Here is a 57,671-nt window from a genome sequence, read left to right as displayed (position 1 = left end):
GACCTGGGCCACTCCTGAGGCGCCACTCGCCGTCTCCGGCCGCTTCGGCAACTTTGGGCTGGTTCGCGCCCTCATGAACGCGGCTCGGCTGGTTGGTTGGGAGCTGGCGCTGGACCTCAGCCGTGTGCTGAAGGTCCGGAACATCGAAGGCAAGCCCGAGCGGTTCCCGGCCCTCGTCTTCCAGCCTGCACCGCTTGGCTCCAAGATGGTCTCGGACGAGCAGGCGGCCGTCCTGTTCGGCTCCTGACGGCAGCATCGTGGTAGCGGCGGGCGGCCACGATCTCCTCGCGTGCTAGGGCCGGGGGGTCCTTCGACGCCGACTGGCACTGGCGGCTTGGCGGCGTCGTCCGCCGCGGGGTCAGCCACGGGCGGCGCTCCGCCCGAGCGGCGGCTGCGGCCGGTTCACGCGCCGGGCCCCGGGCCAGGGCCATGGCCACGCCTCGCCCCCGGTTGCCCAACTCGGCCATCATGAACCCCCCTCCGTCTGCCCCACCCCAGGTAGCGGGATTTCGTCGGGACACTGCCGCGCCACATCGCGTCGAAATTGAAGATTTGTTAATAATTTTATCCTTCCGAGGTCATAGAGGCTCCGCAATTCGGGGGCGAAATGTCGAACAAGGTAGAGTACCGGGAATACGTCGGCGAGCGCGACTGCGCCGCGCACTCGATCCTCGTCCTCGCGGTTATTAGGCTCTCATCCAGCCCGGACCAAAATACCGGTCAGACTAGCGGAACTGAGGATGCCGCAGCCCTGGGCGGGCGGATCGCCATGAGCCTCACCGGAGCGACCAGTGTGGCGACGGCCCCTTGTGGCGGCGCGATGACCAGCAGCTGTGGCAGTGAGCCGTGAGATACGACGGAGGGGAGGCGTGGCTTCGCGGGACCAACCAGCCGCTCCGTGCTCCTGCGGGACCGGGAATGCCTGATGCATGCCATCCGCGTCGGGCGGGTCGTCGCCACTCGGACACCGACTCCGGCGAGGACGCCACGATGCTTCTGCTGCCGAGATGGCGAATCTCGATCGTGCTGGTGTCCGTGGACGAGTTACTCGCCTAATCCGACTGAGGTGAGGTTCCCCGCCTAGCGAGCCCTTTGGCTGGCAGCTCGGCTCTGTGTCTGGGCTGCGCCGACGCTCCATCCAGCAGCCGTCAACGGAGCTTGGCGTCGAGCTGAGTGCTCAGTGCTCGCAAACCGGGATCGCGATGGACGACCCGAAACCAGCCGCTGGAAGGCTCCCCGAAGCACTCGATCATCGCTTGACCCATCCCGCGCCTGGGTTGCCCATCGACGTACAGTTCAGCCTGCAGCATGCTCGTGTCGGCTGCGACCTGCGCTAGCAAATCGACCTGTCGAGTGCGTGCTGTGATACCCTCACCGGATCCGTCGATCTCGTCGATGGCCAACATACAGTGATCGGTCTGGCCGAGGATGACGAGATGCGTTCCAGCGGGCAACCTTGGGTTCGGCGGGGGCGCATGCCCCATCTCTCCCATTTTGAGATGGGTGTCGACGGTGCGAAGCTCGGGATGCTCCTTCAGGAACTCACGCGCGAAGTCAAAAGCATCGGTAGGGGCGTACAGATAGCGCGTGCATTGCGCGACCTGACGACGATTGAGGTTGAGCACCACATCATCATCGACCTCGATCGGTTCGGCGGAAAGCAGGCCATCGCGGTAGCGGAGCATCCGTGCTCTCCGTTCAGGCTCAAGATCTGCGCTCGCGACCAATTTGTAACGTTGGACGATAGTGGGACAGTGCAGCGCGATTGTGAGGTCGGGTGAGATGGGTAGCAGAACAAGGATGCCCTGAGACGTGAGGCCCCGGCCGCCGTAGGGGAATGCATTGGTGCAACCAACCGGATGGTCCGAAATGATGAAGCGATACTCGCCACCAGTTGCGTAAAGTGCCGGTGTCAGGCGGAGCAGCGTAGCAGCGTGGCCTCCACGATTGAGGAAGGCCTTGACGGCACCGAGCCTCAGTGTCGTGTCGGTGGGCATCGCCATGTCCGGATCCCTGTCCGGATCGTAGCCAATTTGGCGCATCATCTGGCGCAATTGCTCAGCTACGCGCTTAGGTGTCGTGCGGCTGAAATGCGTGCGCAAAAGCTGGGTCGCAAAGAAATCGGCCAGCGTGACGCGGTCGTCTAGCGTCAGCCATGCCAACGATCGGCGTGATACAATCTCGGCGACAAGGCGAGCAGATTGGGCATCGACCAGTTGGAAGAGATCCTCGAAGTTCCACTTGCTGTCGCCAAGGCTGATCGTGTTGAAGTCGTTCTCGGAACCGGCGTTCAGAATTGAGGTGTGGTACGAGCGATCGGACTGCTTGTCGAAGACGAAGAGAAATCGCCGTTCCGTATCGGCGGCGAAGTGGCGCAGCTGCGCCTGCGGAACGAAGTGGTGCTTCTTGGAGGGACGGCTCATTGGACCATCTGGGATATGAAGGTTGAAGGTACCGCGCTTCCCGTTTGTGGGGAGCCACGCTTGCTTCCAAGCATCAGCTTGGAATCCGCGTCCCACGACTTTCCAATGTCGACAAGGCGCACGGGCACCGCGGATCCTCCGCAAGGATGTCCCTGGCTCAGTCGGGCTCGCGGAGATGACCTACCCCCGCATGCGGGAGCACCGCGCAATGCGAGCTCGACCGGCGCTGCTCGTGCACAGACACGCCGCCCGTGGTCTCGGTTCCGGCGGAGGATGCACTGCCTCCTGGTCTGAACTGGGTTGGAATCCCGTTCGACGTCCACACTTGTCACCCAAACCCGACAGTCAACGTCTGCCACGCAAGCTTATCCATGCCTGGTGAAGGCCATCCGAGACATCCGGGCGCGCCGCTGTGGCGAGTGCTCCTGCCAAGTCGCGTAGGATTCCGGTGGCTCCAGGCCACGCATCCGCGATCTTGACGGCCAACACCCCAAAGTGCTGCCAGCCGTCCGCCGTCTTGCAGTGTCGCGATAGGGCGCCAGCAGTTTCGACCAATTCGGACAAGGCTCTGGTGGCCGGTCCAGCCGTGCCGACCCTCCCATGGTGCTTGCGAGCAAGACCTGCGGCGATTCGGAGGAGCTGGTCTTCCAGCATTTCGAGTGCGAGAGTGCTTTCGGACACTTGGGCGAAATCAACTGCCCCTCTCAAGGCGGCAAAGCCGAAGGTTGAGTCCGCGTCCACAAGGGCCGGGAAGTCGGCTACCTGAAGCGCGCCTAATGCTAGAGAGCGACGTTCCTCGTCGAGGCCGGGCCACGAGAGGGCCCCCATGAGCACCCAGAGAAGCGACTTGTCGCCGCTTGTCGTCCCAAGGTCCACTAAGGTGGAGCCGAACGTGGCGGCCGCGCCCTCGCGCGAAAGGTCGGCGAACGGATGAAACAGCCAAGCAGGCCTGGATTGGAACCAGGAACCCAGTTCGTTCGTCCCGCTCTCGCGGTCGGAGAGCAGCCATGGCGAGGGTGCACGATTCGGCTCCGCGCCGATGGATAACAGTTCTCGCACGGTATCCAGGACGTCGTTCCCGAGAAGGGTCGGACCTGCAGACGCCTCAGTCCCCAATGCGTAACCGAGCCCATGGAACAGAAGAGCCTCCGACGTCAGCGACGCGGGAGAAGCGGCCTCCCGATCGAAGGCCGGGCAGCGGGTAATGGTTTGGCTCACGTCGGTATCGACGCGGCGCTTGCGGAGGCCCTCATGAGCCTTTTGCGGGTCGTGCCCCGCTCCGAGCAGGGCCGCGGTAACCTGATCTGCGTGGAGCCAGGCGGCGGCGAGCGCCTCGTCCGCGCGCAACGCTGGGGCGCGGTCCCCACATGGTCGGAGCGCCTCACCTGTCTGCTTCAGCAAAAGCAGGAGCAGACTCGCCTCCTGCTTCCAACGGTTAGCCAACGCACCCACCGCGGCCCCGAACGCGTCGGCGTCGCCAGATGAGCTTTCTAGGAGAGCGCGGTGGAGTCGAACGCAATGGAGCAGATGAATAGGCGGCGCCGAGCGCCCACTCAGGTCGTCCAGGAGGCGACGTAACTCTCCTCGTGGAAGGGCACAGGCCGCTTCGATGACCTCGGCCGACAACGGGACAGGAAGTGAAGCGAGCCTGCGCACGGCCTCCGCCGCTCCGAAGTCGCGAAGCAGGGAGAGTGCAGCCGCGGGGAGACGTTGGCCGAAGCCCCCTCCCACGGAGGGTTGGATCCCAATATGCCGAAGTAGTTCCGCAGGATCGCCAACGTCGAACTCCTCCCAGGGAACGGGCTCGGGCGTGGACAGCCTCTGCCTCAGGTGCGCGTAGCGGAGCGCCGGACTGGAAAGCCGGAAACGCATGACCGCATCCATCCGGTCCGCTGCCCTTTGCGGGCGCAGCATCTCGGCCGTAGCGTCGGCCGTCCTGACGGGCGAGAGACATAGCTTCGCGGCGACCTCCTGGGCCGCCCGTCGCCTCACGTCGCCCCTGGTCGAGACGAGGCCGAGGGCTGGATCGTCGAAAATCCCTCTCAGAGCCCCGGAGAGCTCCAGGCGAAGCCTCGCACCCGATTTGCGCCGCAGGCGGAGTGTGGAACGCCCGTCAGCGGTCTGCGTGCTGGTCCGATTTCCCTGCATGGCGGACGCGCATGCCTTCCACAGTGCGTTCGACTCGAACTCGGCGTTCCCGAGCCAGACCAATTCGCGCGTTCTGACACCCACCGCGCGGCAGAAGCGCTGGTCGGCCACAAGGCTCCTCTGAAGCTGTCTCGGCAGTTCAACGACGACACGGCCCACCGCGGCTTGGGCGTAGCGCTTCTCTTCCGAAGCCAAGTGCCTCGGCCCGCGATCACGCTCGACCAAGCCGCCGAGCAGGTGACGCAGCATTCTGGCGACGCTGTCGACGAGTTGGGCGTCGCTCCAGAGCCAATTGGGCAGGGCGAACTCCTCGGCCCACGCCATGAAGCTGCGGAGTCGCTCCACCCGTCCTGCCCGCGACGTCCTCAAGACGATCTGGATGCCGTTTGCCAGCAGGCCCGCATACTGGTGGCCTAGCAGAGTGCGCCACGCGCCGGGCGCGGTTCCCGGCAGGCCGACGTCCGGGAGCCGGTCGACCCTGAGGTTGGTCCAGATCCAGGACGAGAGCCTCAGCCGTTCCTCGTCGGTCCTATCTTCGGCGAGCCATACCGTCAGTACGGCACTCTCGGCGAGCCGCCTCAGTGCGAGCAGGAAGGGAACCTCGCCGGGTCCGGTGCCGCTGAGGGCAGGCGAGACGACGAGGCTGGGCGCCTGCTCAAGCGCCCAAGCGACGTACTGCCGCAGAGTGGCTAGTGCCGGGGTCTCGACGAGTTCTCCGTTCACCACGGGGGCGGCCAGAAGGTGGTGAATGACTTCGTCGACTGAGATGGGTAGGAACATCGCTCGCGCGGCGCGGAGGCGCAGCAGCGCGGACCAGCGGGCCGCGGGTGGCAGGTGCCCCGCGGCGACTAGGGCCGCCAAGACCTGCGGCGTGCCCACAACCCGGTTGACGCCGCACCAAGCGTGGCCGTTCACAAGGCGGTCGTCCACCCAGGTAAGCCCACCCGGGACCCCGGGAGTGCGGACGATGTCCGCCAAGCAGCGGCCGACAGGCCCCAGACCGTCCTCCGTCTCCTCGTCCCGGCTCTCTGGCAGTAGCCCGAGAGTGCCTGAGGTGAGTGCGCGGGAGACCCGCGAGCGAAGGCTGGCCATGCGGTCGGCTTCCCGTGAGCGAACCTCGGCCGCTTTCACCTCGGTCTCGATCTGGCCAAAGTCCACCACGTCGATCGACGTCTTGAACACCGCAGCCACGGCGTCCAGCACGTTTGCTTCCGCGAGACCGACCGCTAGGCCATGGGCCAGAACCACTGCATCACCAGGCACAGGAGCGCCCAGAGAGGGCCGTGCGCCCTCCTGCCCCAGCTCGCCAACGGCCACGGAATGTGCCTCTGGATCGAGTTCGCCGTGGGCGAGCAGCGCGTCAATAACACCGCGCACGTTCGCCTTGACGATCGGCGGTTCCTCGGATCGTGTCTCGTCTTTCCCGCGGCTGAAGTCGACGACCCAGAGACATCCGGTGGAGCATGCTGGCTTGCCCGTCAGCTCCGCCCGGCCGTCCGATCCCGCGCCGTGCTTTGCGATTCTACCCGATACGGCGAGGTCCAGCACCTTCCGCATCGCCGCGAGGCGTCGCGGCTGCTGATGGCGCAGGCTGTCTTCGAGGTGGACCAGGGCGGCGGGGAGCGAGGGCGGGAGCAGTACCCGGTTCGGGATACGCTCGAGGACATCCAGCATGCCGAGCTGGTCCACGACGAGCAGCGCCGTTACGTCCATGTGGATTGGCCCGTCGGAAAGGCGGCAAGGCGCCTCGTCCGGCGCCGACCGGATGCCGTGCAGCATCAGGACGGGGTAGTCGCCGCGCCCGCACTCAGGCGGGTTGTCCAGCGAGTAGAGGTGTACGAGGTTGGCACCGCCATGGTGCGCCGCGAGATGGACAGGCAGTTCGGCCTTCAGATGCATGCGGGAGATGCGCTCCCCAGCCTCCCGGCGCTCCTGGACGAACCGAATCAGGTCCTCGTGGCTGAACGCCGTGACACCCGAGTCCGGCAGTCCGCTGAGCTGGCCAAGCGCTCCAAGGAGCGGAGCGGCCTCGCGCTCGAGGCCCAACCTGAAGGCAAGTCCGAGAGCCGCGGGGATCAAGCCCGGCTCGGGTTGACCGGCGACAGCGCGTTGCCAGAGCGCGGCGGCGACCGACGGATCGACCGGCGAGACCGCCTGCGCGAGGCCAAGAGCCTCGCGTGCCTGAAGCGCGCCTGCCCGGTTCGCGGCGTCCACGAAAGGCACCGCCGCCTGGATGTTGCCGGTCCGTATGTGCGCGACCGCGGCGGTCACCGCGTCCTGTGGGGTGGCTGCCTCGGCCGTGGCCAGCGACACCGCCAGTCGGACAGCGTCGGCCGGATTCCCCGCCCGGGCCAGCGCCTCGACCTGAAGTCGGGCGAGGTCGGACGGAAGCCTACCGTGTGCGAACGCACCCCTGCGGTCGCGCAGGATGTCCAGGGCAAGCTGATGCCGCCCGGTGTGCACACAGGCGTAGCAAGCGATGCGGATCGGCTCGGGCGTCGCAAGTGTGAGCAGCGCGTCGGTACGCTTCGCTAGCGCCTCCCAGCGCGACGCGACGGCGAGCGCCTGCGCCACGGGGAGCAGCGCCATGGGCGGCACGGGTGCCTCGTTCGCGAGTTTGTCGAACAGGTCCTCCAGCGGTCCCCAGTCCCCGGATGCCGATGCAGCGGCCGTAAGGGCCTCCAGGCCAGCGGGGCTGTTCGGATCGATGGCGGCGTCACCGAGGGAGCGGGATATCCGCCGACGCAGCTCGGCCAGCCAAGTGTCGCGCTGTTGCCGTGTCTCCTCGGTCCGCTCGAAGAGCGTCGAGGCCCCCTCGAGCAGCGCGACCGCCTCGGAGGTTCGTCCCTCCATGTCCTCGAGCATGGCGAGAAGCAGCACCTGCTCCGTGTCCGCCTCGCCCGCCGACAGGAGGGAGCGGATAGCCCCGGAGACCGCGCCGGTGTCGACCGGGACGCCACGACCGAGTGCCCAGGCGACGACCGGAGCCGAGGCTGGCCTCCTCGCCAGCATTTCCCGGACCCGACCCTCCGCCTCGGCAAACCGGTCGCGGAGGTTGCAGAGGCATGCGAGGGCGAAGATCTCGCTACTCCTGCGCTCCGCGTCGGTCCTCTCCTTCTCCGTCAGCGTGTCGAAGATCCCGAGAGCCTTGGCCAGCAGGGCTCGTGCCGTGTCGTCCTCGCAGACCAAGTCGAGCAGCACGGGGTTCGGCGCCATAAAGCGGTCCGGCTTGACAGCGGGCGACAACGCGCTGGCATAGCACGCGATTGCGAGCGCCCACTGCACCGAGGGCCAATCCGGCGCGGCCTTGGCGGCCGCCTCCGCAAGCCCCAGGGCCGTTTCACGCTCATTCCCAGTGAGCGCCGCCAAGCTACGCAAGCGTAGGGTTTCGGGGTGGTCGGCGGTCACGGCCACATGGCCGTCGAGAACCGCCAGACACCCAGCGACATCGTGCGAGTCGAGCAGGAGAGCCGCCTTCAGGTGCGCACCGTCCTGGGTTTCTGGCTCCCCCAGGACGGCGAGAGCGGCCGCCGTCCCATCGCGGCGGCAGGTCAGCAACGCCCGAAGCCGGGGTTCCTTCTGGTGCTCGAAGGCATCCGCCTGCTCGGCCAAGCGCCACGCGGCCTCGTCATCCCCGTTGTGGAGACGCGCGGATGCCTGCAGACGCAGCACGCGCGCTTTCGTCCCCTCGTGGAGATTACTCCACTCGGGTCCCTCGACGATCTGCCTGAGCGCCGCCTCGGTTTCGGGCGTCTCGCCGCTCCGCAACCGGTCGAGCAGGTGGTCCAGCCGGTGACCGACCTGCCTCGACAGCGCTTCGCTGAGGTCGCGGAGCGCTTCATCGGTCACGCCATCCGCGACGGCCGCGACCGGCGAGGAGGTCGCAAGCGGCGAGGCGACCTGCCCGCAGAGGCGGGAGACGTGCTCCGGGGTCATGAACTGGGACACGATGCCAGGCCAGGGACGCAGGCGTTCCTGAAGCTGCCTCGGCGCCCAGACCTCGTATTCGACACCGAGCTTTGCGAAGCGGGCCTTCTCCTGCTGCACCTCGGCATCGCGCTGGGCGGAATGCACGTCGACCGACACGGCCAGGACGAACCGGCGAACCGGGCGTCCCTTCCAGTGCATGTCCCAATGCTTCAGGAACTCGTCCGAGAACTTTCCCAGGTCTCCCTTCTTGAGGGTGTCGTAGCACTTGCAGGACGCGACCTCGATGCGGCCGTCCTCCCGGTCGGCTAGGACGTCGATTCCGTACTGCTTCTGCCCCGAAATCCTGTAGAGATCCGCGCGCGAGATGTCTGGCTCTCTACTCATGAGAGCACAGGTCATTTCCTCGAAGGTGGCAGGGGCCATCTCGTGGAAGGCTGGCGGCAAGGCCGGGTTGACGCGTGGATTGATCATTCTACCATCAATCTACATCCGCGGTCTGCGGCACAGGAACCCTCCGTGGCTCCTTACCGCGGGTTGGACCCTGACCCCGATAGGTGCGGGACGAGGGCGCCGCGTTGCTCCCCGCCCGGGCCGCGGCACAGCCTCATAGCCCGCAGATGGGGCGGGTATGGTCGCCTCGCGCGGTGGACGCGTCTGTGAATACGGGCTGAGCTTCGGTTCCTGGAACCGCCCGCTATCCCCACTATCCACAACCCGCTACCGCTTCGTCTTCTTCCACAACCCACATGTTCCCTGTACGTTCCTCTGCCGGAGGTAGGGCATGGGGCGGACAGGTCGGACGACGCTGTTGCAGGATCTGCGGGCCCAGGTGGCTCGCATCGAGCGGCGTGGCATGGCGCCGGGCGCGGCGACCCTTCCGTTTGAGGTCCCGGCGCTGGATGCGGCGCTGCCCGAGGGCGGCCTCGCCCGCGGCGCCCTGCACGAAGCCTGCGGCGCCGGTGCCGATGCCGGGTATGGTGCCGCCGCGGCCCTGTTCGCGGCAGGCATCCTGGCCCGGGCGGGCGGGCCGGTACTCTGGGTCTCCGAGCACTTCGACCTCTTTGCACCGGCGCTGGCGGGCGCGGGCCTCGACCCCGAGCGCGTGCTGCATGTCGAGGCGGGCCGCGACGTGCTGCTGGCAATGGAGGAGGGCCTGCGCCATCCCGGCCTCTCCGGCGTCGTCGGCGAAGTCTTCGGCCGTCTCGGCCTGACCGCCTCGCGGCGCCTGCAGCTGGCGGCCGAGGCCACCGGCGCCATCGCCTTCACCCTTCGTCGCAGCCGCAAGGACAGCGACGCCTCCCTTGCCGAGCCGAGCGCGGCGGTGACCCGCTGGCGCATCGCCTGCGTGCCCTCGGCCCCGCCACTGCCCTGGGCGCCGGACACCCCTGGCCTCGGCCGGGCGCGCTGGCGGCTCGACCTGCTCCGCGCCCGCGGCGGCGTCCCTGCATCCTGGATCGTGGAGGCCTGCGATGCGCAGGGTCGTCTCGCTTTGGCTGCCGACCTGGCCGACCGATCGGCTGCGCCGGAGGCGGAGCGGCGGCGTGCAGCCGGTTGAGGCACCACTGGTCACGCGGGCACATGACGGCCGTCGCCTGGCGGTCGCGGCGGCGAACCGGGCAGCGCTGCAGCTCGGCCTGCGGCCGGGCATGCCGCTGGCCCATGCCCAGGCCGTGGTGCCGGGGCTGGAGGTCGCCGTGGCCGATCCGGCGGGCGACGCCGCTGCGCTCGCCGACCTCGCCGCCTGGTGCCTGCGCTACGCGCCGCTGACCGCAGCCGACCCGCCGGGAGGGATCTGGATCGACACCACCGGCTGCGCCCACTTGCATGGCGGCGAGGCGGCCATGCTGGACAATCTCGTCACTCGCCTCGGGCGCTGCGGCATCGCCGCCCGCACCGCGCTGGCCGACACCCCGGGTTCGGCCTGGGCTTTGGCCCGGCATGCCAGGGCGCCGGTGACCGTGGTTCCGCCGGGCGGGCAGGCCGACGCCATCGCCCTGCTGCCGGTGGCGGCGCTGCGCCTGCCCGGTGAGACGGTGCGGGGCCTGCAGCGGCTTGGACTCGATCTGGTCGGGCAGCTGGTCTCGACACCGCGGGCGCCGCTGGCCCGGCGCTTCGGGGCGAAGGTGCTACGGCGGCTGGACCAGGCGCTGGGGCATGCGCCGGAGCCGATCACGCCGGTGGTGCCGCCGGATGCCGTGCAGCATGCGTTCGCCTTCGCCGAGCCGCTGCTGACCGCGACGGCACTGAGAATTGCCATCGACCGGCTGGCCGAGGCGGTCTGCGCCGCCCTGGCGCGGGCGGGGCTCGGCGCCCGCCGCCTCGATCTACTGTTCGAGCGGGTGGACGACATCGCGCAGGTCGTACGCGTCGGCACCGCGCGGCCCAGCCGCGACCCGCGCCACCTCGCCAGGCTGCTCGGGGAACGCCTGGAGACGGTGGAGCCGGGCTTCGGGGTGGCGGCGATGCGGCTGGTGGTCACCCTTGCCGAGCCGCTCGGCGCCGTGCAGGCCGCGGTCCAACTCGCCGATGCCGCGGCGGCCGAGGCGGCTCTGGCGCCGCTGGTTGACCGGCTCGCCGCCCGCTTCGGCACGGCGCGGGTGTTCCGCGTCCTGCCCGTCGAAAGCGACGTCCCGGAGCGCTCTGTCCAACGGGCGGCACCCTTCGACGCGGCAAGGATGCGTGGGTGGCCCTCGGACCTACCGCGCCCGGTACGTCTGCTGGAGCCGCCGCAGCCGGTCGAGGCGCTGTCCGCGCTGCCCGGCCGTCCGCCTGCCGCCTTCACCTGCGGCGCGGGGTGCGGCGCGCCGACGGGCCGGAGCGGATCGCAGGTGAATGGTGGCGCCGCGACGGCGAGCGGCACGCGGTGCGCGACTGCTGGGCCGTCGAGGACGAACTGGGCTGCCGATACTGGCTGTTCCGCCGCGGCGACGGCGCCGACCCGGCCACCGGCGACCTCCGCTGGTTCCTGCACGGCCTGTTCTGACCTTTTCCTCGCCTTCCCCAAGGAGAACCCCTGTGCCCGAGGATCCGAGCCTGCGCCCCGCCACGCCCAAGGAGATCGCGGAGACGCTGTCCTTCGCGCTCCGCTACGACGGCCGCAGGCGCGTGCACCACGCCGACGACGTGATGGCCTGGGTCACCGCCGAGCGGCTGGTGCGGCAGCTCGAGCAGTCCGGCTACGTGCTGATGAAGCGCCCCGACGCCGCGGCACCTACCATCGGCAGCCATCCCGGCCGGTGCGGACTGGCGGCGGCGGCCACGCCGGGTCATGAACGGCTACGCCGAGCTCCAGGTCACGACGAACTATTCCTTCCTGCGCGGCGCCAGCCACCCGGAGGAGCTGTTCGCCCAGGCCCCCGCGCTCGGCGTCACCGACCGCAACAGCCTGGCGGGCCTGGTCCGCGCCCACCGCTGCGCCCGGGAGACCGGCGTCCGGCCGGTGGTCGGCTGCCACCTCGGCCTGACCGACGGCGCCGAAATCCTTGTCTACCCGACCGACCGGACCACCTACGCCCGGCTCTGCCGCCTGCTGACCCTCGGCAAGGGCCGCGCCGGTAAGGCGGGTGCCATGTTCCTCGGACGACCTCGTAGCGCATGGAAAGGGGCTGCTGGCCCTCCTGGTGCCCGGCCAGCCGGACAAGGAATTGGAGGGCCGGGCCGCCTGGCCCGGTTGCGGGCCGGGTTCGGCGACCGCGCCTACCCCGGCGCTCTGCAGCGTGCCATCCGATGCCGCCTTGGCGTCGTAGAGCAGGAAGGGTTCCCGCCACGCCAGGCCGCAACGATGGGCGGTCGCATGCAGGGGGTGCAGGAGCTCCGACAAAGGATAGGCTCGCAATTATAGAAATCCTTGTGGCGTATATAGAAATCCTTGTGGCGTAGCGCGCCCGGCCAAGGAACCCTACGGAAGGCGAGTTCCTGCCCGTCCCGATCTGAGTGCTCAACCGAATCACGGGCGGTCCAGTCTCTTACAAGGAAACGAGGCGTCAGTGTGGGCAGTGGCCCCTTACAACCTGCCCGACGCCGCGCATGCAACTGCGGGAGCACCGCAACGGCAACGCTCGGCATCATCGCCATTTCTACGCATCGAATGGCCTCCATGGATTTGCCGCAGCAACTTGCCGGTCAAGGAAAAGGCAGCGTCGGGCAGGGGTGGTGGGCTGCGCGGGCGTGCAGGCGGCCAACTTAAACCACTGACCGCCAAAGACTGAGGTTTCGGCTACTGCCTCAAAATATCCTTGTAAAACACAACAACGCACCTCGAATCCTACACACAGTTGTCAAGTATAGATTCACATCAAGGGGCTTATAGGCAAGGATTCGCCAACGGCCATCGCCCTCAAAGACCCCGCCTCAAACACCCCGCTCGTGTACAACGCGCAACAACTTTCTGCGCAAGTGTGACGACATCAACCATTTGTTACAATTTTTTCTATGGCTTTCGGTCAATGATTCGAGTCACACTACGAATTGTTGAATAATTACTATGTGGAGGCAGGCGACGAGCGATGGTTCAGAGGGAGGCGAATGGGAGCGAAGGTGCCGAACTGCGTACGCGGGCCACAGGCCTGCCCGGACGTAAGCGCTTCAAGCTGAAGGTTCGGCGGAAGCACCACACGTTTTCGCCTGAGGCGCTGGTGGGGGGGTGCGAACCTGAGGCACCGGCGTTCGCTCGGGCGTGCGATCAAGCGTTTGGGGCGGCGTTTCCTCACCAACATGGCTCGACTGGCATACGCTCCCGGTACCGATCCGCAGCGGGCCGCGCAAAGAAGTTTGCCGACCGGGAAGGCGCATGATGGTCAAGCTGCGAACCGCCCTCGCCCGGGCGCGCCTGGGCCTTCCGCCATTGCACGCGCAGGTGGCATTTTTCCGCCTCCCCGAGATCGAAGTGCCTGTTCGATCGGCGGTTTCCGTGGCCCCTGGGATCCCCACGCTGCTCCTCGCCGCGGAGAGGGCGTGGGCGCCGCGGCGCGCCGGGGGCGAAGACGTGCAGTTCGTCGCGAGGAACGAGGAACTCGACTTCGCCCTCGGGCACCTGCCGACGTACCGCTTCAAGGCGCACCGAAGCACGGTGGCCCGCCCCTGTTTCTTTTGGAGCGAGGTTAACGGCCGCCGGGTGTGGGCCGAGTCCACCAACCAGGACGACCTCCAGCACGGCTGCGAGGTCGACCCCGCGGTTGAAGCGTACTGCGAGGAACCGGTCCGCATGCGGGTCCGGCTGCCGGACCGATGGACGCCGTACCCGGCCGACACCCTCGTCCGGGTCGGCGGCGAACTCTGGTTCCTGGAGGCCAAGCCCGCCCGCGTTCTGGTGGAGAAGCCGCAGGTTGCCGAGCGGTTGGAGGCCATCGGGACCGCGCTTTCGGCTGCGGGCTACGGCTTCGCCGTCGTGACGGAGCGCGAGTTCCGGGAGCCCGTCCGACGCGCGAACGTCTCCCGGATCTATGCCGAGACCCACCGCCCTATCTCCCCGGCTATTGTTGGGGAGGTCCTGCGCGCCGTCCGGGAAGGCGCAAATGCGGTCGGCAAGGTCCAGGTGCGGACCGGCGCAGAGCTCCCGGACCTCTGCGCGATGGCGCGCCGGTGGCTCATCGGTCTCGGGATCGATGGTGTCCCGCTAGGCAACGGGACGCCGGTTTCGCTGCGGGCATCGCGTTCGGCGGGAAGCCCGCGATGAGGGTGACAAGCTTCATCAGGACGACCCGCTTCCGGCTCGATGGCCGCTTCTACGTCCTCACGGAGAAGAGCCTCACGGAGGACGGCGAGCCCGCCTGGATTGCACGCCGCGACGACCAGGTGGCCGTCCTGTTCGCGGAGGAGGTGCTGCTCCTGCGCTACGCGGAACGGGACCTGGATTTCGTGGTCGTGTCACAGGACCAGCCGAACGTGCCTGCCCGGCCCGAGGTGCCGCCCGACCTCGACGAGTTCGCCCCCGGCGACCGCGCCCGCATCACCGTCAGGCGGGCCTTCCTCATGGCGCTGCCCCGCAAGCTCCGCGAGGCCAACGTCGACGACACGCCGCGCTCACTGCGGCGCGGGGCGCCCGCAGCCACGGCCGCCATCGAGGAAGCATGGCAGAAGGCGACAGGCGCCGCCAAGGCGAGAGCGACCACGCTGTTAGCCCAGCCCGAGCCCGGCCCGCTGAACCGCAAGCTAGCGAAGCGGTTGCTGGCGGAGGCGGAGGGCACCGCACCGGCACCGAAGACGATTGCGGCATGGCGGCGGCTCGACGATCCACAGAACTCCGCGGGGCTCGCCGGGAAGCTGTCGAATAGCGGCAATCGCAAGCAGATGCCCCCCCTGGATGCACGACATCATCGACCGGACCGCGCGCGCAGAGCTCGATAAGTTGCTCGTCGCGAACCCGGACGTCACACGGGACGGGGCCATCGCTCGGACGATGGTCGCGGTGGACACGGCCGTCAAGGCGCACGTCGCCAAGAATCCTTTGGACGGCCACGGCAAGGTTAGCGTTTCCCGCCAAGCTATCTACCGTGCATGGCGCCGTTTCGACGCGCATGAGGTGCATCTCGCGTTGCACGGGCCGCAGTCCACGAAGAACGCCTTCCGGCACACCTTTGGCGCCGAGCGCCCGGACCGCGCCATGGCAGAGGTGGACTACGACGAGACGCGGTCGAATACCTGGGTGGCTCACGATCAACTGGGGATCGTCCTCGGCAAGGCGACGATCGGCATCTTCCGCGACCGGGCGACCAACGGGCTGGCGGGCTACTCCCTCGGCTTCGAGCCCGCGTCGTTATCCACCTTCACCTCGGCACTGAGACATGCGCTAGTTCCGAAAGCGACGGTGGCCCACCTTTATCCCGCGACCAACCACTTGTGGCTGCCTGGCGGCGTCATGGGCCGCATCCACATCGACAACAGCCTCCAGGCGTGGTCGGACACTGCCATCGGAATCTGTGATGAGCTCAGGATCGCGGGGCGTTTTGCACGGGTCCGGTCCCCTACCGACAAGCCATGGGCCGAGGGCTTCTTCAGCGCGCTCGAGGGCAACCTGGAGCGGCTTGTCCCCGGGTACGACCGCCGCCGCGCGGGGGACGTCGACGCGTACGATCCAGCTGTCCACCAAGCAGTCAGCCTGTCCTCCCTAGACAGGCTGTTCCACCAGTGGGTCTGCGATGTCTTGCACCAAACCCACGTCCCGCGCCTCGGAGCGACCCCGGACGAGTTGTTCCGCCATTTCACCCTCGAGCACCCCGTCCTGTACCCGGCCAGCCTCGACGAACTTGACCGCATACTCGGCGACGAGCGCGAGGCCACGGCCGACCACAACGGCATCTGGTGCCAGAGCATCCTGTACCGGCACAGCGACGTGCTCGCCCTCCGGCTGCTCACGGGCGACCACGTCCGGGTCCGCGTCAAGGTGCCACGGCATGACCTCGAGCACATCTACGTCCAGTGCCCACGTTCTCGCGCCTGGGACCGCATTCCGGCGACGGATGATTTCCGCGTCTACGCGAAGGGTCTGACGCAGCACGTCCATGACCTCGTGCGGAAGTCGCTCAAGGACGACGACGGCGAGCGGGAGCCCGGCGTGCGCAAGCTCTCCGAGGGGCTCAGCTCTCTCGTCAAGGCGGTCGAAATGCTGGTGGTGGAGGCAAAGCAAGGGCGCTACCAGCAGCGCCTCGGCCGCGTGCTCGGCGCGGAGGCCCCGCATAACGCGCTCCTCGCGCGGCTTCCCTCGATGGAGCGCGTGCGGGAGCAGATGCCGCAACTCCTGGAACCCCCGGGCCGCGGTGGGCGGGTCACGGTTTCTGAGGTCCCGGACGACATGCCGCCGCTCGCGGGAGAGCCACCTGTGGCGTCCCCGGCGGTTCCCCAGCCCACTCACAATGCGATCGCGGTCACGGAGTTCGGTGACGACCTGTTCCGTTGAAGGGAGAAGAAAAATGTCCGGAAATGCCGAAGAGAAGAAGGGGAGAATGGCCGGGCGTCCCGTCCGAGGCTCGATGGCGAGTTCCTACGCTGCCCGAATGGACGCCATCCGTGTGCCGCACGATCGCTTCAGGAAAGCAGCCGAATCCATCGGCAGGACCATCCAGTACGCTGGCTCACTCAAGGAGGTCCCGTGCCGAATGTTCTCGGGCCCTGCGGGCGTCGGGAAGAGCACCTTGGCGGAGGCGCTGCAGGGGCTCTACCCGGCCGTCCCGTCGAGGGAGGCCCCTCTCGACACGGATCCCGACGAGCCGCTCGTGACGGCGCCGAACATGCCGGTGGTTGTGCTAAACATGCCGACCGACCCGAACCCCATGAACGTTTGCAGGGCCATTCTCGAGGCGCTCGGCGACCCGGACTTCGATGTTGGCACCAAGGCCTCTTTGGAGAAGCGCCTTGAACGGTGCATCAAGCACATGGGGGTCTGCGCCATCCTTCTGGATGAGGCGCAGCGCCTCGTTGACCGGGCCAGTGTCAAGGCGGGCCAAGCAATCCTGGACTGGATGAAAGACCGCCAGGCGAGAAGCCGTATCGTTTTCATCCTCGTCGGGTTAGGGCGCTTGCGGAACGTGTTCGGTGACCCTCAGATCTGGCGACGCTACGACGCGGTCGTCCGCCTGCTTCCCTATGAGTGGAGGGATGACCGACCCGAGAGCAACGACAAAGACCGCGCAGACTTCCTGGGCCTCGTGAAAGCTGTGCAGAGGAAGTCTCCGCTCCCATTCAGTAAGGAGGTGGACGTCAGCTGTCCCGAGGCGGACCTTATTCTCGTTGGAAAACGCTTCTTCTCTGCCTCTCAAGGGCGTCCCGGGCTACTGATGAAGGTGCTGGTCAATGCCGCCCAGCAGGTGGACAACGGCCGCGCCCCACCCCTGATCACCCGAGAACTGCTAGCAGTCGCATTCGACGAGGCAATCGGTGAGCGACCCGAATGGCCAAACCCATTCAGCAACGGCTGGCGAGGCGAGATGTGCCCGCCAGTCGAGGACGACTTCCAGCCGCCCGACATCTTCGCCAACCGCCTCCCGAGGCGACGCGGACGCCGCAGCCGGTCCAGCCAACTGGCCGACGCCCGGCAGAGCCTGAGGAAGCGATGAGCGGCGGGCTTCGCCGGGGCGTGCGACCGGACGAACGCCGCCTCCTCCTCCAGACCCGGCCGCTGCCGGGACGTGAAACCATCCGCGGCTATCTGCTGCGCGCGGCGGAAACCAATGTGGTCGGCGGCATTTCGAAGCTGTGCCCGGGCAGCCGCTTCGCGATGCAGCTCGGATGCAAGGGAGCCGACCTGCGACGTATCGGTGCTGTGACCGGCGCAACTGAGGATGAACTTGAGGCGGTTCGCCAGTCGCGAGTACCCGGGCGGAGACGGCGGGTTAGGTTTGGGACGGCGGGCCCGGTCAGGATCGGAGAGTTGGACGCTCGCGGGGCAAGCATCTGTCCGGAGTGCGTCATGCGCGACGGCGTGGTCGAACGAGCCTGGGAGCTGAGGCTCTTTCTCGTCTGCCCAGAACACAAGCGCTTCCTCGTTAACTGCTGTCCGACGTGCGGTCAGACGCTGGATTGGGGTCGCCCAGAGGCGGCGTTGTGTCGCTGCGGGGCGGACCTAGCGCAAGCTAGGGGTAAGCCGGTGCAGGATGGGGTACTTTTGGACCTGCACGCCCGTCTATTGAGCCTGTCGCGAGGCAAGTCCGGCGGAGACCAGCCGACGCTCGGCTCCTTGATGGTCGCCACAGAATTGCTCGCCTTCCTTATTGCCCACGAACGCGAGACACCCGGTGACGTGCAATCCTGGCGACGTACGCAGCTCACCAAGGATCTGCCTGCCGACGTGGCGACGGACGTCTCTATAGTTGCGCCGATCATGCTTGAGTGGCCCGTGAGATTTAGGTGTTGGCTCGCGGCAAGAAGGCAGGAAGATCCGGCCCGCATGACCGTACGAACCGAGTTCGGGCAGACCTTCAGCCGGATAATGCAAGTGCTTCCAAGAGCAGATTTCGGCTTCCTACACGAGGAGGTACTCTCTTACCTTGCAGAAAATTGGCCCTCTGCCCGCCCATACAGGCGCCCGGCCGACTTCAAGCAGGAGTTTCCCGCCAGGCCTTTGTTCCTGGACCGGCAGGGGGCAGCCAAGTTGCTGGGAGTTTCGCACAAGGCGATCGCAACTCTTGTACAGAATGGCACCCTACCAGGGCGAAGGCGTCGAAAGGGGAGCCGTGCTACGGAGTTGATCGAGCGGTCGGAAGTCGAGGCGCTGGCCTTACGGGCGGCGAACTCCCTCGACGCAGCCGCAGCGGGTAGTTTCCTCGGTACCACCGCAAACCTAGTATTGCGGCTTCGTCGCGCCGGTATTCTCCCGGCTGTGCGACTGCCGATTGGGAACCGCATCCTCTTCCGATTCGAGGACGTTTGCCTTCGAGAGTTCGTTTCGCGCCTGGAGGCCAGGGAGACCGACGCGCCAATTCCGGCAGACACTCCCCTTATCTCCTTAGCTGAGCTAGCCGCATCCAGGATGTACAAGGCAGTACCGCTTATGCGGCAACTCCTCGGCGGCGAAAGTCCGTCTCTTTCGCGGATGTCGGACGGACAAGCGCCACCGTTTCTCCGCCTTGGAGTTACCAAGGCTAGCTCTTTTTGGCTGCGCGCGAACTTCATTCGCCGACAAGTTGCGGGCGAGACAGGGCAGCTTCTTGGTGTCCGCGAAATCGCGAAGCTGCTGTCCACCCGCACCGAGGTGGTTGGTGCCCTGGTCGGCGCGGCCCTTTTTGCCGCTCCGATCCAGAACGGGAGGCTCGAGGCCCGGAGCATAACTTACAGCGCCGTCCGCGCCTTCCTAAAGGAGTACAGACTTACTGGGCACCTCGCTCAACATAGGCGCGTCCGGATGGAGCCAATGACTCGCCACTTGGTGGAACGTGGCCTCACGCCCATCCCTCTCGGGATCTCCAAGCAGCCATTCCAGGCAGTTTGGCGGGTGCAAGAACTCCGATCCGCGGGTGTTCACGTGCATCCAGTCGGAAAGGCCTCAGCCACGCGGTAGCTGTCCCCCATTGCAGGTCGCCGAGCCAACGCCGCCTTCGGCTGGATCAGCAATCGGAGTGCAGGATGAATGGAGGGCCGAACGTAGCACGAAAGGTCAGCCACGCCGTCGAGCCGTTGCGTTCCTTCGTGACACCGGCCGATTCGATTTTGATTAGCAGCGCGGGAGGCGATTGCCCATCGCGCCTCATGCCTCTCTAGAGCGGTTTCCAATCAGTCTGCGTCGTACCCGGCTGCGGTGAAGTAGTTGGCGCATTCCGTCGGGGTGAAGGTCTCGATGATGCGGCCGATGGTGCGCCAGAGCCCGTCGATGCTGCGCTCGGCCGCCTTGCGCAGCATCGCTTTCAGCTTGGCGAAGGCTTGCTCGATCGGGTTGAAGTCGGGGCTGTAGGGCGGGAGGTAGAGCAGGCCCGCACCTGCAGCCTCGATAGCTGCCCTGACGGAGGCGCCCTTGTGGCTGCCGAGGTTGTCCATGATCACGACGTCGCCGGGCCGCAACTCCGGCACCAGGACCTGGTCGACGTAGGCCTGGAACAGCTCGCCGTTGATCGGCACATCCAGCACCATGGGCGCGACTATGCTTGTGTTGCGCAGCCCGGCGACGAGAGTGGTGGTCTTCCAGTGCCCGGCAGTGCGCAGACGCTCGCCTCGGGGTGCCCGGCCGTGAGTGCGGGCCAGGTTCGTCGAGGCCCAGGTCGCGTCGATGAACACCAGACGGTCGGGATCGAGGTCGACTTGGCCTTCGAACCAGTCCCAGCGTCGCTTCAGGATGTCGGGCCGGTCCTGCTCGGCGGCATGGGCCGACTTTTTTGCGTGTGATGCGGTGCCGCCGAAAGAACCGCCACAGCGTGCCGATGCCAGCCGACACGCCCTCGTTCGCCAACTCGGCCCGGATCTCCTTCAGCGTCATGTCGGACTTTCGGCCAACAAGGCGCAGAATAAGCTCAGCATGTGCCTCGATCCGTGCCGAGCGCCGGTCGCCACCGAGCGGCCCTGGCGCGACCGAGCCCGCATCTCGCGCCAGCGCGGCCCAGCGGATCGCACTGGCGGCACTCACCCCGAAGCGGGCCGCCGCCGCCCGGCAGGACGCCCCAGCCGCCACCGCCGCTGCCACTCGTTCCCGCAGATCCACCGACAGCGCCTTGGACATGCCCACCTGCCTCCCTCGCCGAGGGCAACTGAATCACCCCCGGGCGCTCGCCGAGGTCACAAGCGATCCAGTCAGGCAGGAAACCGCTCTAGTGCTTGCCGATCGCTCTGCCCGGAAGGCCACGTCGATCCCGGAGCTCTCTCGTGTATAGGAATGTGCGCCTAGACTGCTCGGGCTGAGCAGAGAGCTGCAGACGGTTGTTCAAACTTTAGGTGACGGTCCCCTGCGTGTCCCACTCATTGTGTCAAGCCAAGCCGCATCTTTGTGTCACGGATGTTGGTAACTGACGGATTTTGCTTGTGGTCAGAGATCAATCTTTGAGTCACACGCCAGTAAGCTGCCGTAGCAACGACCCCTGAGACGCTGCGGCAGCTCTGCTTGCCAACACTGGGTAGTCAGGCGCGCTTTTCCTCGGGGCAGCCTCCGCTCGCGGACGGCCCCGGCCTTCGGCCGGGGTTTTTCTTTGCCAACACTCGGGCGACTGAGTCCCCAGTGTCAGCACTGGACCGGGGCATCCATGACATGCCCTCGGCTCTCGCCCGGCCGCGCTGAAACGCCTCCGCCCCACGGCCCGGAGAGTCGTGGCCCGACGCAAGTTCTGGCCTAAACGGAAGCCGCCCCAGGATATAACCTATAGACGATAAGTGCCTCCTCTGAGTCGCACGAAAGGTTGGGTTCTCCATGTTATTCGGCCGCCGGAAGGGAAGCGCGCAACCGAACGGCTTCGGCAAGATCGAGGCCGGTGGGCTCGCCCTTATTTCCTCCGGGGCCGGGGCAATCGCGCCCGGGACCAAGGACCTCATCGTGGCAGGGGCCAACAAGTACGTTGGCGTGGGCATGAACCTGGACACGGCCACTTGGCTGGGCGTGTTCCTGATCGTCTGCGGCTTCCTGCTGGTCGGCCCGCACCTCCTGAGAGGTGGCGGCCCAAGCGAGGGCAAGATCCCCGGCGCCTGCTTGCCTTCCGCCATTTCTCCCTCAGCCGCTCGATTCCAGCGAAGCTCGACGGCAGCTCCCTCCCCCAGGCGCTTCGCTCCCTGACGCTGATCCAGGTCGACTGCGACCAGACGCGGCAACTGAGCGACGGCGCGGAGAAGATCAAGGATGCCCTCCAGGTTCAGGAGGAGGCGCTGGAAGGCGTCTTCACGCACCGGAAGCACGTGGCGGCGGATCTCGGACTCACCGGAACCGGCGCCCCCAGCGAACAGGGGCGAGCCGTTCAGGACGATGCCGAGGCGGCTGCCGCCCTCCTGCGTCGGGCGCATCTTCGAGATGAGGTGCAGCAGGAACAGCATGGAGCCATCAGAGACCCGCGGCAGCCCGGGGCCGAACCGCCCGGCATGGCCGAGCTGCTCGTGCTCGCGCCGGACCACCTTTTCGACCTTCTTCCACTCCACGCCGAAGGGCGGATTGGACAGCATGTAGTCGAACTTCCGCCCGGCGTGGCCGTCGTCGGACAGGGTGTTGCCCTGCACGATGTTGCGGATGTCCTGCCCCTTAATGAGCATGTCCGCCTTGCAGATGGCGAAGGACTCGTCGTTCAGCTCCTGCCCGAACATGGTGAGCTGGGCCGCCGGGTTGTGCTCCAGCAGATGCTCCCCGGCGACCGAAAGCATGCCGCCGGTCCCGGCTGTCGGGTCGTAGATGGTCCGCACCACCGGGGTGCCCGGGGTCAGGATCTCGCTGTCCTCGATGAACAGCAGGTTCACCATGAGCTGGATGGCGTCGCGCGGGGTGAAGTGCTCGCCCGCGGTGCCGTTGGACGCCTCGGCGAACTTCCGGATCAGCTCCTCGAAGGCGAGGCCCATGTCGTGGTTGCTGACCGTGGACGGCCTGAGGTCGAAGCCCACGAACCGCTCGGTCACTTGGTAGAGCAGCCCGGCCTTCCACAGCCGGTCGGCCCGCTCGGCGAAGCGGAACCGCTCGAAGATGTCCCGCACCGCGGGGGAGAAGCCTTGGATGTAAGCGGCCAGGTTCGTGGCCAGGTTGTCCTGGTCCCCCATGAGCTTCCGCATGTCGAGCGGCGATGTGTTGACAAAGCGCAGCCCGGCGACCCGGAGCAGGAAGGGCTCGGGGTTCACGCCCATGGCCTCCTTGGCCGCCTTCTCGGCGAGGACGGCCTCCTTGGTTGGGGCCAGCACGCAGTCCAGGCGCCGGAGCACCGTGAAGGGCAGGATGACCTCGCCGTACTCGGCGGGCCGGTAGTCGCCCCGGAGGAGGTCGGCGACCGACCAGATCAGGGACGACAGGGAGGTGACGGACTGACTCATGCGCCGGGCTTGCCCCTGGAACCGGACGGCAAGCCATTCCGCCGCCCCTCTCTACGTCAGGTTACAGCGGGAGCGGGATGGGGACGCAAGGAGTACGGCCCGGTTTTCCTTGGCGGGCTTCAGGTCCGCAAGGATTCGCCCTGACGGGGGGCGCAAGCCAGCCCGTGCCGACACTCCGGGCCAAGTGCTGGGCAGACGGATGCCACCCCAGCCACCGGCTCCAACACGCGGCACCGCGCCGCCGCGGCAGCAGGGCGATGGCATTGGCCTGCCGGATTGCTCCGCGCGGCCGTGTCCGGCCCCGGCCCGTTCTGCCGCAGCGGCGCGGGCACCCTGGCCACGGAGAACTCCACTGCGGGGGATCCGCCGCCTACGAACGCGACCCACTCAGATCGCGCGCGGGCGCTTGGCCAGCATGCCGGGCGGGCGCGCCGGGGCCAGGGTTGGCGATGCCTCCAAGCTGGCCCGCATCGCCTCGGCCGACGAGCGGAACCCCTCGATGCCGCCCATGGCGGAGCGGACCCGCGGCTCGCGCATCCAGGCGTCCCAGTCGCCGACGACGTAGAGCCGCCGCTTCGCCCGGGTCACCGCCACGTTCAGCACGTTGGGCGTGCCCGCCGCCCAGCGGATCGCGCCCGGCGTCTTGCCGCCGAGCAGCAGGACGACCGCCTCCGCCTCCTTGCCCTGGAAGGTGTGCACCGTGCCGACGCAAGCGCGCAGCCAGGCGTCCACGGCCTTGCGGGGGACGCCGGGCGCCCACCAGCCCCGGCGCGAGGAGAGCAGTCGGCGCAGGCCGTCCGCCGCGGTCCGGAAGGGCGAGATGACGTAGAGGTCCGGCAGCCCGTCCGGCCGCGCCCCCTCGGCCCAGCCGCGGACCATGAACTCGCGGACGATGGCCGCCGCCATCTCGGCGTGCGCGGGCATGAAGTGGCCGTCGCCGCCCCGGTCGGTCGGCATGTCGATCCAGCGGCTCGGCCCGAGCAGCGGCCGCGGCGGGATGCCGCGGGCCGGGTCGCCCTCGGTGATCCGCCTCTCCTGCTCGGCCTTTCCGTCGCCCAGCACCATGCCGCCGCCGTAAGCGATGGCGTTCGAGATGGAGAACATCGGCTCGACGCAGCGGCGGTGCACCACAAGCGGCGAGCCGACCCAGACCTCCTCGTCGCCGCCCGCGATGAAGGTGCCGAAGGTGTTGTTCCTGTCGGCCAGCACCTGCATCGACGTCACGGTCGAGCGGTGGACGGGGTGCGCGCCGCGGCGCTCGTGCAGCCGCCGGTCCACCTCCTCGTCGAGGGTGATCACCGGCTCGACCTGCAGCGGGTCGCCCACCACCAGCGCGCGCTTCGCCCGCATCAGGGCGCCGACGGCGTGCTGCGGCACGGCCTGCCCGGCCTCGTCCACGATCAGCCAGCCGATGCCGCCCGCGGGCAGGGTGGCGAAGCAGCGCCCGAAGGAGGCGAAAGTGCTGGAGAAGACCGGCACCAGGATGGCCAGCGTGGCCCACAGGTCGAGCGCCGCGGACGGCTCCGGCCTGATCTCGCCGCCGACCATCTTGAGCGCCAGGCTCAGGTTGCGCCTGAACTGCCGGGCGGCGCCGCCGATGAACGCCTGGTGGACGCCCAGCGCGCGGACGAACACCTCGGCCCGCGCGGCGTCCAGCGCCTTGCTGCTGCGGGGCAGCCGCTGGTGCATGCGTTCCCGCGGCAGTTCCAGGGTCGAGGCGATGTCGGTGATCCCGCCGTGGGCTCCGGCGATGCGCGCGGCCGCGCGCCGCGCCTCGTCCGCTGCCCGCCGCAGCGCCGCCTCGTCCGCCGCTGCGGCGGCCACGGCGGCCTCCGCCTCCCGGAGGCGCTTGGACACCTCGCGTCCGCGGGCCACTGCGGCCTGGAGGGCGGCCGACGCCTCGGCGCGGCGGCGCACCGTCTCCTCGTGCGCCGCGCGGGCCGCGGCCGCGGCCCGCGAAAGCCGGAGGGCCGCGAGCATCCGCGCCACAAGCCCCGGCCTACCCAGATCCACGTCACGATCAGCCGCCGCCAGGATCTCCCGGGCGGCCGCGAGGTCGCCCTCGGTGGCCGCGGAGTCCCGGCGCGCGGCCTCGGCGTCCCCCTCGGCGGCGCGGCGGCGCTCGCCCGCCGCCCCCGCTTCGGCGTCCGCCAGCGCGGCGGCCTCGGTCTGCCGCTCGTGCTCGGCGATCTCGTCCTTCAGGCGCCGCACCTCGGCCAGGGCGGCCTGAAAGGCCGTCCTCGCCGCGGCCCAGTCGGGGCGCCCGAGTTCCCCGAGCTGGCGGAAGATGTTGGACGGCGCGTCGCGCCACGGCCGGGAGCCGTCCCCCTCGCCGGGCGGCACCTTCTCCTTGGCGCGGAGGACGGCGCAGAAGGCGCCGCGGTTCGCCCTGTTCCCCAGGGCGGCGGCGATCAGCCCCCATGCCTCCCGGGGCCTGACCGGCTCCGCCTCGGCGTCCTCGTCCTCCGCCTTGGGGCGCCGGTTCAGCAGCGCGGCGGCAGTCTCCGTGAACCGGGCGCAGTCGGCGCGGCGCGCGGGCGGGATCTTCGCCGCGTCCGGCAACTCGCGGGTGACGTTCTCGACGGCGCCATTGTTGCTGCTGGCCACCACGATGGTGAAGTCGCGGAACCGGGAGTCCGGGGTGAACCCCTCCTCCTCGGCCATGGACCGGCCGACCTGGCGGAACGCAGCGGCGGGGGAGCGGAACTCCGCCATCAGCCGCGCCCGCTCGACCACGACCGCGGCGACGACGTCCGCCAGAAGCGTCGTCTTGCCGGTGCCCGGCGGGCCGTTGACGGAGAAGATCCCGCCGTCCGACAGGCGGGCCAGCCCCTCGTTGACCGCGACCTGCTGCATCAGGGTCAGCGGGAACTCGCTCGGCCAGCGGCCGTCCGGCAGGCGCGCGAGGTCGAGCGCGTGGCACATCTCCTCGGGCCGCAGGCAGTCGCGGCGGCCCTGGCCGCGGCCGTCGCGCAGGTACCCGGCGACGAGGCCGCATGGCGCCCCGCGGGAGGCGGCGTCGATCGCGGCGGACAGGTCGTCGTAGTAGAAGCCGTTGACCGGCGGCAGCTCGGGGTTCCGCCTGCGTCCCTCGCGGTCGACCAGGGCTCTGCTGACCACGACGGCCTCGACCGCGCCGCCCACCGGGGGCGGCGCGCCCAGCAGCGACGCGGCCTTCCTGGCCATGGCGCGGACGAAGTCCATCCCGACTGGGTCATCCTCGTTCCCCGGCTGCCGCCTCCGCTCCTCCAGCAGCCGCTTCTGCTCCTCGAAGAATTCGAACAGGCGGTCGTGGTAGCCGGAGACGTCGGCACCCGCGAGCTCGGCGAAGTGGACGGCGAACGCCGCCAAGTGCGCGTCCGGCCGGAACTCGACCTCCTTCAGGTCCGGGCCGACCTCGAGGACGCCGAGGAAGGTCAGCGGCCCCGTCTTCGCCCGACGGCCGTCATCGCGATCCTCGGGCTCCGCGGCACCGAGCAGCCCGCGCAGCGCCCGGTCGTAGTCGCCCCGCGGGACGATCCCGAACCGCACGAAGTGGACCGCGGGGTTGGGGATCCGCTGCCCCCGCTCCCAAGGCAGCGCGCCGTCGCGCACGTAGCGGACGGTGTCCTCGGGGCCGTCGGCCTCGTCCTCGACGGAGGGGGCGGTCAGCGCCTCGACGTCGCGCCAGTAGCGCAGCGTCCTCAGGTCGTTGTCCCGGCCCATGTCCTTCCCCCTTTGCCCCCAGCAGCGGCTACGCCGCGCGGCCCCTTGGGGTCAACCCACGGTAGCCCGTGCCGTTCCCCGAGGGAGCCCCGTGGGAGGCGGCATCCCGCGCCGCCGAAGCGGGCGTGGCCGTCCCGTCGTGCTGGTGACGACCGATGGCAGGCTGGTGAGCCGGTAGCCGTCCGCAGCGGAGCGCCGGAGTCGGGGGAACCCGCGCACGACTGGCTCCGATTGGATCGGGTATGGTTCCACCGATGGTGTGATCCACGTGGTGGGCGAAGAGGTCGGCCCTGAGCACCCATTTGTGCCCAAACCAGCCGACCTCTGCTGCCCCTGACACCGGCATCCTCAACTGAGACCGGGGTACCACCTCTGACACGTGGACGAGGTGCCCGTTGGCGCCGAGGCCGTGCAGGATCTGGGCGCGCTCGTCGTTCAGGTCGGTCTCAGCGCCCGACTGTCATCGACCGATCGCCGCGTTCACCGTGGCGCCCCCAGCAGGGGATCCGCGCGTCGGCACGAGACGGCGTGCCACGTCAGGAACGCAGCCCTGAACAGGGTAACGAAAGCTTCCACCAGCTCCGGCTTGCGCATGAAGCCAAGCGCGCGGTGCTGGGCGTGATTGCGGATGAGGACGGCCTCGAGCAGGTCGCGGCAGGCCAGCTCGTCGCCTGGGGCGGTCAGAACGGTCCTGAGCATGGCCATCTTCGCCCTGAACTCGGCTTCGGAGTGGCTGCGCAGGACTCCCTGCTGCCTCATCCGCTCCATCACGTCGGGGATGCGGCCTGTCCCGCTCCACAACTCCTTCAGCTTAGGGTAGAGAGTGGACTCCGTGGAGCCCAAGGCGTTCGCCATGTGCTCCACGGCCGCCGACATGCCCAGGACCTCGCGCCCGGCGGCGGCGACAGCATGCCTGTCGTGTCTCCGGTGGAAGGCCATCAGCGCGCCGAAGTGCCAGAACACCTGGATCAGGTCGTTCGCCTCCAGCCACGCGAGGAAGACCGCGGCGTCTGCCTCGGTCGGCGTCGGCAGCAACTGACCAAGGGAGGCCGTCAGGTCCGGCAGCACCCGGTGCCGCAGGGTTCCCATCGCACTCTCGTGCTGCTCGGCGAGCCAGTCCGGAAACAGCTCACGTAGGGGACCGTCCGGGCCACCGGTCGCGGCGGCGATCTGCTCGAATTCCATCCCCCTCGCCTTGAGAAGCCGTATCGCGCCCTCGACCAGCTCCCGGTATGCCTCCTCAACGCGGGGACGCCCGGCATCCTGGTGCTCGATAGCACGCTCGGCGGCCCATCGAATCATCCGGGTCACGTCACACTCCACGACACCGTGGCGGCTCAGCGCCTCCTCGGCGACACGCGCCTCCTCCTGCGTGAGGGACTCGTAAGCCAAGCCCGCGATGACGAACGTGCCATCGGCCCCGTCCTCGCTCTCCGCCACGTTCAGGGCTCTTTGGGCGTAGGTCTCGAACCAGTTCGCCGCCTCGAGCGATTGCCGATGTTTGGCGAACGAGCTGACGTCGTAGCGGTGATGCCACGCGAACACCTCAGGAAGGTCTCCTTCCGCTTGACCACGAAGCGCCCCGGCGAGCGCGCGACCTGTCGCCCAATCAGGCGCGTGCAGAACCTTGCGGTGATGCCACGCGAACACCTCAGGAAGGTCTCCTTCCGCTTGACCACGAAGCGCCCCGGCGAGCGCGCGACCTGTCGCCCAATCAGGCGCGTGCAGAACCTTGCGGTGATGCCACGCGAACACCTCAGGAAGGTCTCCTTCCGCTTGACCACGAAGCGCCCCGGCGAGCGCGCGACCTGTCGCCCAATCAGGCGCGTGCAGAACCTTCAGGCCGCCGGACGCGACCTCGTACAGGTGCAGCGCCTGCCAGCGGCGGTAGACCGGGACGCAGGCGTCGTAGTCGAGGAACTCCCTGCCGTCCGGGAACCTGCCGACATGCACGGGGCCGTAGATTCCCGCGACCGCTGGCACCACGGCAGGATCCTCGAAGAACTCCCCCGCGCCAGATGGCGGGTCGTCGTACGGGTGCAGGCGCGACACCTCAATGCCGCGATGCGCCCAGCGGTCCACGCGCCGCCCCAGCTCGTTGAGCGCCGCGACCCTGGGCGTGTCCCCCTCGGCGAGCAGGCCCGGGTCGGCGCGCCGCACGCGCCCTTCCCGATCTCGCCCCGCGGCGCGGACGAACCCTGCATTCCCGGTGGGAGGTGAGGCGATGCCCGACACCGCCATCGACACCCCGGTCCCGGCCGCCCAGCCCGCCGCGACGGCACCGCATCCCGTGGACGGCGCCATGCCCACCGGCGACGCGCTGGATCTCGCGCTCGAGGGCCTGAGCGGCATGGACGAGGCCGTCCGCTGGGGCAAGGACGTCGGGCGCGACCTCGCCGACTACGCGCGCGGCGCGCTGCCCTGGCGGGACGTGGACCGGGGCGCGGTGCTGGTCGGGCCGACCGGGACCGGCAAGACCACCTTCGCGCGGGCGCTGGCCGCGCACTGCGGCGTGCCGCTGGTGACCGGCTCGCTCTCGGCGTGGCAGGGCGCCAAGGACGGGCACCTCGGCAGCCTGCTCGGCGCCATGCGCGAGACCTTCGAGGCCGCCCGGAAGGCGGCGCCCTGCATCCTGCTCGTGGACGAGATCGACGGCTTCGGCGACCGCGCCGCCTTCCGGGGCCGGGACCGTGACTACGCCATCCAGGTGGTCAACGCCTTCCTCGAGGAGCTGGACGGCGCGACGGGCCGCGAGGGCGTCGTCGTCGTGGGCTGCTGCAACGACGCCAGCCGCCTCGACCCCGCCATCCTGCGCCCCGGCCGCCTGGAGCGCCTGATCCGGGTGCCGCCCCCCGACCAGGCCGCCCTCGCCGCCATCCTGCGCCACCACCTCGGCGGCGCCCTGCCCGGCGCCGACCTGTCCCGCGACACCGTCCGCGGTGGTGGCGGGTCTCCTGCAGCAGCTCGACGACCCGGACCCCGACACCGGGACCTATCTGGCGCGCCTGAGACGCGCGCTGCGCCTCATGGAGCAACAGCGGACGGAGTTGCTGATCTGCGACGAGATCCAGCACCTGATCGACTCCGATACCCACAAGATCGACTACAGGACGGCCGACATCCTCAAGACCATTGCGAACGCGCGCGTCTGCTCGCTGCTTGCCGTCGGCCTCCCCCACGCCAGCCGTGTCCTGATGTCGAACGAGCAGATCGACGAGCGCTGCTTCCCGACCATCACCATCGAGCCCTTCGACTGGTTCCTGGAGGAGGAACGGGAGGAGTTCCGCGTCATCCTCATGGCGTGGGAGGAGGCACTCGACCTGCCCGAGCCCTCGCATCTCGGCCGAATGCCCATGGCACGGCGCATCGCGTACTTCTGCCGCGGCCGCATCGGAAGGGCGCACCGGCTGATCCGGCTCGCCTACGTGCGGAACCGGATGCGGTCGGAGCCGTCGAGGTTTCTCGACCTGGCGCTCCTCGCGGAAACCGCCGACGCCATGGACATCCACAAGTCGCCGAAGCCGCTCAACCCGTTTCGCGTGGACCCTCCAAAGCATTGGGAGCCCGCCCTCGCGCAGGATCCAGTCCAGGATGGGCGGCGGCCAGGCAAGCGGCGCCAGCCTGACGCGGACCCGTTCGCATGAGCGACGAGGCCCCGCCACCGCCGGATGGGCCGCGCCGCCTGCCCCTGCCCGTTGACCGCCTGGTTGGGGAGAGCCTCCCGAGCCGGGTCGCCCGGACCGCGAAGGAGCACGGCTTCAGCAGGCCCTTGCGCGTTCTCAAGCCGCTGGGGGTCGGCACCAAGCACCTGGCCTCCCTGGCCCTGAAGGGGGCGGATGTCGACCACCTCGGCGAGTATCTCGGCATGGACCCGGGCGAGCTCGACATTATGTGCTACGGCGACGGTACGACCCGCACCGTGCTCGGCCACGAGTTGCACGCCGACCTGGTCGCCGTGCGGACCCGACAGGCCTGCCCGGCCTGCCTCGCCGAGAATGCCTACCACCGCGCGCTGTGGGACATGACGTTCGTCACGGCGTGCCCGGTTCATGGCACCCGGCTGCTCGACCGCTGCCCAGCCCCCTGCTGCGGAAAGCCGCTCGGCTGGAACTTGGCGGACCTGGCGCACTGTTCCAGCCTCAGCTGCACCGGGGACCTCCGGGAAGCCACACCACCGCGCGTCCCGGAAGCCGAACTCGGCGGGGTCCGCGCCCTCTACCGCCTGCTCACCGACGGCGCGTGCCCGGAGTGGGGCGAGCAGGTCGCGGCGCTCCCCGTCGGCGAGCAGCTGCTCCTGATGTTCCATGTCGGCTTGGTCGCCCTGGGGCACGAGCGGGTCACGCGCCCTGTTCACTTCGTGAGCCGCCATCCGGACGAGGTCCACCTTGTCCTCGAAGCGGGGTGGCGGGCCTGCCAGGAGTGGCCGCGTGGCTTTGAGGCGCTTCTCGACAAGCGGCGCGCTCGCGCGGAGGAGGCGGCGCGGAAGCGGCTCGACCGCGCCGCGAGCGAGGCCCTTCGCTCCCTGATCGGCGCCGCGGTTTGCCGGGAGCTTGGCCCGGGGATGGTGCAGCGCCGGGCCGTGCTTCGGGACGACGCCACCGGGGGGCGCGTGCAGGTGATGACGGCCGGGAACAACGGCGTCGCAGGCACCTACCTGTTCCAGGTCCGCCGGACGCAGACCCAGGAACTTGCCTCCGCTCCGCGTGCCCACGTGGCGCTCGGCTTCGCCGACCGCTCGGATTTCCTGCTCGTGCCGTGGGGCGAGTTCGCGGCGCATCTCGAGCGGCTCGGCGGCGTGCCGGAGTCCGGGCCCCGGCTGCTGGTCCTGCGCGCGGCGCCTGACGGCACGCTGTCCCCGTTCGGCGCGTGGGCGCGACCGGTGCGCCGCACACGGCGAGGGTCCGGTGGCCACGGCGGCCCCGGCACGTAGGGAACTCCGTGCCGACCGATCTCCTGGAGGTCTTCGGTGTCGGAATGCTCGTGATGGACGAGCTGCCCGGCGGCACCGAAAGGGTGGCTCCGGAGCGTGACCTCTGATCGACAGGGCGCGTGCTTTCCTGGCGGCCACTCGGGAATCCGGGAGCGAGGCGCTCCCGGTGACCCCCGGGCCAAGGCCGTTCTTCCCGGCCTGTCCTCGGAATCCGAACTACCGGAATGGGCGGCGAGGGACCGGGTGCCGCCCGGAGCACCGGACCAGCAACCGCAGGCGCCGCTCGATTCGCCAGTAGCCGGGCTGACGCGCTACCCCTCCGCGCGGCGGCGCTTCCGGCGTAGCCCGCGAATCCTTTGCTGACGCAGCGTGCCCGCATCAGGGCGGCCGCGAACCTGGTGGGCGCTCGCCGCCGAGGGACGAATCCTTTTGGGTGCGCGGCAGCCTATTGCGTCACGGATGCGGTCCGCGGCAGCGTACTACGAAGCGCGCGGCAATCTTCACCGTCAGGGCATCGTTGAGATCATTGGATTTTTCGGTGCCGGGCGGCAGGGTATTCGGGAGTCCGACACGTCCACGGCACCGCTGCGCGGTGCCGTGGACCCTCCGGCCGGGCAGGGATCAGTCGGCGGTGATGCCGGTGGCGCGGATCACCTCGCCCCAGCGGCGGATCTCCGCGGCGATGAAGGTCTCATAGGCCTCCGGCGTGGTGCCGCCATCCGGCTTCAGGTTCGGCGGGTTGCCGCCGAGCTCCCGGATGCGCGCGACATAGGCGGGATCGCGCGTCACCACATCCAGCTCGCGGCCCATGCGCTCGATGACCGGCCGCGGGGTGCGCGCGGGGGCCTGGATGCCGAACCAGCCCGTCGCCTCCGCGTCCTTCACGCCGGCCTCGGCGAAGGTCGGCACATCCGGCAGCGCATGCGCCCGCTCGGCCGAGGTGACGGCAAGCGGCCGCAGCCGGCCGTCGCGGATATGGCCGATGCAGGACGGCATGTTGTCGCAGGCGGCATCCAGCCTGCCGGCCACCGCCTCCACCAGCATCGGCCCGGCGCCGCGATAGCCGACATGCACGATCCTGACCCCGGCGCGCAGCTTGAACAGCTCGAAGGCCAGATGGCCGGAGCCGCCGCTGCCGGCGCTGCCGTAGTTCAGCGCATCCGGCCGCGCCTTGGCGGCGGCGATCAGCCCGGCCAGGTCCCGGATGGGCGAGGTGGCCGGGACGAACACCACGTTCGGCACGCGGATCAGCAGCGCCACGGCGGCCAGCTCCTCCGGCCGCACCGGCATGCGCTCACCGAACAGGGTGTAATTGATGGCGGCGGTGGAGATGGCGTTGACCAGCATGGTATAGCCATCGGGAGCGGCGCGCGCGACCATCTCCGCCGCGATGTTGCCGCTGGCGCCGGGGCGGTTCTCCACCACCACCTGCTGGCCGAGCCGCTTTCCGACCATCTCCGCCGCGAGCCGGGCGGCGATGTCGGTGGTCCCGGCGGGCGAGAAGGGCACCACGAAGCGAACCGGCCGTGACGGCCAGGCGGCGTCCTGCGCGGCCGCGGCGAATGTGCCCGGCAGGGCCGGTGCCGCAAGGCTGGCGTTCAGCACGCGGCGGCGCGTGATGCGCATGGCGATATCCTCCCGATGCCGTTGACCGGCATTGCGACGCATGATGCCGAGGCGCCCGGGTGACGGCAAGGCGACGCGGCCAAGGCCGCGGCCATGGCCGGAACGGGCGGTGCCGGGCCGGAATTCAACGTTCCCGGCGGGTTGCCCGCGCCTCGGCCCTCCTCCATCATCCCGGCATCGGGAAGGGAAACGGGCCATGACGCGCATCCGGGACATCCAGTTGGTGCCGGTCGAATGCGCCGCCGCCATCCCCTACGGCTCCTCCCGCGGCCTGGTGCCGAAGCGCGGCGCCGGCCTGATCCGCCTGCTCACCGAGGACGGCATCGAGGGCATCGGCGAGGCCTGGGGCCCCGCCGGCGTCACCCGCGCCTATCTGGACCTGGTGAAGCCGCGCTTCATCGGCGCGGAGCTTTCGGCGCAGCGCGGCGTGGCGCAGCAATGCCTCGCCGGCCTCTACCATTTCGGCACGGCGAACGGCCTCATCGCCCTGCTCGGCGGCATCGACATCGCGGCGCATGACGCGCTGGGCAAGCGCTACGGCGTCTCGGTGGCGGAGCTGATCGGGGGGCGGCTGCGGGAGCGCATCCCGGTCTATGCCAGCGGCGGCTACTTCACCGCGGAGGACGACCAGGCCAAGGCCCTGGCGCGGCAGGTGGAGAGGGCCGCCGCCGCCGGACACCGTGCGCACAAGATCAAGATCGGCCGCAACGTGCAGCAGGATGCCGCGCGCTGCGCGCTTGCCCGCCGCATCATCGGCCCGGATGCCGTGCTGACGGTGGATGGCAACGGCAACTACACCGCCAGCGGCGCGCTGGAGAGCATGCGCCGCATCGCCGACCAGGACATCCACTGGTACGAGGAACCCGTCGCGCCGCAGGACTGGGCCGGCTATGCCGAGCTGCGCGACCGCGCCCCCATCCCCGTGGCGGCGGGGGAGGCGCATTACGCCCTGTTCGACCATCGCCGCCTGATCGATGGCCGCCTCGCCGCCGTGCTGCAACCGGACCTGACGCTCTGCGGCGGGTTCGAGGTGGGGCGCACCATCGGCACGCTGGTGATGGCGGAGCATCTGCGCCTCTCGCCGCATTGCTGGGGCAGCGGCGTCGGCCTGGCCGCCGCGCTGCACCTGCTGGCGGCGCAGCCGGCCTACCCCGCCGGCGACCATGTGCCGCACCCGGCCCTGCTGGAATACGACAGCGGCGACAACGCCCTGCGCGACGGCGTGCTGCGCGAGCCCCTGCGCTATGCCGATGGCATGCTGGAGGTGCCGAAGGGCCCCGGCCTCGGCATCACACTGGACGAGGCCGCGCTGCGCCGCTTCGCCCCGGCATGAGCGGGGCGGCGCCGCTGCTGGAGCTGCGCGCCCTTTCCGTCGGCTTCCGCGGCGGGGCCATCCAGGCGGTCGATGGCGTAGACCTGGCCATCGCCTCCGGCGAGACCCTAGCGGTGGTGGGCGAGAGCGGCAGCGGCAAATCCGTCACGGCGCTGGCCATCCTGCGCCTGTTCGGGCGGGAGGATGGCGTCGTCGCGCGCGGCCAGGTGCTGTTCCAGGGGGAGGATCTGCTGGCCCTGCCGGAAGCGGCGCTGCGCCAGCGGCGCGGTCGCGATATCGGCATCATCTTCCAGGATCCCGGCGCCAGCCTGAACCCGGTCTTCACCGTCGGCGAGCAGGTGGCGGAGGCGGTGCGCCGCCACCAGGGGCTGGCCACGAAACCCGCGCTGGCGCGCGCGCTGGAGCTGCTGCGGGAGGTTGGCCTCTCCGACCCCGAGGCGCGGCTGCGCAGCTACCCGCACCAATTGTCCGGCGGCATGCGGCAGCGGGTGATGATCGCCATCGCGCTGGCCTGCGCGCCGAAGCTGCTGATCGCGGATGAGCCGACCACGGCGCTGGACGTGACCATCCAGGCGCAGATCCTGAAGCTGCTGCAAGCGCTGCAGGCCCGCACCGGCATGGCGCTGCTATTCATCACCCATGACCTCGCGCTGGTGGCGGAGATCGCCGACCGCATCGCGGTGATGTATGCCGGCCAGGTGGTGGAAAGCGGCCGGGCGGCGGAGGTGCTGGCGCGGCCGCTGCACCCCTATACCCGGGCGCTGCTGGCCTGCCGGCCGCATCGCGGCCCCTCGGGCCGCGTGGAATTCGCCCCCATCCCTGGCGCGCCACCGCGCGGGCGCTTCCCGGAAGGCTGCCGTTTCGCCGCGCGCTGCGCCCTGGCCGCCGAAGGCTGCGCCGCGCCGCAGCCTTTGCTGGCGGTGGAGGACCGCGCCACGCGCTGCCATCGCTGGGGCTTGCTGGCATGAGCGCGCTGCTGGAGCTGGACGGCGTCTCCCGCCACTTCCCGCAGCCGCGGCGGGGCTTCGGCCGGCGCCCGGTGCTGCGGGCGGTGCAGGATGTCTCCCTGCAGGTCGCGCCGGGGGAGGTGGTGGGGCTGGTGGGCGAGAGCGGTTCCGGCAAATCCACTTTGGGCCGCGTCGCGCTGGGGCTGCTGCCCGCCACCGCCGGCCGGGTGCGCTTCGCCGGGCAGGATCTGGCGGCGCTGCGGCCGCGCGAGCTGCGCGCGCTGCGGCGGCAGATGCAGATGGTGTTCCAGGACCCCTTCGCCTCACTGAACCGCAGCCGCAGCATCGGCGGCGCGATCGCGGAGGTGCTGAAGCTGCACGGCCTGCCTCATGGAACGACGGAGGTGGCGGCGGCGCTGCAGCGGGTGGGGCTGGAGGCCAGCGATGCCACGCGCCGCCCGCGGCAGTTCAGCGGCGGCCAGCGCCAGCGCATTGCCATTGCCCGCGCACTGGCGGTGCAGCCGCGCTTCCTGGTGGCGGATGAGCCGGTCTCGGCGCTGGATGTCTCGGTCCAGGCCGGCATCCTGCGGCTGCTGCAGGAGCAGCGCGGGGCGCTCGGCCTCGCCATGCTCTTCATCTCCCACGATCTGACGGTGGTGGAGGCGATGGCGGACCGCGTCCTCGTCCTCTACCTGGGGCGGGTGATGGAAGCGGGACCGGCGGCGGCGATCTTCGCCGCACCGAGGCACCCCTACACCGCGGCGCTGCTGGCGGCGGCACCGGGCAGCTTCCGGGCGAAGCTGGACCTCCAGGGCGAGATCCCAAGCCCCGCCGCGCCGCCCAGCGGCTGCGTGTTCCGCACGCGCTGCCCCTTCGCGGTGGCGGAGTGCACCAGGGTCGTGCCGGTGCTGCGGAACGTCGAACAGAGGCACGCGAAGGCGTGTATTCGGGATGATCTGGCGCTGTAGTCGAGGGGGACGCCGTCCCCCTCGAACTCCCCCTGCCAAAGGCCGAAGGGCCTTTGGAAACCATGAGTTTGAGCGCGCCGGTTCAGCCTGCCGACTCAAGGGTTCCAAGGGCCTTTCAGCCCTTGGCGGAGGGAGCCCGAGGGAGGCAGCGTCTCCCTCGGCCCACCCATGATCCTCGTCACCGGTGCCGGCGGCTTCCTCGGCGCCGCCTGCGTGCGCCAGCTTCTGGGCGAGGGCCATAAGGTCCTGGCCCTGGACCCCTACCGCGGCGGTTTCGTCCCGCAAGGCGCCGCGCTGCTGGAGAGCGAGGCCGATCTGGCGACCGCCCGCCCCGACGCCATCCTCCACCTCGCCGCCTTCTCGGATGGCCCGGTTGGCCTCGCCCGCTCTGGCGAGGCGGCGCCGGAACGGGCGCTGGAGGTGAATCTGCTCGGCTTCCATCGCCTGCTGCGCCTGGCCGCCGAGGCCGGGGTACGGCGCGTGGTCTGGTCCAGCAGCACCGTCGCCATCGGCCCTGCCACCGGCCCGGACCGGGTGGCGGAGGAGGTGCCCTGCGCCCCCATCACCGCCTACGGCCTTTCCAAGCACCTGGCCGAGCAGGCCGCGCTCTATGTCCGCCGTCGCCACGGCCTCGACATCACCGGCGTGCGGCTGCCGCTGCTCTTCGGCCCGGGGCTTTGGTATGACGGCGCGGCCGGGCTGCTGGCCCGCATGGTCGCCGCCGCCGCGCCCGGCGCCGCGCCGGAATTCGCTGCGCCGGAGGATGCCTTCGATGCCGCGCATGTGGCGGATGCCGCGCGCCTCTTCGCCCTGCTGCTGGCGCGGCCCGGCCTCGCGCCGCTCTACCACCTCGCCGGCTTCACCACGCGCTGGGCGGAGATCGCGGCGACGCTGGCCGAGCTCGTGCCCGGCTACGCCCCGCGCCTGAACCCCACGCCCGCGCCCATCACCTGGCCGCTCGTCAGCCAGGCGCGGCTGGAACAGGATACCGGCTTCGCCTGCACTCACGACCTTCGCGCCACGCTGCGCGACCTGCTGGAGACAAGCGCATGAGCATCGCGCAACGCCTCGCCACGCTGGGCCTCACCCTGCCCGCGCCGCGCAAGCCGGCCTTCGGCTACGTCCCGGTGGCGGTGGAGAATGGCCTGGCCTGGGTCTCCGGGCAATTGCCGTGGGAGGGCGAGGGGCTGCTCGCCCAGGGCCAGCTCGGCGCCGGCATCGACGTGGACGCCGGCCGCGCCGTCGCGCGGTGCTGCCTGCTGAACGGCCTCGCCGTGCTGGAACAGGCGCTCGGCTCGCTGGACCGGGTGAAGCGCGTGGTGAAGGTGACGGGCTTCGTCAGCTCCGCCCCCGGCTTCTACGAACAGCCGGCGGTGGTGGACGGCGCCTCCACCCTGCTGGTGGAGATCTTCGGCGAGGCCGGGCGCCATGCCCGCTCCGCCGTCGGCGTCGCTTCCCTGCCGCGCAACGTGCCGGTGGAGATCGAATTCACCGCCGCCATCGGCTGACAACAAGAACACCGGGAGGAGCACCATGTCCGCCTTCGAGATGCCGCGCCGCGCAGCGCTGTCCCTGGCCCTTGCCGGGTTCGTCCTGCCGGCGGGCGCGCAGCAGGCGCCGGCGGACCCGCTGCTCTACGGTCCGACCGACCCGAAGGCGAAGCGCGGCGGCCGTGTCACCATCGGCAGCCTGGTGGAGCCGCCGGCGCTGGATCCCTTCCGCCAGGCCGCGGATGCCCGCATCCGCGTCTCCGTCCTCATGTATCAGGGCCTGTTCTTCGAGGACCAGACGGGCGTGGCCCGCCCGCTGCTGGCGGAAAGCGCCTCGCCCTCGGCGGATGGCAAGAGCTGGACCTTCCGCCTGCGCCGCGGCGTGAAATTCCACACCGGCGCCGCCATGACCTCGGCCGATGTGAAGTACAGCTACGACTTCATGCGCAACCCGGCGAATGGCTCGCCAGGGGCTGGCGACCTCTCCTCCGTCGCGGAGATCGAGGCGCCGGACGAGCACACCGTGGTGTTCAAACTCTCCCGCGCCAATGCCGCGCTGCCGATGACCCTGACGAACAAGTATGGCGCGGTGGTGCCGAAGGGCTTCCTGGACGAGGCGAATTCCGGCACGCGGATGAACGAGGTCTCGGTCGGCACCGGCCCCTTCAGGCTGAAGCAGTTCCGCCCTAACAGCACGCTAGTGCTGGAGCGCAACCGGGATTACTGGGAGCCGGGCCTACCCTATCTGGACGAGATCACCTTCGTCACCATGCCGAACAGCGCGGCCATGGTGGTGGGGCTGCAGTCGCGGCGCATCGACCTGGCGATGTTCTCCCGCCCGCAGGATACCCAGGCCCTGCAGAACGCCGCGGGGGTGGAGGTGCATCGCTGGCCCTCGCTCAACCAGAAATCCATCGACCTGGATTGCAAGTACGGCCCCCTCGCCGATGTGCGCGTGCGCCAGGCCATCGCACTTGGCATCGACAAGAAGACGGTGATGGATGCGTCCATCGCCGGCTACGGCACCGTCCTCGGCACCATGGTCGCCGGCATGCAGGAAGGCTGGGGCGTGCCGCTCGCGGAATTGGCCAACCAGAAGGTGGACCTGGAAAAGGCGCGCGCCCTGCTGCGCGATGCGGGGCACACCAACGGCCTCGACATCGATCTGACCACCATCATCGGCTATGACTGGATGGACCCGGCGGCGGTGACGATTGCCGAGCAGCTTCGCCGCATCGACATCCGCGTGACCATCAAGAAGGTCGAGCTTGGCGTCTGGATCCGGAATTTCCGCGCCAGGGAGATGGGCTTCACCTTCAATGACTGGGGCACCACGCCCGATCCCAGCCTGTTGTTCTACCGGCATTTCCGCGCCGCGCCGGAAGGCGCCGATTTCCGCAATTGGAACAACGCCCGCGCCAGCGCCCTGCTGGACCAGGGGCAGGAGACCGCGGACCCGACGCAGCGTCGCGCGATCTATGCCGAGTTCCAGAAGATCCTGGCGGAGGAGGTGCCGACCATCATGCTGTTCTCCGCCGATGTGCTGACCGCGAACCGCACGCGGCTGAAGAACTACGTCCAGCACGGCACCGGCTGGTATTTCGGCCTGGCCAAGGCCTGGGTGGAGGGCTGAGCCCTGGCGGCCTTCCTCGCGCAGCGGCTGGGGGCGGCCGCGGTGGCGGCGCTGCTCTCCAGCCTCGCGGTCTTCCTGCTGATGCGGGCGGTGCCGGGCGACATCGTCGGGCAGATGCTCGGCCAGGCCGGCGGCGACCGCGCGGCGGAGGCGGCGCTGCGCGGCTTCTTCGGCCTGGACCGGCCGCTCTGGCAGCAATTCCTCGAATGGATCACCGCCACCCTGCAGGGCGATCTGGGGCGGAGCTGGTACCAGGGCCGCCCGGTCGGCGCGATGGTGTGGGAGGCCTTCCTCGTCACCGCGGAACTCGCCCTGGCCACGCTGCTGCTGGCCACCCTCATCGGCGTGCCGCTCGGCGTGCTGGCCGGCATCCGGCAGGGCAGCCGGCTGGATGCGGCGATCCAGGCGGTGAACCTCGTCGGCCTTTCCGCGCCGGTGTTCTGGCTGGGGCTGATGCTGTTGGTCGGCGTCAGCCAGTTCCTCGACTGGTCACCGCCCTTCGCCTGGTCCGGCCCCACGGAGGATCTGGCCGACAATATCAGCATCCTGGTCCTGCCGGTGCTCTCGCTGACCGTCCTGCAAGCTGCGGCCTATGCGCAGTTCACCCGCGGGCTGATGGTGGAGGAGCTGGGCCGCGACTACATCCGCGCCGCCCGCGCCAAGGGCCTGGCCCCCGCCGCGCTCTACTTCAAGCACGCCCTGGCCAATGCGGCGATCCCGCTGGTCACCTTCATGGGGCTGATCCTGGTGCAGATCCTGGGCGGGGTGGTGGTGATCGAAAGCCTGTTCTCCCTGCCGGGGCTCGGCCGCCTGATCCTCTCCGCCATCCAGGGGCGGGACTATCCGGTGGTGCAGGGCGCCCTGTTCTTCGTGGTGGTCATTGCCGTGCTGGTGAACCTCACCGTGGATCTGCTCTACGGGCTGCTGGACCCGAGGCTGCGGCCATGACCGCCTGGCGGCTGGGCCTGTTGCTGGCCGCGTTCTTCGCGGTGCTGCTGCTGGCGCCCGGGCTGGTGGCGCCGCAATCGCCCTTCGATCTTGACCCGGCGCGCGCCCTGCAGCCGCCCTCCGCCGCGCACTGGTTCGGCACGGATGATGTGGGGCGGGATGTCTTCGCCCGCGTGGTGCACGGCACGCGCGTCACCCTCGGCCTCGTCACCTTCTCCCTGACGCTGGCGATGCTGGTGGGCGGCGGGCTCGGCGTGGTGGCGGGCTTCGCCGGCGGGTGGTTCGACCTGGCGGCAGGCCGGCTGACCGACATGGTGCAGACCTTCCCGCCCATCATCGCGGGGGTGATGATCACCGGCGTGCTCGGCCCCGGCGCGGCCAACCTCGTCCTCGCGCTCGCCGTCATCTATCTGCCGAATTTCTTCCGCCTCGGCCGCTCCGCCGCGCTTGCCGAGGCGCAGCTCACCTATGTGGAGGCCGCCCGCGCCGCCGGCTTCGCGGAGCCCGCCATCCTGCTGCGGCAGGTGCTGCCCAATGTGCTGCCGGTGCTGGTGCTGAACTTCGTCATCCTCTTTCCCCTCGCCCTGCAGATCGAGGCGGCGCTCGGCTTCCTTGGCCTTGGCGTGGTGCCACCGGCGCCGGATTGGGGCGCCATCCTGGAACAGGGGAAGAATTTCATCCTCGTCGCCTGGTGGATGTCGCTCTGGCCCGGGCTTTTCGTGCTGCTCTCGGCCCTGGCGATGACCTTGCTCGGCCGCGGCCTCAGGGAGAAGCTGGCGTCATGATGTGGCTTGCGGTGCATGAGGAGCATCTGGCGGGCGAGCGCGCCCTGCCGCCCGCCGCGGCGCATGGCCTCTATCTCCGCCGCGGCACGGTGGCGCTGGATGGCGCGGCGCTGGCGGAGGACAGCGCCACCGCCCGGCAGGGCGGCGGCAGCCTTGCCGGTGAGGGCGAGCTCTGGCGCTTCACCCTGACGCGCGAGGAACCGGCGCAGCGCCACGGCCTGGTCCTGGCCCATGCGCTGGCGCGCGACCCGGCGCTGCCCTTCGTGCTCCGCATGGATCGCGTCGATTTCCCGCCCGGTGCCGTCACGCCGAAGCATGGCCATGCCGGCCCCGGCATCCGCCGCCTGCTGCACGGGCTGCTGCTGGCGGAACTCGGCGAGGAGCGCCGCCGCATCGCCGCCGGCGAGGCCTGGTTCGAGCCGGGGCCGGAGCCGGTCATCGGCCGCGCCCTGGCCCCCGGCACCGCCTTCATCCGCTGCATGGCGCTGGATGCGGAGCTTCTCGGCCAGCCCAGCTTCCGCGCCTGGGATGCGGCGGAGGCCGCCAAGCCCCGCGGCGCGCAATCCCGTCCCTTCTTCGACCTGCTGCTGCAAGGCCTGCCCACATGAACGCCACGCCCTGGGACACGCTCTCGCCGGAAGAGGCGGAGCTGCAATACAACCCGCAGCGCAGCGCGCCGGACCACCAGGCGGTGGCTGCGCGCCGCGCCCCGGTGAACGAGGCGGCGCTGGCCACGCTCCGCCGCACCCCGGACATCGCCTTCGGCCCCGGCGCGCTGCACAAGCTGGATCTCTACCACCCGCAGGGCACCGGCCCCTTCCCGGTGCATGGCTTCCTCCACGGCGGCTATTGGCGGGCGCAGGACAAGCGCAATTTCGCCTTCACCGCGACGGAGCTGGTGAAGCGCGGCGTGCTGGTGGCGGTGCTGAATTACGATCTCTGCCCCGCCGTCACCCTGGACGGCACGGTGGCCTCGGCGCTCGCCGGCATCGAATGGCTGATCCGCCACGCTGCCGAGCATGGCGGCGACCCTGCGCGCCTCACCCTCTCCGGCCATTCCGCCGGGGCGCATCTGGTGGCGGCGGCGCTGGCGACGGATTGGGCTGCGCGCGGCCTGCCCGCCCAGCCCTTCCACGGCGCGCTGCTGATCAGCGGCATCTATAATCCCGCCCCGGCCATGCGGACCACGGTGAATGCCGAGATCCGCCTGACGGAGGCGATCGCCGCGCGGCACAATTATGCGGCGCAGGCCCCGCTCTGCCACTGCCCCGCCTGGGTGATGGCCGGCGGCGACGAACCCGTGCTGTGGCTGGAACAGAGCTTCGCCTATGCGCGCCACCTGCACCGGCACGGGAAGCGGCCCGGCGTGCTGGTGACGCCCGGCCACCACCATTTCGACATCCTGGACCAGTACGCGGCGCCGGAGAGCGATCTGCAGCTTGTGCTGCAACGCCTGGCCTGCTGAGGGGAGCGCGGCTCCCCTCACCCTACCAGGATTGCGGCGGCCGTTCCCGGTTCAGGTAGATCCGCCCATCCGTGGTGATGCCGCCGGACGGCGTCGCCCAATTCCCCACCGAGGTATCGGGCACGCCGGAATACCGGCCGCCGGGCTGGATGCCGCCCGGCCCGCAAGCGGCCAGGCCGAGCAGCAGCAGAAGCATTGCACATCGCATGGGGCATCTCCTCGCGCGGGATGGGGTCGCGCGCCCACCCCGCGCTCGTCGTTGTTCGGTCGTGTGATTCGCGGCTTCGGTGCAACCTCAGCCGATCACGCTCCGGCCCCCTGCATATGGACGAAGCCTACCGCATGTCCACTTTCGTCAGGTCGATGAACCAGCTCTGCGGGCTGGCGAAGCCCGCCACCCGGCGCGTCATCGCCCGCGGGTTCAGATCGTGCACGATCCAGAGCCAGGGCGGGTTGTCCACCAGCCGCTCATGCGCGCGGCGGGTCAGCGCGGCGATCCGCGCCGGATCGGTCTCGGTCTCCAGCGCCGCGAAGGCGGCGTCGAATTCCACATCCCGCCAATGTCCGGCGTTGGAGCCGGCCGGCGTCGCATTCGGCCCGTAGAACCAGCGCCCCATGGCGGAGGGATCGGAGGAATGCAGGCTGATGTTCAGCGCATCCGCCCCCAGCCAGGCCGGCTGGCCAGGCGTGGCGCGCAGCCCGCCGAGCAGCGTGTTCCACTCTACCACCTCGAAATTCACCCGCACGCCGCAATGCTGCTGGAGCTGCTGCTGCAGGAACTCGTTCATCGGCAGCGGCAGCATCTGGCCGGAGCCGCTGGTGGAGATGCCGACCTTGAGGGAGAGCGGCCGCTGCGCTGTGTAGCCCGCCTCCGCCAGCAGGGCGCGGCCGCGCGCCGCATCCAGCCGGTAGCGGTTCTGCGGGCTGCCGAAATTGGGGTCGGAGGGCTTGAGGAAGCCGATGGAGGGCTCTGCCGTGCCGTTCAGCAGCGCCACCATTTCGTCGCGGTCGAAGCAGTAATTCAGCGCCTGGCGCACGCGCTGGTCGGCCACCGGCCCGCCCTGCTGGCCGGCGGCGAAGACCCACGGCCAGATATGCGGATAGCTGCCGGTCACCACCTGGAAGCCGCCGCTTTTCAGGGAGGCGATGGCATCCGGTGGCGGCACCTCGATCCAGTCCACCTGGCCGGCGCGCAGCGCGGCGAGGCGCGTCGTCGCCTCCGGCATCGGGATCAGCACCACGCGGTCCAGCTTGGCCTTGTTGGCGGCGTCCCAGTACTGGTCGTTGCGGTTGAGCTCCACCTGCTGGCGGGGGACGAAGCGGGTGATGCGGAAGGGGCCGGTGCCGGCGGCGGGCAGGCCCGCCACCTTCCCCCAGTCGCGCCCCGCCTGCTCGAAACTCTGCGGCGAGGTGATGAGGATATAGGCGGTCAGGTAGGGCCAGTAGGAGACGGGGCGGATCGTCTCCATCTCCACCGTGAACTCGTCCAGCTTGCGGTAGCTGCCGAGCACCGGGATGCGGCCGCGGACGATGGCGCTGCCGGCGGCGTCGAATTGCGGGCTGTCATTCCTGAAGTAGCGGTCGAGGTTCCAGATCACCGCATCGGCGTTGAATTCCGTGCCGTCATGGAAGGTGATGCCGCGGCGCAGGTGGAAGCGCCATGTCTTCGGGTCCGCCGCATCCTGCTCCCAGCGCTCGGTCAGGCCGGGCCTGATGTCGGAGAGGCGCTGCGGGTCGGAATGGTCCCAGCCCACCAGCCCTTCGAAGACCGGGTAGCCGAGGAAGCGCATGCCCTCGAAGCCGTTGTTCGGCATCCCGGTGGTGGTCGGCACATCGGCCGCCGTCATGGCGATGCGCAACACCTTCTGCTGCGCGAAGGCGGGGGAGGCGAGGGGCGGCACGGCCGCCAGGAAGAGGGTGAGGGCGGCGGCTAGGCTTCGTACGGATCGCATCAGGCTGTCTGACTCCGGAGGCGCGGAATGCCGCCGGCGATGCAAGCCCCGTGCTAGAGCAGGCGGCCGGATAACGCGGCCGGAACCTGGGGAGTGGCGGCCGCATCCCGCGCCGCCGCGCCCTCTCCGCCTGTGGCAGGCCCATGACGGCACGCCGACATGGCCGCTCTCCGGCCGGGCGCCGTCGTGGCGAGTTCTTAACCGCTCCCGCCTAGGCTGACCGCCGGGAAGGAAGGAACTCGGCATCGGTGCATCGCCCGTCGCCCAGCTCAAGGCCGGTGCTCCCGGCCCGGATGGAATTCGCCGCTCACCCGCTGCGCGGCCGCCCGCTCGGGCTGCGCGCGCGGCTGATCCTCGCCTTCCTCGCCATGGCGCTGCTCGTCCTCCTCACCGGCGGCGCGGCCAGCATCTATGTCCAGCGCGGCCAGGACCGGCTCGGCCTGCTGGCGGAGATCGCGACGCCGCTGCGCAGCGAGAGCGCGGAGCTGCGGCTGACCGCCCAGCGCATGCAGGCCACGCTGATGGCGGCGCTGGCCGCCAGCGACACGACGGATGAGGAGCTGGACGCCCAGCTCGCCGCCTTCGAGGCGCTGCGCCGCAGCAGCGAGGCGGGGCTCGGCCGGATCGGCATCCTCGCCGCCCGCGCCGGCGTCGTCCTGCCGCTGGACCACGCGGCGGCGGCGACCGCCGAGGTGATCCGGCTGATGACGGAGATGGTCGCGGCGCATCGCCAGCGCCTGGCCGCCACGCAGAAGCGGCTGGAGCGGCAGCGGGAGTACCGCGCCCGGCTCGGCGAGCTCCGCAGCGCGGTGCAGCCCTATGTCGGGGACACCGCCCTGGCCATGGCCACCCTGCTCGGCCGGATGCGCGCCGCGGCGGAGGCCGGGACCTTCTCCCCGGCGGAGGAGCTGGCGCTGGCGGGGGCCATGTCCCGCGCCATCCACCCGGTGCTGCCGGCGATCGGGGCGATGATGGAAGCCCGCCTGGCGATCAACGCGCAGACGGACATGCTGCTCGGCCTGGCCGACCCGGTGGCGATGGCGGCCGAGACCAGGCAGCTCCTCGCCCTGCGGGCGCGGGCGGCGGCGGCGGTCGAGATCCTGCTCGCCCGGCTGGGCGCGGCGGAAGCCTATATGCCGCGCGACCCGGCGCGGGAGGCGCTGCTGCTCGAGGTGCTGGACGGCATGGACCGCGCCCTCTACGGCGCCGACGGCGTGCTCGCCTATCACCGCGTGGCGCTGGAGGCGGCGGCGGCGGTCGCCCGCGGGGAGCGGGCGCTGCGCCAGGCGGATGACCGGCTGGCGGACGCCCTCGCCAGCACCGCCACCCTGGCCGAGGAGCTGGAGGACCGGGCACGGGAGGCGGCGGAGGGCACGGCGCGCCAGGCGCGCTTCGCCCTGGCCGCCAGCGGGCTCGGCGGCGCGCTGCTGGCCGTGCTGCTCGGCGTGCTCTTCACCCGTCGCCTGCTGGGGCCGCTGACCCGGCTGGAGGAGGCGGTGCGCAACCTCTCCGAAGGCCGCCTCGGCGCCCGGCTGGAAGGCGCCGCGCGGCGCGACGAGGCGGAGGCGGTGGCGGCCAGCGTGCTGGACCGCGTCGCCCATCTGGCGACGCATGACGCGCTGACCGGCCTGCCCAACCGCGCCCTGTTCCGCGACCGGCTGGACCAGGCCCTGGCCCAGGCGCGGCGCCAGGGCACCACCCTTGTGGTCCACTGCATCGACCGCGACCGCTTCAAGGAGGTGAACGTCACGCTGGGCCACGCCGCCGGCGACCTGCTGCTGACCCAGGTCGCCACCCGCCTGCAGGCCTGCATCCGGGAGACGGACACCCTCGCCCGGCTCGGCGGCGACGAATTCGCCGTGGTGCAATGCGGCGCCATCCCGCCCGCCGAGGTGGAGGCGCTGGCACGGCGCATGGTGGAGGCGCTGGCCGAGCCCTTCGACCTCAACGGCCACCAGGCGATCATCGGCACCAGCATCGGCATCGCGCTGCGCCAGGGCGGGGAGGCGCTGGTGGACCCCGCCCTGCTGCTGCAGGAGGCCGATGTGGCGCTCTATCAGGCGAAGGATGCCGGCCGCGGCACCTGGTGCTTCTTCGAGACGGAGATGAATGCCCGGCTGCAGGCCCGCAAGGCGCTGGAGGCCGATCTCCGCCTCGCTTTGGCGGAGGGCCGGTTCAGCCTGCACTACCAGCCGCAATTCGACCTCGCCCATCGCCGCCTGGTGGGGGCGGAGGCGCTGCTGCGCTGGGACCACCCGGCGCGCGGCCCGCTGCTGCCCGAGCAATTCATGCCGCTGGCGGAGGAGACCGGGCTGATCGGCCCGATCGGCGCCTGGGTGCTGGGCGAGGCCTGCCGGCGCGCCGCCGCCTGGCCGGCGCTGCCGCGCATCGCGGTGAACGTCTCCCCGGGCCAGTTCCGCCGCGCCGGCTTCATCGCCATGGTGGAGCGCAGCCTGCGGGAGAGCGGGCTGGCGCCGGAGCGGCTGGAGCTGGAGGTGCCGGAAGCGCTGCTGATGTCCGATGCCGAGGCGACCCTGGCCGCCCTGACCCGGCTGCGGGCGCTCGGCGTCACCGTCGCGCTCGACGATTTCGGCACCGGCAATTCCAGCCTCGGCACGCTGCGCCGCTTCGCCTTCGACCGCATCAAGATCGACCGCTCCTTTATCCGCGGCCTGGGCACGGACCGGGACGCGACGGCCATCATCCGCGCCGTGCTGGGGATGAGCCGCGCGCTTGGCATCCGCACCCAGGCGGGCGGGGTGGAGGATGAGCGGCAGGCGGCGATGCTGGCCGGGGAGGGGTGCGAGGAGGTGCAGGGCTACCTCTATGGCCGGCCCGCGTCAGCGGAGGAATTCGCCGCCCTGCTGCCGCGGCTGGCGCCGGTGGCGGGGTAGGGGGCACCGGCCGAAAGCGTCGCGGTGCGCAGCCAGGCAGGGCGAGGAGGCGGTTGCCGGTGGCGGTGTCGCCGTCCCGGGCCGAACCGGCGCGCCTGAAACCCACATCAGGAAGCGACCCCCTTCCCGGCGGGGGTGCGGCGGGCAGGGCGCTCTGCCCGAGGTGGCAGCAGGGCCGGCAAGGGGCGGGGGCCACCATTCCCCGGTCGCCGATTTCACCCGCGGCCGATCTGGCCTATGGGTCCTCACCATGCGCTATCTCAGCACCCGCGGCGAGGCCGCGCCCCGCGGCTTCGAGGATGTCCTGCTCGCCGGCCTCGCCGAGGATGGCGGCCTCTTCCTGCCCGCCGCCTGGCCCACCCTCTCCCCGGCCGAATGGCGCGCCCTGCGCGGCCTGCCCTATGCGGAGCTCGCCGCCCGGCTGATCCACCCCTTCGTCGGGGAGGCGATGAGCCTTGCGACCCTCAGGGGCATGACGGAGGCGGCCTATTCCGGCTTCGGCCATCCCGCCGTGGCGCCGCTGGTCCAGCTCGACCACCGGTCCTTCGCGCTGGAGCTGTTCCACGGGCCTACCCTGGCCTTCAAGGACATGGCGATGCAGCTCCTCGGCCGGCTGTTCGACCATGTGCTGGCCAAGCGCGGGGAGCGGGTGACGATCGTCGGCGCCACCTCCGGCGACACCGGCTCGGCCGCCATCGAGGCCTGCCGCGACCGCGCGGCGATCGACATCGTCATCCTGCACCCGGAGGGCCGCACCAGCGAGGTGCAGCGCCGGCAGATGACCACGGTGCTGGCGCCGAACGTCGCCAACCTCGCCATCCAGGGCAGCTTCGACGACTGCCAGGATCTGGTGAAGGCGATGTTCAACGACGCGCCCTTCCGCCGGGAGATGCAGCTTTCGGCGGTGAACTCCATCAACTGGGCGCGGATCGCGGCGCAGATCCCCTATTATGCCGCCGCCGCCCTGGCGCTCGGCGCCCCGGACCGGCCGGTGGCCTTCAGCGTGCCGACCGGCAATTTCGGCAATGTGCTGGCGGCCTGGGCGGTGCGGCAGATGGGGCTGCCGGTGGAGCGGCTGATCATCGGCAGCAACCGCAACGACATCCTCCACCGCTTCCTGGCGGCGAACGACATGTCCATGCGCCCCGTGGAGCCCAGCCTCTCCCCCAGCATGGACATCCAGGTGAGCAGCAATTTCGAGCGCCTGCTGTTCGAGTTGCTGGGCCGCGACGGCGTCGCCACCCGCACCACCATGGAACGCTTCCGGGCCGAGGGCCGCATGTCGGTGCCGGACGCCGCCTGGCGCAAGGCGACCGGCCTGTTCCACGGCTTCACCCTGGACGATGCCGGGACCTTGGCCGAGATCCGCCGCCTCTGGGAGGGCGCGGGCTACCTCGCGGACCCGCACACCGCCATCGGCACCGCCGCTGCCCGGGCCCTGGCGCCGGCCGACCACGCCATTCCGGTGGTGGTGGCCGCCACCGCCCATCCGGCGAAATTCCCGGATGCGGTGGAACAGGCCACCGGCCGCCGCCCGCCCCTGCCGCCCCGCTTGGCCGATCTCTTTGAGCGGGAGGAGCGGTTCAGCGTCCTGCCCAACGACCTGGCCCAGGTGGAGGGCTTCGTTCGGGCGCATGCGCGGCGGAATGCCTGAGGCGCGGCGGGGTGTGCTAGGCTTGCCCTGCCATGCCCGATGACCTGTACCGGACCGACATCGTCACTTGGTCCCGCCAGCAGGCGGAGCGCCTCCGCCGGCACGTGGCCGGGGAGCGGGTGAACGACCTCGACTGGGAGCATGTGATCGAGGAGATCGAGGATTTGGGGCTCTCCGAGATCAATGCCGTCGCCTCGCTGCTGACCCAGGCCATGGTCCATGCGCTGAAGATCGCCCGCTGGCCGGACAGCGAGGCGGTGCCGCACTGGACCGCGGAGGCGGTGAATTTCCTTGCCCAGGCGCAGCGCCGCTATCGTCCCAGCATGGCCACCCGGATCGCGGCGGAGGAATGTTTCGATGATGCCCGCAGGGTGGTGCTGGCCACACCGGGCCAGGGGCCGGAGGCACCGATCCCGGCGGCAGCGGCGCTGGACCTGCCGGCCGTCATGGACCGCGGCGCCGACCTCCGCGCCCTGATCGAGACCCTGGGCCACGGCCCGGCCTGACCCCATATTACCATTCCGCGGCGCCCCCCGCCGCCCTCCCTTACGCACAAGGCCCTTCATGTCCGACGCCGTCCGCCTCACCCGCCTGCCCAATGGCCTCACCGTGGTCTCCGAGGTCATGCCGCGGGTCGAGACCGTTTCCTTCGGCGCCTATGTCGCCACCGGCACCCGTAACGAGACGGCGGCGGAGAACGGCGTCTCCCACTTCCTCGAGCACATGGCCTTCAAGGGCACCGAGAAGCGGGACGCCGCCGCCATCGCGCGGGAGATCGAGAATGTCGGCGGCCATCTCAACGCCTACACGGCGCGGGAGAACACCGCCTATTACTGCAAGGTGCTGAAGGAGGATCTGCCGCTCGCCGCCGACATCATCGGCGACATCCTCACCCATTCCACCTTCGCGCCGGAGGAGCTGGAGCGGGAGCGCGGCGTCATCCTGCAGGAGATCGGCCAGGCGAACGACACGCCGGACGACATCGTCTTCGATCATTTCCAGATGACCGCCTATCCCGACCAGCCCATGGGCCGCCCGACCCTCGGCACCGAGGACGTCATCCGCGAGATGAAGCGGGAGACGCTGGTGGAGTACATGCGCCACCACTATGGCCCGGAGCGCATGGTGGTGGCCGCCGCCGGCGCGCTGGACCATGACCGCCTGCTGGAGCTCGTCCAGACGCATTTCGCCGACCTGCCCACCGTCGCCCCCGCCCCGCCGGAGCCCGCCCGCTATGTCGGCGGCGAGTTCCGCGAGGAGCGGGACCTCGACCAGGTGCATATCGTCCTCGGCTTCCCGGCCACCGGCTACAAGGACCGGCTGCACTACCCCTCCCTCCTGCTCTCCACCCTGCTCGGCGGCGGCATGTCCTCCCGCCTCTTCCAGGAGATCCGGGAGAAGCGCGGCCTGGTCTATTCCATCTATTCCTTCGCCCATCCCTTCCGCGATGGCGGCCTTTTCGCCGTCTATGCCGGGACCGGGGAGACGGAGGCGGAGGAGCTGGTGCCGGTGACGCTGGAGGAGCTGCGCAAGGTGCAGCGGGATGTGACGCAGGAGGAGCTGGACCGCGCCAAGGCGCAGTTCCGTGCCTCTCTCCTCATGTCGCTGGAGAGCACCGGCAGCCGGACGGAGCAGCTGGCCCGGCAGATCCAGGTGCATGGCCGTGTCATCCCGGTGGAGGAGACCAAGGCGAAGATCGCCGCCGTCACCATCGCGGAGGTGCAGGAGGCCGCCGCCGCCGCCTTCCGCGCCGCGCCGACCCTGGCCGCCCTCGGCCCGGCCGGCAAGGTTCCCGGCCTGCCGCAGATCGCGGAGCGGCTGGCGGCCTGATCTCCCCACGACGTTGCTGCGCAACGCCGTGGGGACCCCGGACTCGCTCTCCCGGAGAGGCTTCGCACAGCCCGTCGCGGCGAAGCCGCGACGGGACAACGGGCGGCGCGGTTGCGGGTGCGGCGCCGGATGATCGAGGCGGCTTGGATCGGCGGCCGGTTGGGCTAAGGAAGCCTTGGGAGGCGCGGCGCCGCCTCCCGGCAGCACGGAGAGCCACATGTCCCATCTCGACACGCTCGAAGCCCTGGTCGCCGCCGCCCGCCGGGCGGGGGCGGATGCGGCGGATGCGCTGCTGGTCAGCAGCGCCTCCCTCTCCGTCTCCCGCCGCCTCGGCAAGATCGAGCAGCTCGAGCGCGCCGAGGGGTTCGACCTTGGCCTCCGGGTCTTCCTCGGCCAGCGCCAGGCCATCGTCTCCTCCACCGACCCCTCGCCCGCCGGCTTCGCCGCCCTGGCCGAGCGCGCCGTCGCCATGGCCAAGGTGGTGCCGGAGGATCCCTTCGCCGGCCTCGCCGAGACCCCCGATGGCCTGACCCAGCACGCCCTCGACCTCAGCGACCCCGCCGAGCCCAGCGCCGAGGAGCTCATCGCCCGCACCGCGGCGGCGGAGGACGCCGCCATGGCCATCCCCGGCGTGACCAACTCCGAAGGCGCGGACGCGCATTACGGCCGCACCCGGATCGCCCTCGTCACCTCCCGCGGCTTCGCCGGGGAGTATGAGCGCACCGGCCATTCCCTTTCCGCCACCGCCCTCGCCGGCCAGGGCACCGGCATGGAGCGCGACTACGACTACACCAGCGCCGTCCACCTGGCGGATCTCGAGGACGCCGCCACCATCGGCCGCCGCGCCGGGGAAAAGGCGGTGGCCCGGCTGAACCCGATCCGGCCGAAGACTGCGAAGCTGCCCGTGGTCTATGACCCGCGCGTCGCCTCCTCGCTGCTCGGCCACCTCGCCGGCGCCATCAACGGCGCGGCGGTCGCCCGCGGCACCTCCTTTCTCAGGGACCGGCTGGGCCAGCGCGTCATGGCCGCGGGGCTGACAGTGATCGACGATCCGACGCGCCGCCGCGGCCTGCGCAGCCGCCCCTTTGACGGCGAGGGCATGCAGGGCATCCGCCGCGCCCTGGTGGAGGATGGCGTGCTGACCACCTGGGTGCTGGACTGGCGCAGCGCCCGCCAGCTCGGCCTCGCCTCCACCGGCCATGCCAGCCGCGGCACCGGCGGCCCGCCCAGCCCCTCCACCACCAACCTCTACCTCGCCGCCGGCAGCCTCACCCCAGCGGCGCTGATGGCCGATATCCGCGAAGGCCTCTACGTGACCGAGCTGATCGGCAGCGGCGTGAACGGCGTCACCGGCGACTACAGCCGCGGCGCCGCCGGCTTCATGATCCGCGACGGCGCCCTGGCGGAGCCGGTGAGCGAGATCACCATCGCCGGCAACTTGAAGGACATGCTGCTCAACCTGACCCCGGCGGACGACCTGGAATTCCGCCGCGGCACGGACAGCCCGACCGTCCGGGTGGAGGGGCTGACCCTGGCCGGGGCCTAGTGTCCTGCCCGCGAAGTTCGCCGGACCCCCCGGCGAACTTCGCGGTCGAGCAGGCCACTGAAAACAAGGCCAATGTCCCGATTCTGACATCCGCAGGAAGCCAGAATCGGGACACCAGAGCATTTCCAAGCCGGGCGGAATCGCTTGGCGGCTCGGAAGTGCGGAAAAACAAAGGATCATGGCGGTGGCACGCTGGCACGGTCAGCGTGCCACCGCCCTGCACCAGGCCGGTCCCAGCATGATTTTTGATACGACTGCGACTCTAGTAACGGCAATCACATCCTCTCCGGCATTGCCTGCCTAGAACCGGTTCCCGGCCGGAACGGCGGAGGATGGGCGCGATGCAGGGGGGAAGGAATCGCGGACCGGCGGGTGCGCTCGCCCTGTTGTTCGGCCTTGGCGCGGCCATCCTGGCCGCCACGGCCTGGGCGGAGCCCGTGCCGGACGGCCTCGGCAGCTCGGAAATGCTGCTTCCGGCGGAAGGGCTGGTCGGGCTGCTCTCCCTGCCCCCCTGGCCCGGCCAGGGCCTACCGGCCGTGCTGGTGCTGCATGACGCCCTCGGCCCGGATGCCCGCAGCAGCGCCTATATCGACCAGCTCCTCGGCGCCCGCATCGCCGTGCTGGACCTGCTGACGGAAGCCCCTGGGGAGGCGGCGCGGGATGCCGCGCTGGCCGCCATCGCCCTGGATGGCCGCATCGATGCCGGCCGGCTCGGCGTGCTCGGCTTCGGCGCCGGCGCGGCCGCGGCCCTGACCGCGCCGGTCATGGCGCGGGCGCTGCTCTATCCCGGCTGCGCCAGCCTGCCGCACCCGGCCGCCCTGGCCGGCGCCGTGCTGCTGGCGCATGGCGGCGCGGACCCGGCCAACCCCGCGGCCGCCTGCCGCCGCCTGGCCGCGGCGCTGGAAGGCGCCGGGGCCCGGGTCCGCCGGCTTGACTATGCCCAGGCCTCCTATGGCTGGGACCGCCCGCCCTCCATGCCGGGCGAGATCGTCCTGCTGCCGGCGCCGGGCCTGGCCGAGCGGGTCGCGGCCCGCCCCTGGCCCGCTCTGACCACCCTGGCGGCCGCCCAGGTTGCCGGCTTCTTCGCCCTGGCGCTGCGGCCATGACCGGCGCGCTCCTCGGCCCCGGCCGCCGGGCACCGTTGCTGGCGATGTTCGCCCTGCTCCTGGCGACGCTGCCCGTCCTCTGGCCGCCCTCCGCGGCCGCGCTGCCGGCGGCGGCGGTGCTGTTCTCCTCTGCCGTCTCGGCGGTGGGCGGCTTCGCCTTCTCCGCCCTCAGCGGCCCGCTGCTGACCGTGGCGGGGGTGGAGCCGGTGACGGCGGTGCGGCTGATGCTGGTGGCGAGCATCGGCGGGCAGCTCCTCGGCCTCTGGCTGCTGCGGCGGGAGATCGCCCTGCCGCCCCTGCTGCCCTTCCTGGCCGGCGGGCTGGCGACGCTGCCGCTCGGCCAGGCCCTGCTGCTGCACCTGCCGCCCGGCCGCTATCAGGCGGCGCTGGGTGCCGTGCTGCTGCTCTACGGCGCCTGGATGCTGCTGCGGCCGCCGCAACCCCTGGCGCTGGGGCCACGCGCCGCCTGGCTGGGAGATCTACTGGCAGGGGCGCTGGGCGGGCTGACCGGCGGGCTGGCCGCCTTCCCCGGCGCCGCGGTGGTGCCCTGGTGCGGGCTGCGCGGCTGGTCCAAGCAGCGGCAGCGGGCGGTGTTCCAGCCCTATATCCTGGTCATGCAACTCGCCGGGCTGGCGCTGCTGGGGCTGCACGCCCCGGCCGGCCAGGCCCTGCCCTGGTCGGCCTTCGGGGTGTTGCCGCCGGCCCTGCTCGGCACCTCCTTCGGCATCGGCCTGTTCGGCCGGCTCTCCGACCGGCGCTTCTTCGTCATCGTCCACCTGCTGCTGCTCGCCTCCGGCCTGGCCCTGTTGGGCTTCGGCCGATGAACGGGCAGGGCTGTCCGGTCCCGGCGCAGGACCTCGCCCCGCTGATCGGCTTCCTGGCCAGTTATCTGCTGCTGCTGCTGACGCCGGGGCCGAACATGCTGGCGGTGGGCAGCCTGGCCGCGGCGCGGGGCCTGCGCGGCGCGCTGCCGCTCTGCCTCGGCATCGCGCTCGGCGCCGGCACCCTGGCGACGCTGCTGCTGGTGGCGACGGAGGCCCTGGCGCGGCAGGCCAACAGCCTGGCGCCGCTGCGGCTGGTAGGCGCCGCCGCGTTGCTGGCGCTGGCGCTGCGCCTCGCCCGCGGCCGCCGCCTGCCGCAGGCCGAGCTGCCGCCGCCATCCCGCCTCGGCAGCCTGATGGCTGGTTATTGCGTGGCCATCGGCAACCCGCTGACGGCGAGCTTCTTCGCCGCGCAGTTCCTGGGCATGACGGCGCTCCCGGGCAGCCCGGCGCCGAAGCCGGCGCTGGTGGTGACGGCGATGGCGACCGCCTTCGCGGCCAACGTCATCCTGGCCGCGCTGCTTTCCGGCACCCGGGCCCGCCGGCTGGCGGCGAGCTGGGCGGCACGGGTGCGGCTGGTGGCGGCCTTCGGCCTGACGGCGGCGGCGGCGGCGATGGCCTGGGACGTGATGTGGGAGTGAAAGCGGGGGTGCCGCCCCGCATCCCGGCCGGGCGGAATCCGCCGGGGGGCGCCCGCCCCGAAGCCCTGGCAATGGCCCATCCCTGGCGGGGGCATTGCTGCCCAGGGGCAGCGCCGCGGTCCTGCTGCGCCCCCCGCGGCGCGGGCGGCCGCCCTACCGCGCCGGGCGGCTGGTCGGGGGGGCGCCCATGCCGCCCGGCATCTGCCCCGGCATCTGCATCGCCTGGTAGCCCTGGGGCAGGCGGAACCGCGCCGGGTCCTGCGCGGCGTAGGTCACCTGAGTCGCCTCCACTCCGCCCGCATGGCCCTGGTAGCTGCCTTGGCTGCGCAGCATCACCCCGTCATCGGTGATGCAGCCCTCGCCGCGGTTGCCGCCATCCTCATAGCGCCAATTGGTGCAGCGCACCCCGGCCACCGTCGCGGTGCCGAGGCGGGTGAAGCGCGCCGAGGCCGGCGGGCTGGTGGGAATGATCTGCCCCTGCGGCCCGTGCAGCGGCATCTCCATCACCATGCGCTGCGCCTCCATCACCATGAACATCTTCTGCGCGGTCTCGTCCACCAGGGACCAGCCCATGCCGCCCGGCATGTCCACCCGCAGCTTCTGCTCGGCCACCAGCCAGCTCATCCGCAGCTCCTGCCCCGCCGCCTGGCCGCCCGTGGCGCGGTAGGTGACGCTGACATCGCGCTTCGGCTTGAAGACCGGGCGGTCCTGCGCCGCGGCAGGCAGGACGGGCCCGGCGCCGAGCGCCAGGGCCAGAACGGGGGCAAGGCGGGCTTTCACGGCGTTCAATCCTCCTCGGTCCGGCGCGCCAGCACTTCCCGCTTGCCCACATGGTTCGCGGGGCCGACCACGCCTTCCTTCTCCATCTGCTCGATGAGCTTGGCGGCGCGGTTGTAGCCGATGTTGAGGTGCCGCTGGATGAAGCTGGTGCTCGCCTTGCCCTCCCGCGTCACCAGCGCCACCGCCTGGTCGAACAGCCCCTTCTCGCCATCCGAGGCGCCGGCGATGCCGGAGAGGGAGAGACCCTCGCCGCCGCCATCCAGCTCCTCCTCCGCCTCCGTCACCTCCTCGACATAGGCCGGCTCGCCCTGCTCCCGCAGGTACTCCACCACCTTCTCCACCTCGGCATCCGAGACGAAGGGACCGTGGACGCGGGAGACGCGCCCGCCGCCGGCCATGTGCAGCATGTCGCCCTGGCCGAGGAGCTGCTCGGCGCCCATTTCGCCGAGGATGGTGCGGCTGTCGATCTTGGACGTCACCTGGAAGGAGATGCGCGTCGGGAAATTCGCCTTGATGGTGCCGGTGATGACATCGACCGAAGGCCGCTGCGTCGCCATGATGACATGGATGCCGGCGGCGCGCGCCATCTGCGCCAGCCGCTGCACCGCCGCCTCGATCTCCTTGCCGGCGACGATCATCAGGTCGGCCATCTCGTCGATGACGACGACGATCATCGGCAGGGGGGCGAGGGCGAGCGGCTGCTCCTCGAAGACCGGCTTGCCCGTCTCCGGGTCGAAGCCGGTCTGCACCTTGCGGGTCAGCACCTCGCCGCGCCGCGCCGCCTCCACCACCTTGTCGTTGTAGCCGCCGATATTGCGGACGCCGAGCTGGGACATGGCGCGGTAGCGCCGCTCCATCTCCCTGACCGTCCATTTCAGCGCGCCGATCGCCTTGGGCGGCTCCGTCACCACCGGCGCCAGCAGATGCGGGATGCGGTCATAGACCGACAGCTCCAGCATCTTCGGGTCGATCATGATGAAGCGGCACTCCTCCGGGCTGAAGCGCCAGAGGAGCGACAGGATCATGGTGTTGATGGCGACCGACTTGCCCGAGCCGGTGGTGCCCGCGATCAGCAGATGCGGCATGCGGGCGAGGTCGGCGATGACCGGATTGCCGCCGATATCCTTCCCCAGCGCCAGCGGCAGCTTGCCCGGATGCCGCGCCCAATCCTCCGAGCCCATCATTTCGGAGAAATAGACCGTCTCCCGCTTGGCGTTCGGCAGCTCGATGCCGATGACGTTGCGGCCGGGGACGGTGGCGATGCGCACGGCGGTGACGTGCATGTTGCGGGCGATGTCGTCGGCGAGGCCGATGACGCGGGCGGATTTGGTGCCCGGTGCCGGCTCCAGCTCATAGAGCGTGACGACCGGGCCGGGGTTGATGGCGGCGATGCGGCCGCGCACCCCGTAATCCTCCAGCACCTGCTCCAGCAGCCTTGCGTTGGCCTGCAACGCCTCCTCGCTCGGCCGGCCGACGCGCTTGGCCGGCGGCTCGGCGAGCAGGGAGAGGGGCGGCAGGCGCCAGGGCTCGTCGGCGAGGTCGAGGCGTTCCTGCCGCGTCGCCTCCGCCCGCTTGGCCGGCGGGGGCGGGGCGGCGATCTTCGGCCGGGCCACGGGGCGGGGCTCCTCCGCCGGCGTGGCCTCGGGCTCCGGCGCGAGGCGGGGGGCGAGGCGCGGGCGGGGCGGGGCCTCGGCCTTCGCATCCGCG

39 protein-coding genes and 2 pseudogenes (1 of these 41 running past the window's edge) are annotated in these 57,671 nt (G+C 70.4%); 30 read left to right on the top strand and 11 right to left on the bottom strand.

Going from position 1 to position 57,671, the window contains the following annotated elements; translation table 11 throughout:
• Positions 1 to 247, top strand: the 3' end of a protein-coding gene (locus tag NJ376_RS06355; protein WP_252952401.1) for a class I SAM-dependent methyltransferase. The gene continues 626 nt to the left of window position 1, outside the view; only the last 247 of its 873 coding nucleotides appear in the window; its start codon lies off the left edge, out of view; the stop codon is at positions 245 to 247.
• 901 nt (positions 248 to 1,148) lie between these two features.
• Here the strand turns inward: NJ376_RS06355 and NJ376_RS06350 are convergent.
• Together NJ376_RS06350 and NJ376_RS06345 are read right to left on the bottom strand one after the other, a co-directional pair.
• On the bottom strand, positions 1,149 to 2,423 hold the full coding sequence (locus tag NJ376_RS06350) for a DUF4238 domain-containing protein (protein WP_252952400.1): 1,275 nt from the start codon (positions 2,421 to 2,423) through the stop codon (positions 1,149 to 1,151).
• A gap of 345 nt (positions 2,424 to 2,768) precedes the next feature.
• Entirely contained in the window at positions 2,769 to 8,972 is a 6,204-nt protein-coding gene (locus NJ376_RS06345) for a hypothetical protein (protein WP_252952399.1), read from the bottom strand.
• A gap of 310 nt (positions 8,973 to 9,282) precedes the next feature.
• On the opposite strand from NJ376_RS06345, the gene NJ376_RS06340 reads away from it, so the two are divergent.
• From NJ376_RS06340 to NJ376_RS06305, 8 genes are all read left to right on the top strand, one after another.
• Positions 9,283 to 10,056, top strand: a complete 774-nt coding sequence (locus NJ376_RS06340; protein WP_252952398.1) for an ImuA family protein — start codon at positions 9,283 to 9,285, stop codon at positions 10,054 to 10,056.
• The gene (locus NJ376_RS06335) at positions 10,043 to 11,773 is read left to right on the top strand and encodes a Y-family DNA polymerase (protein WP_370287997.1); all 1,731 of its coding nucleotides are present in this window, start codon (positions 10,043 to 10,045) and stop codon (positions 11,771 to 11,773) included. Before NJ376_RS06340 ends, NJ376_RS06335 begins: the two co-directional genes overlap by 14 nt.
• The gene (locus NJ376_RS29175; protein ID WP_370287995.1) at positions 11,770 to 12,342 is read left to right on the top strand and encodes a PHP domain-containing protein; all 573 of its coding nucleotides are present in this window, start codon (positions 11,770 to 11,772) and stop codon (positions 12,340 to 12,342) included. Before NJ376_RS06335 ends, NJ376_RS29175 begins: the two co-directional genes overlap by 4 nt.
• Positions 12,343 to 13,290: 948 nt before the next feature.
• The gene (locus tag NJ376_RS06325; protein WP_252952397.1) at positions 13,291 to 14,175 is read left to right on the top strand and encodes a hypothetical protein; all 885 of its coding nucleotides are present in this window, start codon (positions 13,291 to 13,293) and stop codon (positions 14,173 to 14,175) included.
• On the top strand, positions 14,172 to 14,846 hold the full coding sequence (locus NJ376_RS06320) for a hypothetical protein (protein ID WP_252952396.1): 675 nt from the start codon (positions 14,172 to 14,174) through the stop codon (positions 14,844 to 14,846). Before NJ376_RS06325 ends, NJ376_RS06320 begins: the two co-directional genes overlap by 4 nt.
• On the top strand, positions 14,803 to 16,395 hold the full coding sequence (locus NJ376_RS06315; protein ID WP_252952394.1) for a hypothetical protein: 1,593 nt from the start codon (positions 14,803 to 14,805) through the stop codon (positions 16,393 to 16,395). The genes NJ376_RS06320 and NJ376_RS06315 overlap by 44 nt, the downstream gene beginning before the upstream one ends.
• 13 nt (positions 16,396 to 16,408) lie before the next feature.
• Entirely contained in the window at positions 16,409 to 17,551 is a 1,143-nt protein-coding gene (locus NJ376_RS06310) for an ATP-binding protein (RefSeq protein WP_252952393.1), read from the top strand.
• Entirely contained in the window at positions 17,548 to 19,491 is a 1,944-nt protein-coding gene (locus tag NJ376_RS06305) for a TniQ family protein (protein WP_252952392.1), read from the top strand. Before NJ376_RS06310 ends, NJ376_RS06305 begins: the two co-directional genes overlap by 4 nt.
• A gap of 212 nt (positions 19,492 to 19,703) precedes the next feature.
• Here NJ376_RS06305 and NJ376_RS06300 read toward each other — a convergent pair.
• From NJ376_RS06300 to NJ376_RS06285, 4 genes are all read right to left on the bottom strand, one after another.
• Positions 19,704 to 20,640, bottom strand: a protein-coding gene (locus tag NJ376_RS06300) for an IS630 family transposase (protein WP_252952391.1) whose coding sequence is annotated in 2 segments (ribosomal slippage) — positions 19,704 to 20,304 and positions 20,303 to 20,640 — 939 coding nt in all. Because the reading frame shifts where the segments join, the coding sequence is not laid out codon by codon here.
• Positions 20,641 to 21,035: 395 nt separating this feature from the next.
• Positions 21,036 to 22,910: an N-6 DNA methylase gene (locus NJ376_RS06295; protein ID WP_252952390.1), complete on the bottom strand. Its 1,875-nt coding sequence runs from the start codon at positions 22,908 to 22,910 to the stop codon at positions 21,036 to 21,038.
• Between the two features lie 387 nt (positions 22,911 to 23,297).
• Positions 23,298 to 26,615: a DEAD/DEAH box helicase gene (locus NJ376_RS06290; RefSeq protein ID WP_252952389.1), complete on the bottom strand. Its 3,318-nt coding sequence runs from the start codon at positions 26,613 to 26,615 to the stop codon at positions 23,298 to 23,300.
• Positions 26,616 to 27,095: 480 nt separating this feature from the next.
• Complete coding sequence (locus NJ376_RS06285) at positions 27,096 to 28,775, bottom strand: hypothetical protein (RefSeq protein WP_252952388.1); 1,680 nt, start codon at positions 28,773 to 28,775, stop codon at positions 27,096 to 27,098.
• On the opposite strand from NJ376_RS06285, the pseudogene NJ376_RS29170 reads away from it, so the two are divergent.
• The 3 genes and pseudogenes from NJ376_RS29170 to NJ376_RS06270 form a co-directional block, all read left to right on the top strand.
• Positions 28,672 to 29,451, top strand: a pseudogene (locus NJ376_RS29170) (AAA family ATPase); the annotation flags it as partial. The gene NJ376_RS06285 and the pseudogene NJ376_RS29170 overlap by 104 nt on opposite strands.
• A 97-nt stretch (positions 29,452 to 29,548) precedes the next feature.
• A pseudogene (locus NJ376_RS06275) lies at positions 29,549 to 30,259 on the top strand (TniB family NTP-binding protein); the annotation flags it as partial.
• Complete coding sequence (locus NJ376_RS06270) at positions 30,256 to 31,545, top strand: TniQ family protein (protein WP_252952384.1); 1,290 nt, start codon at positions 30,256 to 30,258, stop codon at positions 31,543 to 31,545. The pseudogene NJ376_RS06275 and the gene NJ376_RS06270, both read left to right, overlap by 4 nt.
• Before the next feature lie 621 nt (positions 31,546 to 32,166).
• Here the strand turns inward: NJ376_RS06270 and NJ376_RS06265 are convergent.
• The gene (locus tag NJ376_RS06265; RefSeq protein ID WP_252952383.1) at positions 32,167 to 33,171 is read right to left on the bottom strand and encodes a Bug family tripartite tricarboxylate transporter substrate binding protein; all 1,005 of its coding nucleotides are present in this window, start codon (positions 33,169 to 33,171) and stop codon (positions 32,167 to 32,169) included.
• A gap of 196 nt (positions 33,172 to 33,367) precedes the next feature.
• On the opposite strand from NJ376_RS06265, the gene NJ376_RS06260 reads away from it, so the two are divergent.
• From NJ376_RS06260 to NJ376_RS06215, 10 genes are all read left to right on the top strand, one after another.
• On the top strand, positions 33,368 to 34,504 hold the full coding sequence (locus tag NJ376_RS06260; protein WP_252952382.1) for a mandelate racemase/muconate lactonizing enzyme family protein: 1,137 nt from the start codon (positions 33,368 to 33,370) through the stop codon (positions 34,502 to 34,504).
• Positions 34,501 to 35,472, top strand: coding sequence for an ABC transporter ATP-binding protein (locus NJ376_RS06255; RefSeq protein WP_252952381.1), 972 nt, complete (start codon positions 34,501 to 34,503; stop codon positions 35,470 to 35,472). Before NJ376_RS06260 ends, NJ376_RS06255 begins: the two co-directional genes overlap by 4 nt.
• Positions 35,469 to 36,419 (top strand): ABC transporter ATP-binding protein, encoded by a 951-nt coding sequence (locus tag NJ376_RS06250; RefSeq protein ID WP_252952380.1) that lies wholly within the window; start codon positions 35,469 to 35,471, stop codon positions 36,417 to 36,419. The genes NJ376_RS06255 and NJ376_RS06250 overlap by 4 nt, the downstream gene beginning before the upstream one ends.
• Before the next feature lie 168 nt (positions 36,420 to 36,587).
• Positions 36,588 to 37,472 (top strand): NAD-dependent epimerase/dehydratase family protein, encoded by an 885-nt coding sequence (locus tag NJ376_RS06245; RefSeq protein ID WP_252952379.1) that lies wholly within the window; start codon positions 36,588 to 36,590, stop codon positions 37,470 to 37,472.
• The gene (locus NJ376_RS06240) at positions 37,469 to 37,927 is read left to right on the top strand and encodes a RidA family protein (RefSeq protein ID WP_252952378.1); all 459 of its coding nucleotides are present in this window, start codon (positions 37,469 to 37,471) and stop codon (positions 37,925 to 37,927) included. Before NJ376_RS06245 ends, NJ376_RS06240 begins: the two co-directional genes overlap by 4 nt.
• A 25-nt stretch (positions 37,928 to 37,952) precedes the next feature.
• Entirely contained in the window at positions 37,953 to 39,542 is a 1,590-nt protein-coding gene (locus NJ376_RS06235) for an ABC transporter substrate-binding protein (protein WP_252952377.1), read from the top strand.
• Between the two features lie 3 nt (positions 39,543 to 39,545).
• Positions 39,546 to 40,490, top strand: coding sequence for an ABC transporter permease (locus NJ376_RS06230; RefSeq protein ID WP_256476181.1), 945 nt, complete (start codon positions 39,546 to 39,548; stop codon positions 40,488 to 40,490).
• Positions 40,487 to 41,275, top strand: coding sequence for an ABC transporter permease (locus tag NJ376_RS06225; RefSeq protein WP_252952375.1), 789 nt, complete (start codon positions 40,487 to 40,489; stop codon positions 41,273 to 41,275). The genes NJ376_RS06230 and NJ376_RS06225 overlap by 4 nt, the downstream gene beginning before the upstream one ends.
• Complete coding sequence (locus tag NJ376_RS06220) at positions 41,272 to 41,883, top strand: cupin domain-containing protein (RefSeq protein ID WP_252952373.1); 612 nt, start codon at positions 41,272 to 41,274, stop codon at positions 41,881 to 41,883. The genes NJ376_RS06225 and NJ376_RS06220 overlap by 4 nt, the downstream gene beginning before the upstream one ends.
• Positions 41,880 to 42,740, top strand: coding sequence for an alpha/beta hydrolase (locus NJ376_RS06215; RefSeq protein ID WP_252952372.1), 861 nt, complete (start codon positions 41,880 to 41,882; stop codon positions 42,738 to 42,740). The genes NJ376_RS06220 and NJ376_RS06215 overlap by 4 nt, the downstream gene beginning before the upstream one ends.
• A gap of 22 nt (positions 42,741 to 42,762) precedes the next feature.
• Here the strand turns inward: NJ376_RS06215 and NJ376_RS06210 are convergent, their stop codons facing one another.
• Together NJ376_RS06210 and NJ376_RS06205 are read right to left on the bottom strand one after the other, a co-directional pair.
• Positions 42,763 to 42,948, bottom strand: coding sequence for a hypothetical protein (locus NJ376_RS06210; RefSeq protein WP_252952371.1), 186 nt, complete (start codon positions 42,946 to 42,948; stop codon positions 42,763 to 42,765).
• A gap of 127 nt (positions 42,949 to 43,075) precedes the next feature.
• Entirely contained in the window at positions 43,076 to 44,692 is a 1,617-nt protein-coding gene (locus tag NJ376_RS06205) for an ABC transporter substrate-binding protein (protein ID WP_252952370.1), read from the bottom strand.
• A 293-nt stretch (positions 44,693 to 44,985) separates the two neighbouring features.
• Between NJ376_RS06205 and NJ376_RS06200 the strand changes: the two genes are divergently transcribed.
• The 8 genes from NJ376_RS06200 to NJ376_RS06165 all read left to right on the top strand — a co-directional run bounded on the left by NJ376_RS06200 (position 44,986) and on the right by NJ376_RS06165 (position 55,184).
• Positions 44,986 to 47,586, top strand: coding sequence for an EAL domain-containing protein (locus NJ376_RS06200; RefSeq protein WP_252952369.1), 2,601 nt, complete (start codon positions 44,986 to 44,988; stop codon positions 47,584 to 47,586).
• 250 nt (positions 47,587 to 47,836) lie between these two features.
• Positions 47,837 to 49,240, top strand: coding sequence for a threonine synthase (thrC, locus tag NJ376_RS06195; protein ID WP_252952367.1), 1,404 nt, complete (start codon positions 47,837 to 47,839; stop codon positions 49,238 to 49,240).
• Between the two features lie 32 nt (positions 49,241 to 49,272).
• Positions 49,273 to 49,746 carry a DUF29 domain-containing protein gene (locus tag NJ376_RS06190; RefSeq protein ID WP_252952366.1) on the top strand — a complete coding sequence of 158 codons (474 nt, stop codon included), beginning with the start codon at positions 49,273 to 49,275 and terminating at the stop codon, positions 49,744 to 49,746.
• A gap of 58 nt (positions 49,747 to 49,804) precedes the next feature.
• A complete protein-coding gene (locus NJ376_RS06185; protein WP_252952365.1) occupies positions 49,805 to 51,070 on the top strand; it encodes a M16 family metallopeptidase in 1,266 nt (421 codons plus the stop codon).
• Positions 51,071 to 51,287: 217 nt separating this feature from the next.
• Complete coding sequence (locus NJ376_RS06180) at positions 51,288 to 52,616, top strand: TldD/PmbA family protein (protein ID WP_252952364.1); 1,329 nt, start codon at positions 51,288 to 51,290, stop codon at positions 52,614 to 52,616.
• Positions 52,617 to 52,957: 341 nt separating this feature from the next.
• Entirely contained in the window at positions 52,958 to 53,722 is a 765-nt protein-coding gene (locus tag NJ376_RS06175; RefSeq protein ID WP_252952363.1) for a hypothetical protein, read from the top strand.
• Complete coding sequence (locus tag NJ376_RS06170; RefSeq protein WP_252952362.1) at positions 53,719 to 54,546, top strand: sulfite exporter TauE/SafE family protein; 828 nt, start codon at positions 53,719 to 53,721, stop codon at positions 54,544 to 54,546. The genes NJ376_RS06175 and NJ376_RS06170 overlap by 4 nt, the downstream gene beginning before the upstream one ends.
• On the top strand, positions 54,543 to 55,184 hold the full coding sequence (locus NJ376_RS06165) for a LysE family transporter (RefSeq protein WP_252952361.1): 642 nt from the start codon (positions 54,543 to 54,545) through the stop codon (positions 55,182 to 55,184). Before NJ376_RS06170 ends, NJ376_RS06165 begins: the two co-directional genes overlap by 4 nt.
• A 153-nt stretch (positions 55,185 to 55,337) precedes the next feature.
• On the opposite strand, the gene NJ376_RS06160 is transcribed toward NJ376_RS06165, so the two are convergent.
• Entirely contained in the window at positions 55,338 to 55,964 is a 627-nt protein-coding gene (locus NJ376_RS06160) for a DUF4412 domain-containing protein (protein ID WP_252952360.1), read from the bottom strand.
• 5 nt (positions 55,965 to 55,969) lie between these two features.
• A partial coding sequence (locus NJ376_RS06155; RefSeq protein ID WP_252952359.1) for a DNA translocase FtsK occupies positions 55,970 to 57,671 on the bottom strand: 1,702 nt, incomplete at its 5' end.

It is taken from the genome of Siccirubricoccus soli, from assembly GCF_024178315.1.
Taxonomy (GTDB): domain Bacteria; phylum Pseudomonadota; class Alphaproteobacteria; order Acetobacterales; family Acetobacteraceae; genus Siccirubricoccus; species Siccirubricoccus soli.
This window is presented reverse-complemented; position numbering and strand designations above follow the sequence as displayed.

Coding starts and splice junctions, on each gene's coding strand:
- NJ376_RS06350 (WP_252952400.1), bottom strand. CDS start 2,423: ATGAGCCGTCCCTCCAAGAAGCACCACTTCGTTCCGCAGGCGCAGCTG.
- NJ376_RS06345 (WP_252952399.1), bottom strand. CDS start 8,972: ATGATCAATCCACGCGTCAACCCGGCCTTGCCGCCAGCCTTCCACGAG.
- NJ376_RS06340 (WP_252952398.1), top strand. CDS start 9,283: ATGGGGCGGACAGGTCGGACGACGCTGTTGCAGGATCTGCGGGCCCAG.
- NJ376_RS29175 (WP_370287995.1), top strand. CDS start 11,770: ATGAACGGCTACGCCGAGCTCCAGGTCACGACGAACTATTCCTTCCTG.
- NJ376_RS06325 (WP_252952397.1), top strand. CDS start 13,291: ATGATGGTCAAGCTGCGAACCGCCCTCGCCCGGGCGCGCCTGGGCCTT.
- NJ376_RS06320 (WP_252952396.1), top strand. CDS start 14,172: ATGAGGGTGACAAGCTTCATCAGGACGACCCGCTTCCGGCTCGATGGC.
- NJ376_RS06315 (WP_252952394.1), top strand. CDS start 14,803: ATGCACGACATCATCGACCGGACCGCGCGCGCAGAGCTCGATAAGTTG.
- NJ376_RS06310 (WP_252952393.1), top strand. CDS start 16,409: ATGTCCGGAAATGCCGAAGAGAAGAAGGGGAGAATGGCCGGGCGTCCC.
- NJ376_RS06305 (WP_252952392.1), top strand. CDS start 17,548: ATGAGCGGCGGGCTTCGCCGGGGCGTGCGACCGGACGAACGCCGCCTC.
- NJ376_RS06295 (WP_252952390.1), bottom strand. CDS start 22,910: ATGAGTCAGTCCGTCACCTCCCTGTCGTCCCTGATCTGGTCGGTCGCC.
- NJ376_RS06290 (WP_252952389.1), bottom strand. CDS start 26,615: ATGGGCCGGGACAACGACCTGAGGACGCTGCGCTACTGGCGCGACGTC.
- NJ376_RS06270 (WP_252952384.1), top strand. CDS start 30,256: ATGAGCGACGAGGCCCCGCCACCGCCGGATGGGCCGCGCCGCCTGCCC.
- NJ376_RS06265 (WP_252952383.1), bottom strand. CDS start 33,171: ATGCGCATCACGCGCCGCCGCGTGCTGAACGCCAGCCTTGCGGCACCG.
- NJ376_RS06260 (WP_252952382.1), top strand. CDS start 33,368: ATGACGCGCATCCGGGACATCCAGTTGGTGCCGGTCGAATGCGCCGCC.
- NJ376_RS06255 (WP_252952381.1), top strand. CDS start 34,501: ATGAGCGGGGCGGCGCCGCTGCTGGAGCTGCGCGCCCTTTCCGTCGGC.
- NJ376_RS06250 (WP_252952380.1), top strand. CDS start 35,469: ATGAGCGCGCTGCTGGAGCTGGACGGCGTCTCCCGCCACTTCCCGCAG.
- NJ376_RS06245 (WP_252952379.1), top strand. CDS start 36,588: ATGATCCTCGTCACCGGTGCCGGCGGCTTCCTCGGCGCCGCCTGCGTG.
- NJ376_RS06240 (WP_252952378.1), top strand. CDS start 37,469: ATGAGCATCGCGCAACGCCTCGCCACGCTGGGCCTCACCCTGCCCGCG.
- NJ376_RS06235 (WP_252952377.1), top strand. CDS start 37,953: ATGTCCGCCTTCGAGATGCCGCGCCGCGCAGCGCTGTCCCTGGCCCTT.
- NJ376_RS06225 (WP_252952375.1), top strand. CDS start 40,487: ATGACCGCCTGGCGGCTGGGCCTGTTGCTGGCCGCGTTCTTCGCGGTG.
- NJ376_RS06220 (WP_252952373.1), top strand. CDS start 41,272: ATGATGTGGCTTGCGGTGCATGAGGAGCATCTGGCGGGCGAGCGCGCC.
- NJ376_RS06215 (WP_252952372.1), top strand. CDS start 41,880: ATGAACGCCACGCCCTGGGACACGCTCTCGCCGGAAGAGGCGGAGCTG.
- NJ376_RS06210 (WP_252952371.1), bottom strand. CDS start 42,948: ATGCGATGTGCAATGCTTCTGCTGCTGCTCGGCCTGGCCGCTTGCGGG.
- NJ376_RS06205 (WP_252952370.1), bottom strand. CDS start 44,692: ATGCGATCCGTACGAAGCCTAGCCGCCGCCCTCACCCTCTTCCTGGCG.
- NJ376_RS06200 (WP_252952369.1), top strand. CDS start 44,986: ATGGAATTCGCCGCTCACCCGCTGCGCGGCCGCCCGCTCGGGCTGCGC.
- thrC (WP_252952367.1), top strand. CDS start 47,837: ATGCGCTATCTCAGCACCCGCGGCGAGGCCGCGCCCCGCGGCTTCGAG.
- NJ376_RS06190 (WP_252952366.1), top strand. CDS start 49,273: ATGCCCGATGACCTGTACCGGACCGACATCGTCACTTGGTCCCGCCAG.
- NJ376_RS06185 (WP_252952365.1), top strand. CDS start 49,805: ATGTCCGACGCCGTCCGCCTCACCCGCCTGCCCAATGGCCTCACCGTG.
- NJ376_RS06180 (WP_252952364.1), top strand. CDS start 51,288: ATGTCCCATCTCGACACGCTCGAAGCCCTGGTCGCCGCCGCCCGCCGG.
- NJ376_RS06175 (WP_252952363.1), top strand. CDS start 52,958: ATGCAGGGGGGAAGGAATCGCGGACCGGCGGGTGCGCTCGCCCTGTTG.
- NJ376_RS06170 (WP_252952362.1), top strand. CDS start 53,719: ATGACCGGCGCGCTCCTCGGCCCCGGCCGCCGGGCACCGTTGCTGGCG.
- NJ376_RS06165 (WP_252952361.1), top strand. CDS start 54,543: ATGAACGGGCAGGGCTGTCCGGTCCCGGCGCAGGACCTCGCCCCGCTG.